The organism is Sphingomonas sp. UYP23, from assembly GCF_054059235.1.
Map to the genome: position 1 here is coordinate 1 of NZ_JBSSBX010000002.1, position 57671 is coordinate 57671.

Consider the following 57671-nt stretch of genomic DNA (forward strand, 5'->3'; position numbering starts at 1 on the left):
AACGCCTCTGGGTTTCCGGCGCCATCGAGATGAACGACATCCCGACGGTCCCGTCGATCGCTTCAGGCGAGATGCCGAGCAGATCGCCGGCCGCGCGATTGGCGCGGATGAAGCGCGAGTCCACACCTTCATGGATGTAGGCGATCGGTGCCTCGTCGAACAAATCGCGAAGCTCGCAGAGTTCCGCGGCGTCCGCCTCAGCAATGGCGAGGCGTGCCTTTAGAGCCGCGACCTCCTCCCGGGCGCTTGCCAGTGCCTGACGAAGCGCCACCGTCTCGGCGGAAGCCTCCTCTCGCAGCATCGGATCACTCCCTCCGGATCGGGTGACGACGAAAGCTCGCGCCGGCTATCCCGTCGAGTCCCGTGGCAGGTGCGCCCATCATAGCGCCGGAAGTGGCTGGCCGCACTCCATCAAAAGGATGACTTGCCGATCCATCGATCGGACAGACCCCGGACCCGTCCGCCGCCCGATGGTCGGCCCTGCGCATGCCACTAGGATCGACGCTATCGAGATGCCGCCTGAAGGAGCCGACTATCATGACATCGCCCTCAACCATTCGTGACCCGATCGCCGATCACATGCTGACCCCGCAGAACGCAGCCGTGCTGATCATCGATTTCCAGCCGGTCCAGGTGGGCTCGATCTCCACGATGAACAAGCGTGCGCTCGTGTCCAACGTGGTTGCAGTCGCCAAGACGGCCAAGCTCTACGGGCTGCCGGTCATCCTATCGACGGTCAATGTAGAGACAGGTCTCAACAAGCCAACGGCCATTCCGATCACAGACGCGCTGCCCGGCGTGATACCGATCGACCGGACCGCGATTAATGCCTGGGAGGATGAAGAGTTTGTCGCAGCGGTGATCGCCACTGGGCGCAAGAAGTTGATTATGATGGCGCTGTGGACCGAGGTTTGCTTGGTGTTCCCGGCGCTCGATGCGCTACACGCGGGCTTTGAAGTCTATCCTGTGGTCGATGCCATCGCCGGCACGTCTGAAGAGGCGCATCGCGCAGGTCTTCAGCGTGTCATCCAGGCTGGCGCGAAACCCATCAGCTGGATCCAGCTCGCATGCGAATTGCAGCGCGACTGGAACCGGGACGATACCGCCGACGGGTTCGCGCAGATCGTCTTTACCGAAGTCGGAGAATTCCGGGAGTAGCCGCAGCGGCGAGCGTTTCGGGCACGCACCTCAACCATTTCTCAAACCGCGAGCGATACGATCATGAGCAAAGTTCTTGTCCTCTATTATTCGAGCTATGGGCATATCGAAACGCTCGCCAATGCAATGGCAGAGGGCGCGCGCGGCAGGCGCGACAGTCGACGTCAGGCGCGTGCCCGAAACCGTTCCCGAAGAGGTAGCACGCGCATCCCATTTCAAGCTGTCGCAGTCCGCCTCGATCGCCTCGATCGCGGAACTGGAAGGCTATGACGCTATCATCATCTGCACCGGCACGCGCTTTGGCCGTATGTCATCGCAGATGGCGGCGTTTCTCGATCAGGCAGGTGGCCTCTGGGCGCGGGGTGCGCTCAACGGCAAAGTTGGCGGTGCCTTTACGGCCAGCGCAACCCAGCACGGCGGGCAAGAGCAGACGCTGTTTTCGATCATCACGAATATGCTACATTTTGGCATGACGATCGTCGGGCTGCCTTATAGCCATCAAGGCCAGATGAGCGTCGATGAGATAGTTGGCGGCGCTCCGTATGGCGCAACGACTGTAGCAGGTGGTGACGGTTTACGCATGCCTACCGAAATCGACCTCGCCGGCGCCCGACACCAAGGCGATCTGATCGCTAGGACAGCCGCCAAATTGTTCGACTGAGGCCGCGACCGTCGGACTCTGTCCAGCATACTCCGCACATCGTAAATCAAGCAGAACATTCCTTCGCGGACATAGGCCAGAACGCGCTAAAAACCATGAGGCAGGCCGACATTGGCGTTGGCAGAGCTCGCCGGGACAAGGTGTAGCGTCGGCTTCTGGCTAAAGCGGCTATTCTCACCGGACGCGGCGAACGACGGCTTGTCCCAAATTTCGCCATTTCATCCGCGCTGCAGGGCGATCGCCACCGATGAATGCGTGTCCGGCGCTGGGAAGCGCAAGAAGGGCGCTGAGCGTCCATGATTGTGAAGGAAATCGGATGCCGTGAGGCGTACGATATCCTCCAAAGCAGGAAGCCGCGGGCCACGTGTACTGGCTATGGGGATTTCGAGTTTGGCCCGGCTGTGCGGCGCGTGTGACGGCTGTCGAGGCGCGTATCGGCGGCCGAGATCATGGTCCCGAGGGGCAGTGTCCGGGGTGCATCTTGCCCATGATCGCAGGTTGAAGGTGCCGCTGATGCAGTCGGTGATGTTGCCAGCACGAGCGGCAGCATCGCCGGAACCGCAAGACCTGCGTGGCGGGATGAAGCTGAGCCATGCGGGGTCATGGCGTGGTCGTCCCGGTCGATGCGGTGCTCTGCGGCGGTGCGCGCGGCTGCCGCCAGCGTTCGAAGGTCTCTATGACGACCATGTGCCCGCCGCAGCATGGACATGGCGGTCGAACGTCTTCCGGCCCGGTCGGCGCATCGGTGATGGCCGGCGGTGCAACGCCAAGTAGCTCACGGATCCGCTCGAGCTGCCCCTTGCGGGTGGCACCGGCGAGCAGGCCGTAGTGACGGATGCGGTGGAAGCCTTTTGGCAGGACATGGAGCAGGAAGCGGCGGATGAACTCATCGGCCGCGAGCGTCATGGTCTGCTGGCGGTCGGCTCCGTCTCGGCGGTAATCCTTGTAGCGGAACGTCACGCCGGTCTCGTCGAAGCGCAGCAGCCGGCCGTTCGAGATCGCCACCCGGTGGGTGTAGCGCGACAGATAGGCGAGCACCGCCTCTGGTCCCGCGAACGGTGCTTTGGCGTAGACGACCCAGTTCTTCTTCCGGACCGGCGACAGGTGGCGCAGGAACGCACGCCGGTCGGCGAGATGGCCCATGCTTCCGAAGAAGCCGAGCCGCCCGGTGTCGCGCAGCGCCATCAGTCGGGTGAGGAACAGGCGGCGGAACAGCTTGCCGAGCACGCGCACCGGCAAGAGGAACGCCGGGCGCGACGACACCCAGCGGCTGCCGTCGGGCGACAGCCCGCCGCCCGGCACAATCATGTGGATGTGCGGGTGATGGGTCATCGCCGATCCCCACGTATGAAGGACAGCGGTGATGCCGATGCGTGCGCCAAGATGCTTGGGGTCGGCGGCGATGGTGGTCATCGTCTCGGACGCCGCCTGGAACAGCAGGCCGTATAGCGCGGCCTTGTTCTGGAGGGCGATATCGGCGACCTCGGCCGGCAGCGTGAACACGACATGGAAGTAACCGACCGGGAGCAGGTCGGCCTCACGCTCGGCCAGCCAGGCGCGCGCGGCGGCACCCTGGCACCGCGGGCAGTGTCGGTTGCGGCAGCTGTTATAGGCCACCCGCCAATGCCCGCAGTCGGTGCAGGCTTCGACGTGACCGCCCATGACGGCGGTACGGCAATGTTCGATCGCCGACATGACCTTCAGCTGGTGCAGGCTCAGGTGCCCCGCATGCGCCGTTCGATATGCGGGACCAGCGCCGCGAAAGATGTTGGCGACCTCGAGGGAGGTCCGCACGAGGGCGTCAACCGGGCGGCGTCTTGCCCTCCATGAGCGCCATCAGCCGGTCGAGCGGGCTGGTCACGGCGCGGATCGTGCGCGTTGCGACCTTGGTGTAGAGCGCGGTCGTCTCGAGCTTGCTGTGCCCGAGCAGCACCTGGATCACGCGGATATCGACGTCCTGTTCGAGCAGGTGAGTGGCGAAGCTGTGCCGCAGCGTGTGCGGGCTGACGCGCTTTCGAATCCCCGCCGCCTCGGCCGCCTCGCAGACCGCGCGGTGCAGTTGCCGGGTCGAGATCGGGTCGGTGTAGCTGCGCCCTGGAAAGAGCCAGCCGTGCGGCAGAAGGACACTGCGCCGCTTGCCTTCGCGCCACCACAGCCGCAGCAGCTCGAGCAGCTGCGGCGACAGCATGGCGTTACGATCCTTGCGGCCCTTGCCCTCCTCGATCCGGATCAGCATCCGCTTGCTGTCGATATCGTCGGCCTTGAGGTGCGCGACCTCCGACACGCGCAGGCCAGCGCCATAGGCCACGCCCAGCGCCGCCCGGTACTTGATGCCCGGTGCCGCCTCGAGCAGCCGTCCCACCTCATCGACGCTCAGCACGTCGGGCAGCTTCCTGGGACGACGCGCCAGCACCAGCCGCCGCGACAGGTCGGGTCGCTCGAGCGTCACGTCGAACAGGAAGCGCAGTGCCGATACCGAGCCGTTGATCGTGGACTCTCCGACACCCTGCTCGCGTTGGTGAAGCTGGAAGCGGCGCACATCCTCGGCGGTCGCGGTATCGGGCGAGCGCCCGAGGAAAGCCGCGAAGGCGCGGACGTGGCGGATATAATCATGCTGGGTCCGCGACCGCATCGCGCGCATCGCCATGTCGTCGAGCATCCGCTGACGCAGCGGGGTGACGGGTCGTTCGATCGGTACAATCGCCATGATCAAGTTCCTTTGGTTGAAGGAACTCCATCGTCTGCCGCCGCTGCCGCCGGGCCAAACCTCACCGCAAAGGCGCTACCTCACCACCAACACCAATGCCGCGCAGCGGCTTCGTGCTTTGGGGCAGATCGTTAGTCAGAGTATCGCGGCAGCCGCATCAAAGTGTGAACGAAGCAGCGAAAAGTTCTTTGCAGTTCTGAGGTGGGCACAAATGGTCCAAAATGCAGGCCGCGTCGACGCGCAGCTTCAGCGTGTCAGATAAACCTTTCCACGATTTTGAATTTCTGTAGCTTCTGCAGCGAGGAATAGACCTCCGACAGCATGGCACGCACCATATGCTCGGCCGCGACCGGGTCGCGGCTGATGATGATGTCGAGCAGGTCGAGATGCGCGGTGACGATGTCGGCGATCGAGCCTGCGGGGGCGACGTGCGTCTGGAACAGCCAGCCCGAGCGGCGGTAAAGCGTCTGTAGCGGCAGCAGCGTGTTGCCGAGCATCATCTCGCCTGACGCGGCCAGGATTACCGCGTTCAACTCGCTGTCGACGACGTTGAATTCGGCGAGCGTCATGCTGTCGCGACCGGCACGCAACGCCTCGGCGGCAGCGGAGAGTTGTGCGATATGCTCGGCATCAGCGCGCTGCGCGGCGAGCTTGCAGGCAATCGCCTCCATTTCGATTCGCACGGGCAGCAGAAGGCGTTCCTCATCCAAATCGAGCGGGGCGATGCGCAGGCCCGAGCGCGGCTGGACATGGACGAGCCGCGCGGTCGACAAGCGCTTGACCGCATCATGAACTGGCGTACGGCCGAATCCGGAAAGGCGTTCGAGTTCGCCGAGAGTTGTACGCGCACCCGGCGCGAGGTCTGTGGTAACGATCAGCGCTTCGAGGCGATCATAGGCCTGTTGAGATAAACTAACGATCTGCAACGCCGAATTCCCTACCGCTCCAGTCGCTTGGATACGATCCGGCCCGCCTTGTGGCGCATCCTAGCTTTACAGCCAAGCGCCGTGCTCCTATTCGAACTGAAATTTCAGAACAACGATAAGCGCAATAGGAGAGATTCGGGACATGGCAACGGCCACGCTGGCGACCCAGAAACCGGTAGGGCGGCGCCGTTGGATCATCGCGTCCTTGCTCGGCGTCGGAGTGATCGTCAATTATTTCGACCGTGTCATCCTGACCGTCACGGCGCCCGCGATCCAGAAGGATTTCGCGATCGACAGCCTTACCGTCGGGCTTTTGCTCGGCGCGTTCGGCTGGACCTATGGCTCGCTCCAGATCCCGGTCGGACTGCTGCTCGATCGCTACGGCGTGCGGCGCGTGATGACGATCAGCATCGTGCTCTGGGCGCTTGCCTCGTTCGTCACCAGCGCAGCGATCGGGATGGGCAGCCTGTTCATCGCGCGATTGCTGCTCGGCATCGCCGAGGCGCCGGCTTTCCCGGCCAATGCCAAGGCGATAGGATACTGGTTTCCGCGCGCCGAGCGCAGCTTTGCCACGGCCATGTTCGATGCCGCCGCCAAATTTTCCAACGTCATCGCCATTCCCGTGGTGGCACTGCTCGTTGTCACGCTCGGCTGGCGCGGAGCGTTCATCGCCACTGGCTTTCTTTCGCTGCTGTATTTCGTGGTCTTCCGCCGCATCTACCGCGAGCCCGGCGAGGACACTCGGCTGACCGGCGAGGAGCGAGCGTATATCGTTGCCGGCGGCGCCACCGCCGAAGGTGTCGCCAGCACCGGCGGTCTATCGCTGCTTGGCTATCTGCTGCGCCAGCGCAAGATCTGGGGTTTGAGCATCGGTTTTGCCTGTTACGGCTATGCCTTTGCCTTCTTCATCTTCTGGCTGCCCGGCTATCTCGTCCAGGAAATGAAGATGGATCTGCTGTCGTCGGCTGGGTTCACGATCGTGCCGTGGCTGTGCGCCACGGCGTCCGATCTGGTGGTCGGCGGCTGGCTGATCGACCATCTCGTCGGGCGCGGCTGGAACGAGACCAAGGTACGCAAGTCGATCATCGTCGCCGGTATGGTCACGGGTCTGTCGGTGTTCGGCGCGGGGATGACGCATGATCCCTATTGGGCGATCGGCTGGATCACGCTGTCGCTGAGCGGGCTTGCTGCCGCCGCACCAGCCAGTTGGTCGCTGCCGTCGCTGATCGCACCTCGCGGCGGGGCAGGGACCATCGGCGGAATCATGAACTTCATGAACAGCATCAGCGGCATCGTCGCACCTGCCGCGACCGGCCTGATCGTCGCCACGACGCATTCGTTCAGCGGCGCCTTCCTGCTTGCGGGCGGCGTCCTCGCGGTCGGCGTGTTCTTCTTCACCGTCGTGATGGGAAGCGTCGCGCCGATCCCGGAACCGACCTCCACAACCGTTTGACTTCAGGACCTAACTAACAATGAAAATTATCAACGCTCAAGTGTTCGTCTGTTCGCCCGGCCGCAATTTCGTCACGCTCAAGATCGAGACGGACGCTGGCATCACCGGGATCGGCGATGCGACCGTCAACGGGCGCGAACTTTCGGTCGCGTCCTATCTGACCGATCACCTCTGCCCGGCGCTGATTGGCCGCGATGCCAGCGCGATCGAGGACACTTGGCAGTATTTCTATCGGGGTGCGTACTGGCGTCGCGGGCCGATCGGCATGGCGGCGATCGCCGCGATCGACGTCGCGCTTTGGGATATCAAGGCCAAGGCCGCCAACATGCCGCTCTACCAGCTGCTAGGCGGCGCGAGCCGCGAGAAGATGCTGAGCTACAGCCACGCCGCAGGGGAGACGATCGAGGAAACAGCCGACAAGGTCGTCGAGCTGACAGAGCGAGGCTTCAAGGCCGTGCGCGTCCAGAGCGCTATCCCTGGTATGCCGATCACCTATGGCGTCGACAAGGTCGGCGTAGCCCCGCAGGCCTATAAGCGCCCGCGCGAGACCTTATGGGACACGCCGAAGTACCTGCGCCACATGCCGCGGCTCCTCAACCATGTTCGCAACGTTGTCGGCGAAGATCTGCACCTGCTTCACGACGCGCATCACCGCCTGACGCCGCAGGAGGCCGCACGGCTCGCCAAGTCGGTCGAAGAATTTGACCTGTTCTGGCTCGAGGATCTCGTCGCGGCGGAAAACCAGGAGGCGTTCCGCCTCATCCGGCAGCACAGCACGACGCCGCTCGCAGTGGGCGAGGTGTTCAACTCGATCCACGATTGCCGCACGCTGATCCAGGAAGGATTGATCGACTTCATCCGCACCACGCCGGTCCATGCCGGCGGGATCACGCATGTCCGCCGCATCGCCGATCTCGCCGGGCTGCACCATGTCCGCCTGGGCAGCCATGGTGCCGCCGACATGTCGCCGATTACGATGGGCGCGGCGCTGCATCTTGACCGCTGGGTGCCCAATTTCGGCATTCAGGAATATGCCTTCCATCCGCCCGAGGCGCAGGAGGTATTCCCGCAAGAATGGCGGCTCGAGGACGGCTATCTTCTGAGCGGAGAGAAACCCGGTCACGGTGTCGAGTTCAACGAAGAGCTGGCAGCACGCTATCCTTACAAGCGTGCCTATCTCGACGTGGCGCGACTGAACGACGGGACCTTGTGGCACTGGTAGGCCGCAACATTTCGATCTGAAATTTCAGATTGACAAGCGATCCCCAGTCAATAGACGGGACAGCGAAGACCGGCCCGAAGAGCCGGTCGCCACAGGAGATGGATCGACACCGCGACGACACCAACGCAGGCTTCATGCCATCCGCGTCGCGCGGGCAGGGGCTCGGCCCCTTGAGGTTGGCACCACCCATTTCTTCGCATTACCGCGCTGCCGGAATCGTTCACACGCGATCCCGGCGACCGGACCCTTGCGTCCAAAAACAGAAACTCCTGGAGAGGAACACGACATGATGACCCGCATTTCGATCGTCCGCGCCGGCTTCGCTGCAGCCTTGCTCGGCACCACCGGCCTTTCAAGCGTCGCCGTCGCGCAGACGCTGAATCCGAACCCCGCCGCCGGTGCGAAGGATCCCGTCATCGCCGCGCCCGAGACCAGCGGCGACATCATCGTCACCGGCACGCGCCGCGCCGAGCGGCTGCAGGACGTCGCGGTCGCGATCACCGCGGTCAGCGGCGAAGCGCTCGCCAAGTCGGGTTACACTTCGGCATCCGACCTGCAGTATGTCGTCCCCTCGCTCACCTTCAACAATTCGCAGGGCGCTGGCTTCTCGATCCGCGGCTTTGGCAGCCAGAGCTTCGACTATAACCTCGAAAAGTCGGTCTCGGTTGTGCTCGACGACGTCGTGCAGGGCCTGCCGCGCTCAATCGGCTTCAACACCTTCGCCGATGTCGAGCGCGTCGAAGTGCTCGAAGGGCCACAGGGCACGCTGTTCGGCAAGAACGCCTCGGCCGGCGTAGTGTTCGTCGTAACCGGCAAGCCGCAGATCGGTGTCACCAGCGTCAAGGGCTCGGTCCGCTACGGCACCGACAACGAGACGCAGGTCGAGAACACCGTGAACCTGCCGATCAGCGAGACGCTCGCAGCGCGCATTTCGGGGACTTATCAAAAGCGCGACGGCTACCTGTTCAACGCCTTCACCAAAACCAAGGAAGGCGGCTATCGCGACGTGGCGCTGCGAGGCAAGCTGCTTTGGCAGGCGACCCCGGACATCCAGGCGATCACCACCGCGGAATACTTCGACCATAAGGACGATGGCTACAACGTCATTGAAAACGTCCGCAGCCTGACCGCCTATGCGACCCCGCCAGCGGCGAACTCGCAGACCAACCTCGATTACGCGACTTTGTTTGCGCAGTACGGTTTCGCCGCGGGGACCGAGAACCAGACCTATCTCGCGAACAATCCGTGGTATGGCTATGTCGAGCAGAAGGGCATTTCCGAGAACATCACCGCCTCGCTCGGCGATTACACGCTGACCTCGATCACGGCGTACAAGGAACAGAAGAGCGGCAATTTCAACGATCCCGATTACACCGCGACCGATTTCTACACGCTCAACCGCAACCGGTTGAAGGCGAACCAGTTCTCGCAAGAAATTCGGCTCAACTCGCCCAAGGGCAAGACGTTCGATTACATCCTCGGGCTATTCTATTACCGGCAGGACGCCAGCGCGTTCGAGGCGCAGGCCGGCAAACGCAACCGTACCGATCTGCCTGCGCTGACCTACATCAATCCTGTTGGTTCGGGCTCGGCCTATGGCTCGCAGCAGCGCAGCTACGCGGCGTTCGGCGAGGGGAATCTGCACCTCTCCAACCAGCTCACGTTGATCGGCGGGTTCCGCCTGACGCATGACGATGTCCGGGGCGATTCTGCCCCGACCACCGACGAGCCCTACACCTATCTCGGCACCATTCCGCCGGCGGTTACGGGTTCCGCCAAGGCGACCGCGTTCACCGGCAAGGGAACGATCCAGTACAAGCCGACGCGCGACATCATGCTCTATGCTACCTATGCGCGTGGCTACAAGGCGCCGGCGATCGGTACCAGCCGCGGCGTGCTGCGCCCGGTCCAGCAGGAAAATGTCGACTCATTCGAGGCGGGCATCAAGTCGCAGTTCCTCAACCGGCGCCTGACGGTCAACCTGACCGGCTACATCACCAATTTCTACAACTTCCAGGCCAACACTTTCATCCTGCAGCCGAGCGGCGACTATCTCGGCTTGCTCGGCAACGCGCCAAAGGTCGAGGCGCGCGGGTTCGAACTCAGCACCAACTTCCGGGCAACGCGCGATCTCACGTTGAGCGCTAACGTGACCTATAACCACTCGCAATATAAGGGCTTCTTGGTCGGCTGCTACGCTGGCCAGCCGGTCAATGCAGCGGCAGGTCCGGGCTGCTACCAGCAGGGCGCGTCGACGATCAACGACGCGACCAACACCGACGTGATCCTCGCGCCGCGCGTCGTCTACAACCTCGGCGTCAATTACGAGCCGCGGCTGACCGAGACGCTGAAGATGTTCAGCAGCCTCAACTGGTCGCACCGTGCGAGCACGCTGAGCGTCGCGGGCGACCCCGGCACGCGGATGCCTGCGTACGGCCTGCTCAACGGCACGCTCGGCGTCGGTGCGATGGACGGGCGGATGCGGATCAGCGTCTATGGCCGCAACCTGGCCGACCAGCTGTTCATCGCGCGCCTGCGCCCGCTGCCGTTCGGCCCGACCGGCAGCTACCTGCAAACGGTGGCCGGCGAAGGCCGTCGCACGATCGGCGTGCGCCTGGATTACGCTTTCTAATCGCCAATGGTTTTGTTGCAAAACTGACGGCGGGATTCCCTGCGTGAATCCCCGCCAACAGTTTTGCAACAAAACCGATGTACTCTGTCAGGGTATAACCACTTTCCGGCAGGCGAGCCTTCGGAGAAGCAGTCTTTATTGTTGGCCGGCGGCTGTACTGGGTGCTGGTCTATACGCTATTCCGCATAAACTGATATAATACGGTTCTCCGTATTTGCTTGTAAAATACGAGAAAGCGCATATTTATGAATCATACGGAAATTCGTATGAGAGTATGATGCGCACAGTGATCCGATCAGCCCAAATCCTTGGCACCGCACTTCGGGAAGCGCGGCGCGCTGCTGAACTAACCCAGACGGACCTCGGTCAGAAGGTCGGCCTGCGCCAAGCAACGATTTCGAGCTTTGAAAATGGCGAGGGCGGGACGCTCGACTCCCTGTTCAAGGTCATGACCGAGCTGAAGCTGGAAATGCGGCTCGAGACGCGCTCGACGGCGCAGCCCGATCTGGACGACCTCTTCTGATGGCCAAGCGCCGCTCTTCGACGCTGGCCGTCCATCTTAACGGTCGTCTCCTCGGCTGGCTTAGCCGCGCCGCCAACGCGGCCATCGACTTTCGCTATTCCCCTGACTGGCTCGCTTGGGAGTTTGCGATCCCCGTTTCCTTGTCGCTGCCGCTTAGCGACCAGCGTTACACAGGCGCGCCCGTACTGGCCGTGTTCGACAATCTGCTGCCCGACAATGACAACATTCGCAGACGCATTGCCGAGCGAATTGGCGCCGATGGCACCGACGCTTACAGTCTCCTGTCCATCGTCGGGCGTGACTGCGTTGGCGCCCTTCAGTTCCTGGAGGCGGGTTACGAGCCAAAGCCCCTCAAAGTGGTCGAGGCCGAGCCGGTAAGCGACGACGAGATCGCCCACATTCTCGCAAACCTCGCCGCCGCGCCGCTGGGACTTGAGCTCGATGACGCTTTTCGTATCTCGATCGCCGGCGCACAGGAAAAGACTGCCCTCTTATGGTGGGAGGACCGCTGGCAAAAGCCCATCGGCACGACGCCCACCACCCACATCTTCAAACCTCAGATCGGGCAGCTCCCCAACGGCATCGACCTTTCGAACAGCGTCAAGAACGAGCACTTTTGTCTTACGTTGCTCGGCGAGCTGGGCCTCCCCGTCGCGCCGACCCGCATGGCGACCTTCGGAGATCGCCAAGTGCTGATCGTCGAGCGCTTCGATCGCCAGTATGGCAGAACAGGGCGCCTGCTCCGACGGCCGCAGGAAGATGTCTGTCAGGCGCTCTCGATTCCTCCCACCCGAAAATATGAGGATCATGGCGGTCCGGGTGTTGTCGCCATCATGAAGCTGCTTACCGCAAGCGACGTGCCCGACCAGGACCGCCGTAACTTTATGAAGACGATGATCGCCTTCTGGCTGCTCGGCGCGACCGACGGCCACGCCAAGAATTTCAGCATCTTTTTGACCCCGGGAGGGCGGTTCACCGCGACGCCGCTCTACGACGTCCTGTCGGTCGACCCGAGCCTCGCAGCGCACCAAGTCAATCAGAAGCAGGTGCGTCTCGCGATGGCGATTGGGGACAAACGTCGCTACCGCATCTCCGACATCGCGCCACGGCATTTCCTGCAGAGCGCTGTTCGCGCCAATTACGACGAGCGTGAGATGATGACGATCTTCGGCGAGCTTCGCGGTCAGGGCGAAGCGGCGCTGGAACGCGCCGCCGCTACCATGCCGAAGGATAGCGCGGACGCTGTCATCAGCCCGATCGCCGAGGCGTTCCTGTCGCGCCTGAGATTGATCGACCTTCTATAGCCGAAAGCTCGTCGGGAGCGAACCGTCGATCGAGATTAGCGGACACGTAGAGGAAGGCTCCCGGACTCACCAGCGTGCAATATGGTTTCGGCGAACGCCGGCCTACCCGATCTTTGCCATAAGCCTACCGGCTGCTCCCTGCTCGGCAGCTAGATTGCGATTATAGGCAAGCGGCATCCGGGGCGATTTCCAGCGCAGCGCATCCATGACGCCGGCAGGATCCTCACCGCTAGCAAACAGGTCCTGATTCAATCCGACCCGTGTAGAATGCGCGCTAATCCCCTTGAGTAGCCGAGCCAGATCGTCCGTTGTCAAATCGGACAGAGCGCCCCCAACCTAGACCCCTTCGCTATGGGCGTTGCGCATGCATGCGGTTGACCTCAACGCCTACAAATCCCGCCGAGCTAACCTGTGGATCGGCGCCCAAAGCGGGACCCCGGTAGATTGTCGCCAAGCTATTGATCATGCGTCGAATCTTTACCAAGGCAGGGGTCTGATCGGCGCCGATCGGGACCCCTTCATAGCCCATATTTCCCAAAGGATTATAGGTAGTTGCCTCGCTCGGAGCGGGGTCCCGCTTTGGGCGCCGATCCACACCTATGCTCACGACAACCCGCAAGCGACGGCTGACCGCCTGCTGCAATTCTGCAGACCGACGTCAGATATCGCCTAACACCGACCTGGTGACACGCACTCAGTGTGCTTCCGGTCATTGGCTGCGGCTAGGCGGTGACGGTATTCAAACTCTGACGGTAACGGAAACACCATGTTTACTGATGCGCTACGCCTTTTAGCGCTCCGTTTCATCCAGCGCTTCGATGGATTGGTTTTTCGATCTGCCTTTCGGCAGCGTCCAGCCGATCCAGCCAATATCGCGGGCAGGGGTTGCCCGAGCATTCGTCATGTTCGCGCGTGGAGACACTGCACGAGAGGCTGCGCCTTGGTCGACACGGCCGGAGCGACGCAAGCGCAACTCATCGGCGCGAAGCGCGTTCGGTTCTAACCCCGGCCGCATCCTATTGGAGAGACGTGCGACCGTCCGAACACTCCCGCTTTGCCAATATTGAAAGATCGATCATGCGGATCATTGCACTCGAGGAACATATTGTGACCCCGGAGATCGTAGATGCGTGGCGGCGGCTTGAACCGCAGTGGCGTGATCTCAGCTTCAGGGGCGTGTCGGAGGGTGAGGTTGGGAGAAGGCTGTTGGAGCTGGGCGCTGATCGGCTTGCGGCCATGGATGCCAGCGGCGTCGACGTTCAAGTCCTGTCATTAACCACGCCCGGGGTTCAGAATCTGGCGGTTGACGATGCCAAGCGCCTGCAGACGCAAGTGAACGATTTGCTCGCCGAAGCCGTTCAGGCGAATCCCCAGCGCTTTCAGGCATTCGCCACGCTCGCCACACCCGATCCGAAAGCAGCGGCGCTCGAGTTGGAGCGGGCGGTGACGAAACTCGGCATGAATGGCGCGATGCCGTTCGGCCGCACCCGCGAAAAAAATATGGACCATCCGGACTTCTGGCCGATCTACGAAGCGGCCGAGGCACTCGGCGCGCCGCTCTATATTCACCCACAATCGCCACAGCCGAGCGTACGAGCTGCCTATTATGACGGGTTTGATCCCCAGGTCAGTACGCTGTTCGCGATTGGCGGAATCGGCTGGCATTATGAGACGGGCATGCAGGTCATCCGCCTCATTCTTTCGGGGGTATTCGATCGGTATCCGAAATTGCAAATTATCCTTGGCCATTGGGGCGAAGTAATCCTGTTCTATCTTGAACGGATCGACGAAATAATGCGTGCGGCGGCAAGACTGCCGCGTACCTTTTCAGAATATGTTCGGGATCAGGTTCATATCGCGCCGAGCGGGACCTTGAGTCAGCGATATCTCCGCTGGGCCGTGGAAGTCGTGGGCGTCGATCGGATCCTATTCTCGGCCGATTATCCGTTTCTGCAAATTCCTGACGGAGGTGCGCGACGTTTTCTCGACGAGTCGACCCTCAGTGACGCCGATCGTAGCAAAATTGCCAGCGGCAATTGGGAAAAGCTCGTCACCAGCATAAAGCGCTGACACGAGTTTGCAATATCCTCAGCCCAACGTCAGAAATTGGTGAGGCAACGCGCGAACTCATTGGACGGCTCTACAACGTCACTCGAAATGCGATTTTTTCCCGAGGCGGCCATTTCCTGCTTGGGAAGGGCCTGATTTCTATGCGGACGATCTGCGTGGGCACGGTACGGCTGCGGCGACGTGCCGGAGAAAGTCACCAGCGATGCGCCAAGGGGCCTTCTCGTGCAGCTCCACAAAGGTAAACGTCGAGGTTCGGTCGATCGCCACTAACTCGTCGACCTTGCCGTGCTCGTTGCGCACCTCGGCTAGATCGACCTGGAAGTAGCACACCCGGATATAGCCGATGAGCAATGCGTAACCCGCCAGAAAAGACCACGGGCTTGGCACAAGATGGCGCTGGTTTTCACAACGGGTTTTCTTGCGGTTTTCAGCCCCCCGGAAGCGGCGCCGCCCAATCGTCTGAAACCGCTCGTTTTGCTTGCGGCACCGGTCCGGCATTCGTGGCAAATCCCCTACCAAAATTCGCGGAAAAGTGATAATGAGAAGCTTATCTCGACAGTTTGCCTTCATAATCTTATATCGTTTGCATGCCTGCTTCGGAAACAATTATTAAGGACACCCGCGCAGCGACGTTGGCGCACGACATTCGTGGGCTGGCAGGGAAGCTCAAGCGTCGGCTGCGCGAACAGTCGAATGTCGGTGACCTGACGCCGTCGCAGACGGCCGTGCTACTCCGCCTTGAGAAAGAAGGCCCCGCCACGACATCGCATCTTGCACGGGCGGAAGGGATGAGGCCGCAGTCGATGGGAACGGTCGTCGTCGCGCTGGAACGCGCTGGCCTGGTGCTCGGCACGCCGGACCCGTGGGACGGGCGGCAGACGATCCTGTCACTGACCGACGCGTGTAGGGATTGGATCGGCCAAGACCGCGCGGCACGGCAGGACTGGCTGTTCCGCACCATCCAATCTCGGCTTTCTCCACAAGAACAAGACCAGCTCGCAGCAGCGGTCGCCCTGCTCCAGCGTCTGGTCGATGACTGAACGATAGTTTCCGAGCAGACGCTTTTGAAAGGAATATCCGTGGCATTGACCGCGATCGACCCAAACACCGCCCTCATCGTTATCGACCTGCAAAAGGGCATCGTCGGCTATATCCGGGTGTCCAAGTCGGACGGCACGCAAACGCTGGAACGCAGCGCGATGCATTGCTCGCGGCCGGCATCGATCCGTCGCGCACCTATGAGGATATGGCATCGGGTCGCCACGATGCGCGGCCGGGACTCATCGCCTGCCTGAAGGCGCTCCAACCGGGCAACACGCTCGTCATCTGGAAGCTCGACCGGCTCGGGCGCGATCTCGCCATCTGGTGACCACGGCCGAGGATCTCCGGTCGCGCGGGATTGGGTTGAAGGTTCTGGCAGGTGCCGGCGCGCAGATCGACACGACGTCCGCCAACGGCCGTCTCGCCTTTGGCATCTTCGCGTCGTTCGCCGAGTTCGAGCGCGAGTTGATCGCCGAGCGTACTGACGCCGGCCTTGCCGCAGCGCGGGCGCGTGGTCGGATGGGTGGCCGGCCGCGCAAGATAAACCGGGCGACGCTGACGATGGCGATGGCGATGGCGGCAATGTCAGATCGGGGTGCCGTCGCGGCCGATGTCGCCAAGCGCCTCGGAATTACGACCACCACGCTCTATGTGTACGTCAACGGCGACGGCACCCCGAAGGCTCCAGGGCAGGCGTTGCTCGACGCCATTCCGCCCCGACAACTCCAAAGCCAGGCCGCGTAATGAGCGCGGGCGTCACGGTTCCCATTGAGGCGATCGTGACGCTCCGGCGTCGTTTGGCGGCGCTGCCGACGAGGCATCCAGAGCGGCAGCCGCTGATGGCATCGACTGCCGAACTCTACGACATCAGCCGCGCCACGCTCTACCGGCTGTTGCGCGGCGAGCGGCGTCCGAAGGACGCGCATCGGGCCGATCGCGGCCTGTTGCGCACCATGCCTGCCGGTGAAATCGAGTGGTGGTGCGAAGTCGTCGCGGCGATGAAGAGCCGAACGACCAACCGGCAGGGCCGTCGCCTTTCGACGAAGCGTATCCTCGAAATCGTCACCCAGCACGGCGTCGAGACCCCTGATCGCGGTCTGGTGAAACTGCCGCCAGGGAGGTTGGCGGCATCGACGCTCAATCGGCACATGCGACAACGCGGGTACGACACCGACCGAATGACGCGCGAGCCGGCCGCAGTGCGGTATCAGGCCGAACGCGCCAACATGCTCTGGCATTTCGACATGAGCCCGTCCGACCTCAAGCAGTTGACGGTTCCGACCTGGATCGATCCCGATCGAAACGGTGCACCAACGCTGATGCTGTTCTCTGTGGTCGATGACCGGTCGGGTGTCGTCTATCAGGAATATGCGCTCGTCTATGGCGAGGATGCCGAGGCGGCACTGCGCTTCCTGTTCCGTGCGATGGCCCCGAAGGAAGACAATCCGTTTGGAGGCATCCCGGAGAACATCCAGCTCGATGGCGGCCCGGTTGGTAAATCGAGCGTGTTCAAGCGGGTCATGGAATGTCTCGGCATCACCGTCACCCCGCACATGCCGGCAGGATCGGACGGACGCCGCACGACCGCGCGCGCCAAGGGCAAGGGCAAGGGCAAGGGCAAGGGCAAGGGCAAGGGCAAGGTCGAGCGCCCATTCCGCACCGTCAAGGAAGCGCACGAGACGCTGTACCACTTCCACGAACCCACCAGCGAAGACGAAGCCAATCGCTGGCTGGCGCGCTACATCACCACCTACAACAGTGGCGATCATCGTCGCAAGCCGCATTCCCGGATCGACGACTGGCTCGGACATCTGCCGGATGGCGGCATTCGCACCATGTGCAGTTGGGAACGCTACTGCGCATTCGCGCGGGAGCCCGAACGCCGCAAGGTCGGCCTCGACTGCCGCCTGAACCGTAGCCGGCGTCACCTACGAGGTCACGTCCGAAGTGGCCGGCGAAACCGTCGTCGTCTGGTGGGGGCTGTTCGACCAAGAGCTATGGGTCGAGCATGGCGACGAGCGGTACGGTCCGTTTGATCCGATCGGAGGGCCGGTGCCGCTGCATCGCTATCGCAAGCACCGCAAGAGCCGGCGCGAGGTCCGTGCGGATCGGGTCGATGCGCTGGCGACGAAGATCGGGATCCCCCGCTCGGTCCTGACGGGCGAGGACGATATCGTGGTGATCGGGCGGAAGCTCGCCGATGGGACCGGCCCTGTGCCGGCCCGGCCTTTCGCCGATCCAGATCCGTTCGCCGAACTCACTTTCGCGACGCCGCTCAAGGCACGCTTCGCCATATCCGAGGAACTGCGCCTGCCGCTGGGCGGCCTTTGCGAGGAGGACCGTGCCTTTATCGACGCGCTGCTCGCGCGCACGCTGTCCCGGCCCGAGGTGATGGATGAAATCCGCAGGCGATTCCCGCCCGGTCATAGACGGAGCGGCTGATGCAAACCGAGGTGATGCGCTATTACGGCTTGGCCCGGCCCCCGGTCGATCTCGGCTTCTTCGAGACCGAGCATCATGCCCAGCTCACCCATGATCTGAAGACCGCGATCACAGGCGGACGCCTGATCGCCCTCACCGCCACCATCGGCTCGGGTAAGACCGTGCTGACGCGGCGACTGCACGGAACTGGAGCGCGAAGGGCGCGTGATCGTCTCGCGCGCGCTCAGCCTGGAGAAGGCAAAAATATCGGTGCCGTTGCTGGTCGCGGCTCTATTCTACGACCTGTCATCCGAGAAGACCGTCTCGATCCCTAGCCAGTCGGAACGGCGTGAACGCGACTTGCAGGAGTTGTTCCGCAAGGCCAAGCGGCCGGTCGCATTGTTCGTCGATGACGCACACGACCTCCACCCCAAGACGCTGACCGCGCTCAAGCGCCTCGTTGAGCTTGTCACCGAGGGTGGCGGTCAATTGGCCGTGATTCTCGTTGGCCATCCGAAGCTGCGCAACGACCTGAAGCGCCCGCTGATGGAGGGAATCGGCGATCGGACCACCGTGTTTGAGTTTGGCGGCCTGCGCGATCGGCAGCGCGACTATATCGATTGGGCGCTGCGCATCGCGCTGTCGCCGGGCATCGAACCGGATGCTGTGTTGACCGAAGACGCCGCGATCCTGCTCGCCGCCAAGCTCAAGACCCCGCTCCAGATCGGTCGCCATCTCGTGCGCGCGTTCGAGGCGGGGTTCGAGGCCAGCGTGAAACCGATTGATGCCGCGACGGTCGACGGTGTGCTGTCACGCCAGATTGACGACCTCGAACCGCAGCTTACCCGCCACGGCTACGATACGAAGAGCCTGGCGGACCAGTTCGACGCGAGGCCGGCGGAGATACGGCAACTGCTCCGTGCGGGCTCGATCCGGCCCGCGCCCGCGAGCTGACCGACGATATGCGTGCGGCAGGACTTCCACTTTGACCGCCGTGTCCGCGATCCTGCGCCGGTTTCCGAATATCTCGCGTCCGTCGCACCGAATGTGATTTGCGTCTCACTGAACGTGCGTCTGCCGCATCGATCCGCCTCACGCAATGCGAGCCGGAAACCACCCTCTATTGCAGTTCCGGGTGATCATCATTGCGAGCCGCTACACCTAGTTCTGTCAACACCGGTCGGTGGCCGCTCCGGTCGAACAACACTACGCCTTGCGCAGTTTCCCGCGTCGCCACCGTCTGCCTGATCGCGGATTGCGCACCTCGCAACGCGCGCGCCGCCGCCGAGAAGCTTCCTGTGTTCTCGATCGTCACCAGCACCCAACGGCGACAAGCCGGCAAATTACTTTTTAGCATCGGATTGCTTGAGAACTTTGGCCCCGCACACGGCTCCCATATTTACCGTGAGCGAGGCCGTTCTCATTCGCAATCCACACAGCAGCGCGAGGACCCCGACTGACGGCGAGGGCCGCTCGAGGGCGCCATCGATCGCGGTGCAACTACTTTTCCGATTGCGATGTCTCATCGCGACGGCATTTGACGGCGTCTAACGTGATGCGGGTCAGTCCCGACGGACTACCAAAGCAAAGCGGGAATCCCCGCAAAAACAATGGCATTGTTCTCGTCGAGCGGCAGCCCACGGGCCCGCCAGCAATGATTGACGCCCGCGCTCAGTGCCGATCCGGCACGAGCGCCTGCCGGATCGGCTCCACCCAACGGCCGCGGTCGATGTCGTACAGGATGAAGTCGCTGTCGAACTGCCAGTACGCCCAGGGGAACCCGTGCGCCTCCGCTTCGCGACGAACCGTCGCGGTGTAGCGGGCACGCGCCGCAATCGGCGTGCCGCTTTTCTCATAGGCACCGAACTCGCCCATCAGCACCGGACGATCGTTCGCCTTCGACCATGCGCCGACCTTGTCGTAATCTGCCTTGATCCGCGCTTCGTCCGCAGGCGTGAACGGGACGTCCTTCACGCCAGCCATGTCGTGCGCCCAGGGCGCGCCTTGATGGGTGAAGCGGAACGGCTCGTACGAGTGGAAGGTGACGAGGATGTTGCGGTCCGCTTTTGGCAGCTCGAGCTCGTGCAGCTCCTCCAGATTGTTCGAGCGGCTCGGCCCAATCACCAGGGTGCGTGCTGGATTGGTGGCCCGAACCACAGGGATGAGCCTGTTCAGCATCGCGTTCCAGCGCGAATCGTCCAGCGGCGCGTGTGGCTCGTTGAGCAGCTCGAACAACACTGTGTCGGGCGCGTTTCGATAGCGCTCCCCGATCTGCGTCCAGAAGGCGATCAGCCTGGGCTCGCACGCGTCCGGAGCCTCCGAGCAGAGATTGAAATCGTGTTCGTCGATGATCACGCCCAGACCCGCCGCGGTCGCCTCCTTGACGACCTGGTCGAGCGTCGCAAGCCACTTTTGATCGAGCCGGTTTTTGGCATCCATGTGGTTGAAGGACTGGAGCACCACGCGGACGAAATCGAATCCGCCCTGCTTGATGATCTGGAAATGGCGCGCCTTGAACCGCGCCTCGGCCGGGTCACCCCAGAGCGGGTCGTAACCGAGAATGTTGACCCCGCGGCGCAGGCGTGCGGCCGTGCGCCACGCCGGACCCGACTTCGCCGTTGTAACTGAGGCGGGTTGCGCGGATGCCTGACCCGTCGCGATCGGACGGGCAGCAGCGGGCTCGGCGAGGAACATCGCGGAAGCAAGCAGCAAGAATGTGAACCGCACGGAGCTGACCCTTTGGACAATGGTGAAACGCGAGCCAGCCGGTAAGCGATGTGTTCGGTCCTGTCTTCCTGTCCCGCGCACTTTGTGACGTCGGGCACGGTTCCGCGCTGTTGGCGATGGCTCGACGGCCGAGCGGAACGGACACCGCGGTCTGTTTTAACGCTCGTTACCGCTCGCACTTCGCTTCACCCTCCGGTATCCCGCTCGACATGATGGCATCTCTTGAGCGCAACCAAGAATTTCGGCGAATTGACCGTCGTACGTTCGAGGACCAAATTTTGCCCTCGGCAACGCCGGCTGTGCTGCGCGGGCTAGTTGCGGATTGGCCTGCCGTCGTTGCGGGGCAGGAGTCGCCTTCGGCCCTTGTCGACTATCTCGGCCGCCATGACTCGGGAGTGGCGCTTTCCACCTATGTCGGCGCGCCCGCGATCCGAGGACGTTTTTTCTATACGGACGATCTGCGGGGCTTCAATTTCGATCGCGGGAAAGCGCCTTTTTCGGCCGTTGCGGATATGCTGCTCGCGGAACTCCATGGCGAAGTCGACGGCAGACCGTCCATCTATAGCGGCGCCGCTGCCGCGACCGACCACTTTCCAGGTTTTGCAGCGGAAAACCCTATGCCGTTGCTGGATTCGAACATTATGCCTCGCCTATGGATCGGCAATGCGATGTCGGTCTCGACCCATTACGACAATTCGACCAATATTGCCTGCGTGGCAGCAGGATCACGCCGCTTCACGCTTTTCCCGCCGGAACAGGTCGCAAACCTCTATGTAGGCCCCTTGGAAAATACCATCTCCGGGCAGCCAGTCTCTATGGTCGATCCGCTTGCGCCCGACTTGGACCGCTTTCCGCGCTACAGCGAGGCGCTGGAGCATGCGATGATCGTCGACCTTAAGCCCGGCGATGCGATTTTGATCCCCCCGTTATGGTGGCATCACGTTCGCGCGACGTCCGGCTTCAATCTTCTCGTCAATTACTGGTGGAACGCTCCGAGCGACGCTTCCGCGTTCGATGCGATGATTCACGGCCTCCTTGCCATTCGCGATCTGCCCCCCGGCGAGCGGGCCGCCTGGCGCGCCTTTTATAACCATTTCATTTTCGACGCCGATGAAGACAGCGTCGCGCATCTCCCCGAACACGCTCGTGGAATCCTCGGCGCGTCGAGCCGTTGGCGCACGGATACGATCCGTGATTTTCTATTGCGCGGTTTCTCGCGTGCGCGTCCCGGCAGATGATCATGAGCAAGACGCGCGGCGCGCGGCTGTCCGAGAGTCATTCCGGCACCAACCTCACGCGCGCTGGCGACTATAATCAGCGGGTCGTGCTGCGGGCTATCCGTTTGCACCGGGAGACGACCCGAACAGAACTCGCGGCGATGACGGGATTGAGTACGCCCACGATCGCCAACATCACGCGTCGGCTCGAGCGCGACGGCATGATCCGGGCGGCGGGGCGAGTCCAACAGGGGCTTGGCCAACCTCCGCTGAGGATTGCACTGGATCCAGATGGCGCGTTCGGGATCGGGATCGGGATCGATCGCGATCATCTCAGCTTCATCGTGCTCGACTTGGCCGGTGCCACCCGCATGACGGCCTCTCGCGAGATTGCATATCCCTCGCCCCAGGCGGTACGCGATTTCGTATCGGAGCAGCTGGCTGCCCTCACATCGACCGCTAATATCGACCCCACCCGGATCATCGGTGTTGGGCTCGCCGTGCCCGAACCGTTCAGCAAACCCGGCTTTCACAACCTGCCCGCCGATTACGCCGTTTGGAACCAGACCGATCCGCGCGCCCTTCTGGCCGATCTGTTGCGGTGGCCGATCCACATTGACAACGATGCGGCCGCTGCCGCCAGTAGCGAGCTGAATTTCGGGTGTGGGCGCGAATGCGCAAATTTCTTTTACATTCTCGTCAGCGCCGGGCTCGGCGGGGCAATGGTTATCGACGGGAGTTTCTATCGTGGCGCCAGCAGCCGCAGTGGCGAGATCGGGTTCCTGCCGGGTCGGTCTGGCGTGACAGCCGATCAGCCCATCGAGCGTCGGGTTTCCCTGTCGGCGCTCTACGATCGGCTTTCGGACGCGGGATGCGCCAGCGGCACGCTCGACACGCTGACCTGCCAGACGGCGCACGGAGCCGCTATCATCGATAGCTGGATCGACGAAGCGGCCGATTTGCTGACCGATCCGCTGGTCACCATAAATTGTCTGATCGATCCGCAGGTCATCGTCGTCGGGGGCCGTTTGCCCGAACCGTTGATCGATACGCTGATCGAACGGTTGAACGGCAGCATGGCGCGTTATGTGCACGCGCTTCCCTCGGTCGCTCCGGTCCAGCGCGCGAGAACGGCGTCTTTCGCGCCGGCGATCGGCGCGGCGCTGCTGCCGTTCAGCGCACAGCTCCTACCGCACGATGGGATCTTGATGAACGTTTTGCGATGACTTAAAAGAAATGAATATATTAATGGCCCATGCTTGGCACATTAGGAAAGGGGAGAGCAATGCGGATACTCTCGGGGGCTCTACTCGCGCTATCGCTGGGACTTATACCCGCCGGGGCGTCCGCGCAGGACAACGCAGCCATCCTGAAATATGCGATCAATGCGGCGGGCGCGACCTATAGCGCTTATGGCCCGACCCAAACCTCGAAGGTCGTGGCAGACAAGACCGTACAAGGCGGGCAGGCCTATCGCGTCGAAATCACCGCGGAAGGTCCCGAGGTCTATACCGATGGCGCCACGTCGCCGATCCAGAAAGCGATCGCCAAAGGGGACCGGCTGTTCCTGGCGTTCTGGGCGCGGGCGCCAAAGCTTGCCGACGGCAAGACGACGCCTATCCCGTTTGCGGGGCTGCAATTGGCGCAGGCGCCCTATACCCAGTTCGTGCTCGGATCGGTCGATGTCGGCGAAGCCTGGAAGCTGTATGAGATACGCGGTACCGCGGATGCAGATTATCCCGCCGGGCAGGTAAACGTGGCGCTGCATCTCTCCGCGGAAAAGGGCACGATCGATCTCGGTCCGGTGTTCGTTCTGGATTTCGGACAAGGGAAGCCAAAATGAGCGCTGCCATGTTTTTCTTCGCCTTGCAGGCGATGTCCGCGACGAATGTCGAAGTGGACTCGCCCATGGCCGCGACGCCAACGACGCCACCGACATGGGCCGATGAATTCGACGGCACGACAATCGATGCAGCCAAATGGCAGTTCGATACCAGCCGCAACAACCTCGGCTGGTACAATGACGAGAAGCAATATTACGCCGCCGACCGGCCCGAAAACGCCCGGATCGAAAAGGGCAGCTTGATCATCGAAGCGCGCCACGAAACCTTGTCGCCGTCGCGCTATCCCGATTGGGGCGGGCAATCTTACACATCGGCCAAGCTGATCAGCCGACGCCAGTCGGACTTTGGCTTCTACGAGATCCGCGCAAAGCTGCCCTGTGGGCGCGGCACCTGGCCGGCGCTGTGGATGCTGCCCGATGGCGGGACATGGCCGGATGCCGGAGAGATCGACATCATGGAGATGGTCGGTTGGGACCCCAACGTCGCGCACGCCACGCTGCACACCGCCCTGTTCAACCACAAGAACGGCACGCAACGCGGCGCGCAGATGACCGTGCCGACGGCCTGCGCCACCTTTCACACTTACCAGCTCGACTGGCAGCCCAAGTCGATCACGATCGGCATCGATGGGCACGCCTTCATGCGTGTCGCCGACGACCAGCCCGGCGGGCGGCGTGCCTGGCCGTTCACCAAACCCTATCGCATGATCCTCAACCTCGCGGTCGGCGGGGCGTGGGGCGGAGCCAGGGGGATCGACGATGCAGCGCTGCCGCAACGCATGGATGTCGATTACGTGCGCTACTGGAAGCGCTGATCCGTGCTATCCGGCGGCACAATGCCGCTGGATGAACGCGGCCTGGGTCGGCATCCCCGCGACCTTACCCCGGACGGCTTGGCGCATATGCTCGACCGCTTCGGCGAGCCACTCCTCGTCGAGCGCATCGACGATCGGATCATAGCCTTGCGGCGTGATCCCCTGGCCGAGCAGCACCGCCACCCAACTCGCCAGCGAGAACAATTCGTCGTCATACCGGAAGAAGCGCCCCTTGGCGCGGAACAGCTCGATCTTGCGCACCAGCGTCTCGGGCACGTCCATTGTCCGGACATGATCCCAGAACGGCGTGTCGGTGCGATGGGTCGCGTGGTAATGCAGGATGATGAAATCGCGAACGCTGTCATAGGCACCTTGCATCAGGCGATTATATTCAGCGGCTTCGACCGGCAGGAAGCGCCGGTCGGGAAACAGCGACAGAAGCTTGGCAATGCCGGTCTGGATCAAGTGAATTGAAGTGGATTCGAGCGGCTCGAGGAAACCGCCCGACAGACCAAGGGCAACGACGTTGCGGCTCCACAATCGCTTGCGCCGCCCGGTGACGAACGACAGCCGGCGCGGGGCGGCGAGCGGTTCGCCCTCGAGATTGGCGAGCAACGCCGCTTCGGCGGCGTCATCGTCGATATGGCGACTGGAATAGACATAGCCGTTCCCCGTGCGATGCTGCAGCGGAATGCGCCATTGCCAGCCCGCCGGCCGCGCCATCGCGCGCGTATAGGGAACGGGATCGCCGACATTGGCGGTCGGCACCGCCACCGCACGGTCGCACGGTAGCCAGTGCGTCCAGTCCTCATAGCCGCTTTCCAGCGCGCCCTCGATCAGCAGGCCGCGAAAGCCCGAGCAATCGATGAACAGGTCACCCGCGACGCGGCGGCCATCGCTAAGCAGCACCGCTTCGACAAATCCGTCGATGCCGCGCTGTTCTACCTTGGCGATCCGCCCCTCGACCCGCTCGACCCCACGCGCCTGCGCATAGTCGCGCAGATAGGCTGCATAGCGCCCGGCATCGAAATGGTAGGCATATGGCAGCGTGAAGGGCGAGCGCGCATCCTGCTCGCGCGAGAACCGCCCGGCGGCGGCAGCGACCGCACACGGCGCATACTGCCAGATGTCGGCACATTTGCGTGACTTGGCGAGCTTGAGGAAGAACTGGTGGAAGCTCAGGCCTTCGATATCCTGGCCGAACTGCCCGAAGGGGTGGAAATAGCTTTCGCCGATCTGCCGCCAGTCGTCGAAGCGGATGCCGAGTTTGAAGGTGCCCTGCGTCTTGGCGACGAAATCGTCCTCGTCGATGCCGAGCATTCGGTTGAACGTCGCGATCGTCGGTATCGTCGCTTCGCCGACGCCGACGGTGCCGATCTCCTCGCTTTCGACCACACGGATCCGGCTCTCGCCATTGCCGAGGAATTTCGCGAGCGCAGCGGCCGTCATCCAGCCGGCGGTGCCCCCACCGACGATGACCACGTCACGGATGCTTTGGTAGGTCATCGGGCTAGGCTTTCCAGATAGGTGCGATGAGTCGGCGCGGCGGCTACCGCGGACGCCAGTCGCTGACGGATCTGTGACAGCGTCGCCGCTAACTGGCGCGGTTCGATGACCTGCGCCACCGGGTCGGCGAGGCACGGGCGAACCCCGAGCCCGAACAACACAGCTTGCCAGGCGTCGCGTGAAAACCCCTCGCCATCGCGCTGCCGCCAGCGCCCGCGTGCGGCGAAGAGAGCGAGCGTGTCGGCCAGTTCTGGCGGCGGATCGCATGGGTCGCGGCGATGGGCGATCACGAAATCGCGCAGCCGGTCCACTTCTTCGTTGGTTTCACGATTGTAGTGCGCCAACTCGACGGGGGCGAAATCCCGCCCTGGCAAAGTGCTGACGAGCCGGTCGATTTGCGTGTACAAGAGATGTAGAGGCGAGGCTTCGAGCGGTTCGAGGGTCGCATGCGCATCACCGATCGCGACGACGTTGCCGACCCACGCGCGTTCGCGTCGACCGTTGCGAAAGCGACATTGGGCGGTGGGGGAAGCACCCAGGATCGTCGCCGCTTCACCGTCGGATAGCGCGGCGCTATCATAGATGACGGCATGATCGGTGCGCCGCGGTAACGCCGTGGTGATTCTCCAGCCCCCCGGCACCGTTGCGCAGCGGTCGAGCGAGGGTAATGCAGCGAGGGGCGCGCTGCTGACCTGCACGATCGTGTCGCACGGCAACCATTGCGACCAATCACGCCAGCAGCCATCGTCCAGTGCGCCAATCAACAATCCGGGCGCATTTGTCGCATCGATATAGAGGTCGGCGATCAAATCCGATCCGTCCTCCAGTTGCAGCGCGGTGACACGACCCTCCGCAACCACCGGCTCGCGCGCCCGAGCGGCCGTGACCGCAATGCCGAAATGTTCGGCGTAAGCCGCGAGGTGAGCGCGATAGGCTGCGGGATCGAGTTGCAGGCCATATCCGGTATCCGCAAACAGCGGATTGGAGTCGGGCGCCTTGCCCGCCAAGCCCAGTTGCGCGGCGGGAGAGTAAGCGTCAAAGCTCCCGGCCGCCGCCGACTGCCGCCAGGCGGTGACGAAGGGCGTGCCGCCGATCGGCGCACCGACGGGACCGAAGGCGTGGACATAGTTGTCGAACTGCGTGCCGAGCCGTAACGCAGCGCCGGTCCTTACGATAAGGCGGCGAGTGTCGATCCGCAGGTCGTGGTGGAAGTCGTGGACGGCAGGCGTCGTCCCACCAAGGCGATCGGCCAGACCAGCGCGTCCACCTGCCACCAGCGCCACGCGTACGCCCGGGATGCGTCGGGCGAAGGCGACAGCCGCCAACCAGCCAGCAACGCCATCGCCAACCACGGCTACCGTGCGGAGCGGTCCGCCGCTCATGCAGCGGCGCCGATGCGTGCGAGATAGGCCCCGTGACCCGGCATCGTCGCGACGGCCTGGGCGGTTTCGGCGCGGAGTTGTGCAAGCGCCTTGGCAAGCGCCGCGTCGTTAGGCTGGTCCGCACGCTGGTCATGCGACAGCGGTAAAATCCCCTGGCCAAGATAGACGGCGATCCAGCTCGGCTCGAGGAAAGCCCCCTCGCGATAGGTCATCACCCGCCCGCGCCGCCGGAACAAATCAATCTTCTCCGCAAGCGACGGTGGGATTTCCATCGTGCGGACATGGTCCCAGAACGGCGAATCGTCTCGGGTGGTGGCATGGTAATGCAGAATGAGGAAATCGCGGACGCGGTCATACTCCACTCCGAGCACGCGGTTGAACTCGTCGCGGTCGAGGTCGCTGTCGCCGTCTTGCGGAAACAGTTCGATCAGCGCGGTAATCGCGGTCTGGATCAGATAGATGCTGGTCGATTCGAGCGGTTCGAGAAACCCGCCAGCCAGCCCGATGCCGACGACATTCTTGACCCATGCGCGTTCGCGTCGCCCGGCTGTGAACCGCAAGAAACGCGGCTCAGCTTGCGCTGCGCCCTCGATCGCGCCGAGCAGCGCGTCGGCCGCGGCAGAATCCTCGATATAGCGCGACGCATAAACATAGCCGTTGCCAACCCTGTGCTGCAACGGGATGCGCCAGCGCCACCCGGCCGACATCGCGGTGGCGGTGGTGAAGGGGGAAAGCGGCACATCTGCTGGAGCGCACGGGAGCGCGACCGCACGATCGCACGGCAGCCAATTCGACCAGTCGTCGAACGGCTCCCGCAAGGTCTGGCCGAGCAAAAGTGCGCGAAAGCCCGAGCAATCGACGAACAGGTCCCCGTAAATGCGCGTGCCATCCGTCAAGGTGATGGCGGTGACGTCCCCAGTGACCGGATCGCGCGTCACGTTCACGATGCGCCCTTCGGTGCGCTTCACGCCGCGCGCTTCGGCGCGCGCGCGCAGGAACGGCGCGTAACACGTGGCATCGAACTGATAGGCATAGCCGAAGGTCGAGAGGAGCGCCGCTGTGTCTTCCGCCGGACGCTCGAATTTCGAATGTCGCGCAGCCATGATCGGCACCGAAAAGGCTTCGATATCCGCAAGACCGCCAGCCCGTCCGAGATAATGATGGAAACCGACGCCATCGGTATCACGGCCGAAACCGCCGAACGGATGGATGTAGCTGTCGCCCCGCGCACGCCAGTCGCGAAACTCGATGCCGAGTTTGAAGGTAGCGCCTGTCGCCTTCATGAAGGCGGCTTCGTCGATACCGATCCGCGTATTGAACGCCCGGATATGCGGCAGCGTCGCTTCGCCCACACCAACGATACCGATTTCGTCGGACTCCACCAGATGCGTCTCGACACTGAGCGGATCGAGCAGCGCACTCATCGCTGCCGCCGTCATCCAGCCTGCCGTTCCGCCACCGACGATCACAACCTTCATTGGGTTCTTACGCCTAAGACATGCAAAGTCGCCATCGTTCGCTGCTCTCCTTCAGGTTCGATAGGTAGGCAAGTGTGACTGATCTGCAACATATTAAGGAAAATCAAAACTCTTACCTTTTTGAGAGCTAGATTTGCGATTGTTCAACGCAGAAAACATTCTAACCGATGCTCACACCGCAGTAGTCCGGGACAAGGTCGGCGTGATTTCGCGATCGGCTCTGGAGGGGAAATATGATGCAGTCACCTATCGCTCGCCGAACACACATGGTTGCCCGCTTACTTGGATTAGGCGTTTCCGCTGCCGCGCTTTCCGTAAGCAGCCATGCGGTAGCCCAAATCGCAACGCCCCCCGCCGCAGACCCCCAGGCCGGCGCCTCGTCCCGGAGCACTGATCCTACCACACCGCCGGACGACGCTGCGGTGGACATCGTGGTCACCGGAATTCGGTCGAGCATCGCCACGGCGCAGAATATCAAGCGCAATGCAGACACCGTGGTTGATGCAATCAGTGCGGAGGACATTGGTGCGCTTCCTGATCGTTCTGTCACCGAAGCATTACAACGCGTGCCGGGAGTATCGATCAGCCGGTTCGCCGGCGCGACCGATCCCGATCATTTTTCGGCCGAGGGATCCGGTATCGTTATTCGTGGCCTAAATTATGTCCGATCCGAATTTAACGGACGCGACAGTTTCTCGACCAATGGCGGCCGAGGATTGAACTTCGCGGACGTCTCGCCGGAGCTGTTGGGCTCTGTCGAGGTATATAAGAACATGACGGCCGACCAGATCGAGGGGGGGATTGCGGGCACCGTCAATCTCAACACGCGCAAGCCGTTCGATAGCAAAGTGCCGGTGCTCTATATTTCGGCGGACATGAACTATAGCGATCTGGCCAATCGCGGTGGTCCTGCGGTGTCTGCGCTGTACAGTCGCAACTTCAACACCGGCATCGGTCGTTTCGGCGTTCTGGTCGGAGGGTCCTATTCGCAGCTGTTCACCCGCTCCGATGGTATTCAGGTGACGAACTTCCAACAGCGCTTCAACGGCAGCAGAGACGTAAATGGCGACGGCATCGCTGAGACGGACACCTTCCCCGGCCTGGCGCCGGGTCAAGTGGCTTATGCACCGGTCGGCGCGGGCATCCGCACAGAGGAATTCAACCGCGAGCGCATCGGCGCGGCGGCCGCTTTGCAGTACCAGACCAATGACGAGTCGTTGCTTGCTACACTGCAGTTCGTCCGCACGGACGCGCGCGAAACGTGGGGCGAGCACACGATGGAGACCAACCCAGACGCTGTCGATCGGGCAACCTTCCCCGCAGCCGGCACCAACTATGCTTTCGATGCAGACGGCGTATTCCGCTCGGGCACGATCACATACGATCGCGGTTATACGCCTCCGGGCGGTGAGCAGTTCGGGATGGAAACCCAACTCTCCAATCGCGGGGTGAAGACGCGCGCAGTAACCGACGATTTCGGCGGCAACATAAGGTGGAAGGCAACCGACCGCCTCTCGTTCAATTTCGACGGCCAATATGTCCATTCGACTGACGAGCAGACCGATTTTTCCGTCTTCGGATCGACCTTCGCCAATGTCGATCTCGACCTGTCGGGCGCTACCCCCAAGGTCGAATTCCTGCGACCGTCGGGCACGGGCTCCAACGCAGCTTATTTCGCCGATCCGGCCAATTCGTTCTATCGCGCGGCGATGGACCATTTCGAGCAGAATGAGGGCCACGAATGGGCTTTCCGCGGCGATGCGACTTACGACGTTGGGGACGGTTTCTTTAAAAAAGTGAAGGTCGGCGCACGCTATGCGGATCGCGATCAGACGGTGCGCTATTCGCTGTATAATTGGGGGGCGCTATCGGAAGTCTGGGCGGGATCCGGCCCCGTTCACTTTTCCGACACATCGCCTGCCAATTACGGGCTTTACAGCTTCGACAACCTGTTCCGGGGAAGCGGTACGGCTGCGAATGCCAATTACATCAACGGCAACCCCGCAACCAATTACGCCGCAATCGCAGCGCAAGCGCAGGCGATCAACGCACAATGGGTGGCAATGGGGGGGCAACCCGGATTTATACCGGCCGGGCAGCGGCCAGGCGTGGTCCCCGGCACTAACTTTCTGCCTTCTGAGATTTACGGCAATAGTGAAACCACCGAGGCGGCCTATGCCCGGCTCGATTTCGGCACGCAGGGCGGCAGCTTTCTCGGCGGCGTCAATCTGTCGGGAAATATTGGCCTGCGCTACGTCCGCACGATCGACAAGGCGAACGGCTTCTTCACGTTGCCGACCAATCAGCAGCTTATCGGCGGTTCGGCGTCGGCTGCGGTGTTCTGCGCCGATCCGATGCAGACCAGCCCGTTCTGCGCGCTGACCGCCACGCAGCAAGCAAGCCTGCTGACCTTCTCGAATGGTGCGTCTACTAACCAGTCGACCCGCAACGGGTTTGACCACTGGCTGCCGAGTTTCAACCTCAAGGTTGGCCTCACGCCGAAATTATTGACCCGCTTTGCCTATTCGAAAGCGATTTCACGGCCTGATTTCGGGCAGTTGCAGAGCACCATCCAGGTTCAGCCGGCGTTCGGCATCACGCCGTTCCGGCTCGATGGCGGCAGTCGCAATTCCAACCCCAATCTGCGCCCGGTCGAAGCCAATCAGTTCGACCTTACGCTCGAATGGTATTTTGCTAAGGTAGGCTCGCTGACCGGCGCGTTGTTCTACAAGGACCTCACCAATGTCATCGTGTCCGACGTGACGCAGTCGCGCGCGGTGACCAACAACGGCGTCACGCAGGACGTGCTGTTCATCGGACCGCAGAATGCGCCTGGGCATAGCTATGTGAAGGGTTTCGAACTTTCCTATCAGCAAACTTTCGATTTCCTTCCCGGCTTGCTGTCAGGGCTGGGAGTCCAGTCAAACTACACCTTCGTCGATCCGTCGAGCGTTCCCAACTCACTTGGTGGCATCGCCGCGTCACCCACGACCTCGGTCAACATCGGCGCTTTGCCACTCGCGGGTCTTTCAAAGCATACAATCAACGGCGAGATCTTCTATGAAAGGGGAGCGCTCTCGATGCGGGCCGCCTATAACTGGCGCTCGAAATATCTGTTGACGGTGCGAGACGAGATCGTGCCGAACCTGCCGATTTATTCCGCCTCGTACGGGCAGCTTGACGGTAGCATGATCTATTCTGTCAACAATCATTTCAAGATCGGTGTACAGGGCGTCAATCTGCTCAACTCGGTTACCAAGACGCTTTCGGTAATTGACGCCAATGGTCTGCTCGCACCGCGCAGCTATTTCGTCAACGACCGTCGTTTTACCCTGACGACACGCATGAAGTTCTGACCACCTGACGTTGCCGCCCACCACCTGCCGCCCCTCTTTCTCCGAGATCGTGAGGGCGCGCAGATGGTGGGGCGGTCGTTTGTCCTGGCGATAGCTTGATCACGCGCCCCTGTCGCGTTACCGCTGGCGAGCAACCGCATTGCGCCGACATGGCAATGGTGATTTTACGGCCTCGCGTCCAAAAACGCAGCTAATCAAGACAGATATGGAGCGACGCGATGGATCGACGGGACTTCTTGCGAGCAGGCGGCGCAGCGAGCGTCGGCTTTGCTGCGAACGCCTCGCTCACCCAAGCGGCGGGGGCTCTAGTACAACCGCAGGACCTGAGCTTTCCCAAGGATTTCGTTTGGGGCTGCGCAACCGCGTCATACCAGATTGAGGGTGCGGCCACAGAAGACGGTCGCGGAGCGACGAATTGGGACGTGTTTTCGCACACCCCCGAGAAGGTTGCCAATAACGATACCGGCGACGTGGCTTGCGACAGCTATCATCGCTACGGCGAGGACATCGCGTTGCTTAAGGATCTTGGTGTGGGCGCCTATCGCCTGTCGCTGGCCTGGTCGCGGATTTTCCCGGAGGGGCGTGGCCGCCCCAACCAAAAAGGTATCGATTATTATAACCGCGTGATCGACGGGCTCCTGGCCGCCGGCATCACGCCTTATGTCACGATGTTCCATTGGGACCTGCCCCAGGCGTTACCCGGTGGCTGGCAGAATCGCGACACCGCCCACGCCTTTGCAGACTATGCCGGTTTCATGGCGGGCAAACTGTCCGATCGCGTTCACCGTTTCATGACGGTGAACGAGTTGCGCTGCTTTACCGATCTCGGGCACAGTCAGGGTATCCATGCACCAGGGCTCAAGCTGCCGCCGCGCCTAGTGAATCAAGTCCGTCATCATGGCGTCCTCGCGCATGGCCTGGGCGTACAGGCGATTCGCGCGCACGCGAAGGCGGGGACCGAGGTCGGCATGGCCGACAACGCCAATTTCTTCGTGCCCGTCATCGAAACGCCGGAGCATATCGCAGCGGCAAAAAAGGCAGTTCGCGAAGAAAATGCGATGTTCCTGACAGCGATCATGGAGGGGCGCTACAGCGAAAGCTACCTCAAAGACGCTGGCGCCGACGCACCGCGGGTCGAGCCAGGGGACATGGCGGCAATCGGCAGCAAGCTCGATTTCGTCGCGCTCAACATCTATACGCCAACATACGTTAAGGCCGATCCGGCGTCCCCCAAGGGCTACACCGCGTTGCCGCATCTCGCTTCCTCGCCGCGCATGGCTTCGCCCTGGCTCTATGTCGGGCCGGAGGTCGCGTATTGGGCGGTGCGTACGGTCAGCGAATTGTGGGGCCCCAAAGCCATCTACATTTCGGAGAACGGTTGCTCTGCCGATGATCCGCTTAACGCCGCGGGAACCGTCGATGATTCCGACCGAATCATGTATCTGAGGAACTACCTCACCGAATTCCGGCGCGCGGCGGTGGACGGCTATCCGCTCAAGGGGTATTTCCTTTGGAGCCTGATGGATAATTTCGAATGGGCCGACGGCTATGCCAAACGCTTTGGCATCCACCATGTCGACTTCGCGACTCAAAAACGCACGCCGAAGCTGAGCGCAGGCTGGTACAAGGAATTGATCCGCCGCAACGCCTTGGTTTGACATGCGTCGGCCGGGAGGATTCCCCCGGCCCGAACGCCGTTCGAGAAGCACCGCGACGGTGCGCGCGTGCACAAGCGCTATCATGCACCGGCGACGCCTTATCAGCGGTTGCTCGACGATCCGCGGGCGTCCGATGACACACGGACACGCGTGCGTGCCATTTTTGCCAACCTCGATCCGGTCCGCTTGCTGCGCGATATCAGGGCAGGCCAACAACGGCTGGTCGCCCTTGCCGACACGGTCGGCCCGGTAGCGGTGAGCGAACAGTCCGCGGCCCCACCATTGGACGCGTTCCTCTCTAGCCTGCAAACGATATGGCAGAGCGGCGAGGCGCCACCGACCGCATTCAACAAGTTAGCCACCAAGCGCGGTCGTCGTCGTCCCGATCCGCTCATCGAGGTGAGCGAGCATTGAAAGTGTTGGTTCGAGCAGGAGCCTTGGCGCACCGGGAGGGAGCTGCTGGAAAAACTTCAGATCGAGCGGCCCCACAATTATCCCCATAGCCTGATCCGAACGGTCCAGCGCCGCCTCAAAATCTGGCGATCCGAATACGCCCACGCACTGGTGTTCACTCATTCCGGGCTGGCAGCGGCTACAGCCACGGGTACGGCAATGCCCGTGCCAACGCCGACGCCGGCGGAGGGTTGATGGGACGCTGCTCCGCTTCGCCTACGGCTCCGCTCCACAGCGTCCCATCAACCAAGGATGTCGACCCCGCCTGGCGATCGGTGTAGGGGAACATTCCGGTGAGGCAATAGGATCACTGCTCGGGAACATCTTCTGGTGGGGCAACACGGTTCTCATCCAGATCGCCGCGCCGCATTCGCCCAAAGCAGCAATGCGGTCACGAAGTCTGAAAGGTGCGTCTCACATACCCGGCGCGATCCGGCTTTCGAGGCCATGAAATGCCAACGCGCTGATCGAAGCTTGCAGTCGCTCGACCGTGAGCCCTTTCACTTGCGGCGTCCATTTGGCCAACCAGATGATCATCCCCAACATTAGCTGCACCACGAGCGCAGCTTCGCATTCCACAATAGATCCGTCCTCCATTCCAGCCTCGATGAAAGTTTGGAGGCGAGTTCTCATTTTGTCTGCCCACGTCGCAACGCGGTCACGCTGAAAGTCTTCTAGGTAGGAATAGTCACCAAAATAAAGCTGGGGACCTTTTTCGACTGAGTCCTGCAGCAGCCCTTGCAACAGGTGACGGATCTTCTCGATTCCAGTGCCGCCGCCCGTATCGCAGGACTCGAGCAAATGCTCGAACCGCTGTAGAGATCGCACATGGCATTCATATGCCAAGGCCTGCTTGTTTGAAAAGTAATAATATAAGGTGGCGTCACGCAGATCGAGGCTCGCAGCGATCTCGGCCATAGTCGCCAACGCGAAACTCTTTGCATTGATGATCTCTATCGCGGCGCGGATGATCGCATCCTTTTTCTTTAAGGATTTTCTTCCACGCGCCTGCGGCTTGGTGGCAGGCGGCGAGTGGCTTGGTGGGGCGGCTGACGTCAACTTTCGATCCTTCTCTCAGACCAACACCCTTAATCGACGCGAGCGCGCAGACAATGGCAGCCAAACTCCTAAATTTCTAGCTTGTCCTCGATTTCCTTGTCTGACATAGAAAGATGACCGCAACGTCGAAAAACGGCGTGCTTTTTTGGGAGAGTGGATATGATGCGTCTAAGGCTTTTTGGCGTTTCCGTTCTGGCGCTTGTCGTCGCCACGCCAGCGTTAGCGCAGGTTGCGGTGCCCGCAGACTCGCAGTCTCTGAACGCGCGCGACAGCGCGGCGGCAACCAAAACCAGCCCGACGCGCGCGGCCACCGATGCCGCACAATCGAACGATGACATTGTCGTTACTGCGTCGAAGCGCGAACAGACACTGCAGGACGTGCCAATCTCGGTCGCCGTCACCAGCCAACAAACCATCGATCGTGCGCAAATCCGTGATCTCGTCGATCTCCAGTCGGTCGTTCCGTCTCTAAAAGTCGCGCAGTTCAACACAGTTGGCCAGACTAACTTCGTCATCCGCGGTTTCGGCAATGGCAACGGCAACGTCGGGATCGAGGGCTCAGTCGGCGTGTTCATCGACGGCGTTTACCGATCGCGTAGCGCGGCTTCGCTAAATGACTTACCTGAGGTGGAGCGCATTGAGGTGCTTCGCGGACCACAGTCGACGTTATTCGGGAAGAACGTGTCGGTCGGCGCCATCAACATCATCACAAAGCGTCCGCAGTTCGACTTCGGTGGGCGGGTTGACCTTACCGTCGGCAACTATGGCCAACTCATCGCAAAGGCAACAGCGACCGGCCCGCTGAGCGACACAGTTGCGATCCGCCTATCTGGGGCCGTAGATCAGCGGGACGGATATAATCACAATATCGTTACCGGGCACAGCATCAACGACCGTAACCGGCAATCAGCACGCGTCGACGTCCTCTGGAACCCTGTCGATCGGCTATCGATCCGGCTAATTGCGGACTATAATGAGATTAACGAGCGGTGTTGCGGGGCTGTCCAGCTATTTAACGGTCCGGCCTCGCAGTTCATTGCGGCCGCGGCGCCTTTTGGCCTGGGTGCGGCGGTTAGCGATCCCGCAACAAAATATAGCCGGAATATCGCGTTCGACCGGGATCCGACGAACCACATCGTCGGCAAAGGCGTATCGGGCGAGATCGATTACGATCTAAACTTCGCTAAGGTCACGTCGATCACGGCATACCGCGATCAGCGTAACAACAGCACGGAAGACGTCGACTTCACTGGTGCTGACCTGTCCTACCGCTCAGACCAAACCCGTACTAAAACGTTCACTCAGGAGGTGCGGCTGACCTCAAGTGGCAAGGGTCCGTTTAGTTGGCTGATCGGGGGCTTCTACGATCACGAAAATCTCGACACGAGCAGTCAGATTAGTTTTGGATCGCAGATACGTCCGTTCGCCGACGCGCTGAGCGGACAAGTTCCCGCGGCGTTAATCGGTGCACTTCCGGCCGCCCTTCGCCCCGCTTTGACGGGACGATCGAACATTTACGCTCTGGAGTTCTTGCAGAGCCTTGTCTCCCCTTCGATCAAACCAGGCTCCACCTATTTTGGGGCGGGGCAAGGCGTGATCGCGCCATACACGCTCAAGCAGGATTCTTTCTCATTCTTTGGCCAAGCCGACTATAAACTCTTTAACAGGCTGACTTTGACGGGCGGTGTCGCATATCTTAGCGACCGCAAGGCATCGACGGCAAATGTCGTGTTGACCGACCAATTTTCGGCGTTGAACCTGCAAGCAGTTCCGCAGTTTACCGCCATAGGCCTTCCAGGCAACCTGTACGGTGCGCTTGGAGCTCTCCAGTTCTTTTATGGCAATGCGCCCACCCACGGTCCGGTTAACTATCCCAACGCTAACGAGTCGGGCATATTGAAGGGGGACAAGGTAACCTATCTCGGCCGCGCGACTTACGACCTCGGGCGGGTCAATCTTTATGCCAGTTATTCGACCGGATGGAAGGCGGGTGCCTTCAATCTCTCGACAGATGCGCGGTCGCCGGACGCGAACGGTGTCGGGCGCACGGCTGATCCCGAAAACGTGCGGCTCTACGAAGTAGGGGCCAAGGCGGTTTTCCACGGTGGATATCTAAACCTTGCGGTCTTTAAGCAAACGATCAAGGGGTTCCAGTCCAACGCCTTTACGGGCACAGGCTATAGTCTAGTCAATGCCGGACAGGAGTCGGTGAAGGGCGTCGAAGTGGAAGCGGCGTATCGTCCGATTTCCTGGCTGTCGCTCACTGGGGCGGGGACGTATCTCGACCCGAAATACGACTCTTTTTTGCGGGCACCGTGCGTCAGCTTCGACACGGTTCAATGCCCGTTAAACCCAGCGAATGGGCAAATCCCGCCGTTTCGGGATTTGTCTGGGCAACGGCCGGCCGGCATCCCCAAATGGAGCACGTCGGTATCGGCTACGATCAATCATGAGTTCGGCACGGTCAGCGCCTTCCTACGCGGGGAATACGATTATTCCAGCAGGACCCAGCTGATAGACGTGGTGCCAGCGCAATATGGCAGCACCGAAACCAGCAATGTCAACGCCAGCTTGGGCTTCGCTCTGCCACCGCAAAAGATCGAGTTGCTGTTCTTCGTGCGTAATTTAACGAAGCATAACACGCTCATCGGAGCCTTCCCGACTGTCGCGCAAAGTGGAAGCTACACCGGGTTCACGAATGACCCCCGGACGTACGGCGCGACTCTGACGAAGCGTTTCTGAGACCGACGAGAACGACGAGGACAATCATGACGGAACTGCCCGCCACGACCACTGCGCTCGATGTTGAAAAAACCCGCGCGCGTTACCAGGCCGAACGCGACAAGCGTTCGGTAAGTGACGCGGGGCAGCGGCAATACAGGGACGTCGAGCAGGGCTTCGCGCACATGCTCGATGACTCGTACGGTTCTGCCCCCCCGCGTGAGCCCCTCACCGACGAGGTCGACGTGCTGGTGATCGGTGCGGGATTTGGCGGCATGATGGTTGCGGCACGCTTGCGCGAAGCGGGAGTAGCGAAGGTCCGTATTGTGGACGTCGCCAGCGATGTCGGCGGAACCTGGTACTGGAATCGCTATCCGGGCGCAGCGTGCGATGTCGAATCCTACATCTATTTTCCGCTGCTGGAAGAAACCGGCTACATGCCCGTTGAGCGCTATTCAAAAGCGGATGAAATTCGTGCTCATACGAAGCGTATCGCCCAGCATTATGATCTTTACCGCGACGCGCTTTTCTCAACACGAGTGACAGCGCTAGATTGGAACGGCGGCACCGCCCAATGGGCCGTCCGGACGGATCGCGACGACGTCATGTCGGCGCGGTTCGTGGTGCTGACGACCGGCCCGCTGAACAGGCCGAAGCTGCCGGAGATACCCGGCATCGACGACTTCGCGGGCCACAGCTTCCACACCAGCCGGTGGGACTATGCGTACACCGGCGGCAGCGCGACCGAGCCGCTGGCCGATCTGGCCAATAAGCGCATTGGGCTGATCGGCACAGGCGCCACTTCGATCCAGTGCGTTCCCCCGCTCGCTGCGTCCGCCAGGCATTTGACCGTCTTTCAGCGCACGCCCTCTTCGGTCGACGCGCGCGATAACAGTCCCACCGACCCAGCATGGGTTGCCAGCCTCCAGCCAGGATGGCAGCAGCGGCGTATGGAGAACTTCACCGCGCAGTTTACCGCGGCGTTGCCGCCGCACGATGACGTTTGCGATGGATGGACGGTGCTGGCGCGCGCGGTGCGTGAGAAGCTTGCCAACAATCCGCATGGCCTCGATCCGGGCACGCTCTTGGAACAGGCCGATTTCGAAAAGATGGCTCAGATCCGTGAGCGCATTGGCAGTATCGTTAAGGATCCTGCCACGGCCGACGCACTGAAGCCGTGGTTCAGTCTCTACTGTAAACGACCTTGCTTCTCCGACCTCTATCTGCAGGCGTTCAATCGCCCGAACGTGTCGCTCGTCGAGACTGCGGGCTACGGGATCGACCGCATCACGCCTGATGGGGTCGTCGTTGGCGACGTGGAATATCCACTCGACTGCCTGATTTTCGCAACGGGGTTCGAGACGTCGACGAGTTACGAAAAGCGGTCGAGCATGACAATAAACGGCGTTAACGGCCAGTCGCTCAGTGAAAAGTGGGCGGAAGGCATGTCGACGCTTCACGGAATGCATACCCGCGGCTTTCCGAATTTGTTCGTGATCGGCCCCGCGCAGGCGGGCATGTCGCCCAATTTCCCGCACATGCTGAGCGAGCAGTCTTTGCATATCGCACACATCGTGGCCGAATGCGCCGCGAAGGGCATCGGGGCGATCGAGCCCACCGAGAATGCCGAAGGCGACTGGGTCGCGACGATCGTTCGCATGGCCGAAGGACGTCGCAAATTCATCGAAGCTTGCACACCGGGATATTACAACAACGAAGGCAGGGCTTCTGGCGCCGCGGCGCGCGGCTCGCCGTTCGCAGCGGGTCCCATCGAGTTCGTCAGGTTGCTCCGCTCCTGGCGCGAAGAGGGCGACTTCGCCGGCATGGAGCTCGACGGCGAGCATGCCCGTGGTACCAGGGAAACAGCATCATGACCAATTCGAACGGCCGAAAGTCCATATTCATTACCGGGGCGGCCTCGGGAATGGGTCGAGCCACAGCTCTATTGTTCGCAGAGAAAGGCTGGTTTGTCGGCGGATACGACGTCAATCAGGAGGGGCTAAAAACGCTTCAAGAGGAGGTCGGCGATGCCAACGGATTGTTCGATATCCTCGACGTTACGGATGCCTCGGCATGGAAGTCGGCGATGGACCTATTCGCGATCGCGACCGGCGGCACTCTCGATTTGCTCTTCAATAATGCAGGCATTGGCTCCAGCGGTCTCCTTGATGAGCAGCCGTGGGATGACGTGATGCGCATCGTCAATATCAACTTTATCGGCGTGATGCTCGGCGTGCGCGCGGGCGTTCCGTTGCTGAAGAATACACCGGGGTCGCTCTGCCTTATCACCTCATCGTCGTCGGCGATCTTCGGCACGGCCGGCATCCCCGTCTACTCGGCGACCAAGCACGCTGTCAGAGGCCTCACGGAGGCGCTATCGATCGAGCTGAAACGTTACGGCGTTCGCGCCGCCGACCTGCTGCCTGGCCTGATCGATACGCCTCTGCTGTCCGACGGGATGCGGCAGATGGCCCCGAGCGAGGGAATGTGGCGATTGGTCATGCCGCGCGAGGTCGCCGAGACCGTATGGGGGGCCTACGGCACTGACCGCGTCCACTGGTACATTCCTGAGGAACTGCGCGAGTTCCATCTGCAAGTTGTCACTGAACCAGAAAAGGTTCGGGAGGAGCGGACAGCTCTGCTCGCCGCGATGACCGCAGCCAGCTGATCGATCAGGAGCAAGGACCAACCATGTCGATACTTGAGACCCCCGCCACGAGCATGCCGACAGGCACTGACAACGCCGGGGCGATGGCAGCCCTTCAAGTGGCCTTTGCCGCGCAGCGCGCGGCCTTCGCCAAAGACCGCCGTCCGTCGATCGAAGCGCGCAGGGAGCGCCTCGGCGCGCTGATCGGTATGATGCTCGCCTATCGTGAGCGCATCTCTGCGGCGATCGCGCAGGACTTCGGCGCCCATCCGGTGCCGGCCTCCGACCTCATAGAGGTGCTGGGCGTCGTGGGCCGCGCGCAGCACGTCCTCGAGCATCTCGAAGAGTGGATGGCGGACAGCGCGCGTCACACCGATCCGGCGATGCTCGGGACGGCCACGGCCTACATCGAATATCAGCCCAAGGGCGTTATCGGCAACATCGTTCCCTGGAACTTCCCATTCGATCTATCGGTAGGACCGATGGTCGACATGCTAGCTGCAGGCAACCGGGTGATCGTCAAGCCATCAGAGTTCACACCGGCGTGCGCAGACCTGCTTGCGGAAATGGTGGCCGCAACGTTCGATCCAGACCTGGTCACAGTCGCTGTCGGCGGGCTCGAACTCGCGCGCGCCTTCTCGTCGATGCCGTGGGACCATTTGCTCTACACTGGCAGTCCAGCTGTTGGTCGACAGGTGATGCAGGCAGCGGCCGCCAACCTGACGCCCGTCACTCTCGAACTGGGTGGCAAGTGCCCCGCCATCATGACGCCAGGTTCCGTCACTGAAACTAACGTTGAATCTGTCATCGGCACGAAGCTGATCAAGAGCGGGCAGATGTGCGTGTCGGTCGATTACGCGCTGGTGCCGAGAGCGGACCTCGATACCTTTGTAGCGCATGCCACGAGCTTTATGTCCCGGGCGGCGCCTAACTATTCGCACGGTGACGAATGCACCGGCATGATCTCGCCGCGGCACCTGCAGCGTATCGAGGACATGTTGGAGGAGGCACGTGCCTCTCAGTGCCGCATCGTGACGCTCGAGGAAAACGGCCAGATCGACTTAGAGACGCGGCGCATGCCGATGTCGTTGGCGATCGATCCATCGCGCGACCTACGGATCATGCAGGAGGAGATATTCGGTCCGATCCTGCCGGTCGTACCCTATGACAATCTGGATCTTGCGCTGGATGCAATCAACGCTGGCGAGCGCCCGCTCGGGCTGTACGTGTTTGGCGACGACCCTGCGCTTACAAATCATGTGCTCGCATCGACGCACTCGGGTGGCGCCGCGGTCAATACCTGCGCGATCCAAAGCGCGCTCCCATCGATGGGGTTTGGCGGTTCCGGGATGAGCGGCATGGGGCGTCATCACGGCATTGAAGGGTTTCGCGAGTTCTCCAACCCGCGTGGCGTGGTTGTGCGCGGCGAGGGGGATTTGATCGATGTCTTCTACGCGCCGTATGCGAAGGCGGCGGGGCTAGTACAGGCCGTCCTCGCCGGTTCGTGAGGTGAGCGCATGAAAGCTAAGCATTTCGATATCGCGATCGATGCAGGTCGAAATCTGTTGCACGTGACGATGCGCGGCCACTGGACGGCCGAAACGGTCGATTGCTACGAGCAGGCGGTTGTCGCCGCGGTGACCGAGATGTTGTCTGCGGGCTGCCGTCACGGCAACCTTCTGGCACTAGTGGACGCCCGTGACCTGAGTGCGCAGTCGCAGGATGTCATCGCCGAATTCAAAGCCAGCATGCACCGCGAGGAGATGCTTCCGCGCCGCCTTGCAACGGTACTCTCGAGCGCGCTTTTTAAACGACAGGTGGAACGCATCGCCATACCCAATCAGCGGCTCTTTGTCGAAGAGTCCGAAGCCCTGAGATGGCTTCTGAGCGATGAGATCGAAACATGACACCTGCGATTGAGCCGCCCGTAGGTGGGGGAGTAGGAAAAGCTGCTTGGTTCTGGGCATTGTTCCAGGGCGGCCGGGACCCCTACATCATTCTCGTCACCATCTACGTCTTCGTGCCGTACATTGTGACATTCGTGATCGCCGATCCGGTGCATGGTCAGGCGCTGGTCGCAGGCGGCGCCAAATATGCAGGCTGGATCGTCGCGCTGACGGCCCCGCTTCTTGGCGCGGTGGTCGACAGGATGGGGCCGCGTAAGCCTTGGCTTGGCGCTACGGTCGCATTAATGATCCCGCTGATGGCGGCGCTGTGGTGGGCCATACCGGGGGGTGCCGGACTTGGCGTGAACACAATTATCGCGGTACTCGCTGCGCTATCTGTTTTGTTCGCCTATACGGAAACACTCCACAACGCGCTGTTATTGCCGGCAGCGGGAATGAGCACAGCCGGCGCCGCCTCCGGTTTGGCATTAGCGTTCGGCAACTTCGTGTCTGTTGCCATGCTCGCGTTCGTTTTATGGGGGTTTGCGCTGCCAGGTAAGGTAACCTGGGGCTTCGTGCCGACAGCGCCATTGTTCGGCCTTGACGTAGCCAGCCACCAACAGGACCGGATCGTGCCTGTATTGGCCGCAATCGCGCTGGCCTTCGGTACGCTTCCGCTACTCTTCTTCGTGCCAGACGTTGAGAGAACCGGCATTTGCATCGGTGCAGCAACCCGGCTCGCGATTGCCGATCTGAAGGCACTTGTGCTTGAAGCGCGAGGGCACCGCGACGCGCTCGTTTATCTTGGTGCCAGGATGCTCTTCACCGACGGACTAACCGGAATTCTGATTTTTACGGGCGTCTACGCGGCCGGCACTATGGGCTGGCAGACGCTTGAGCTTCTCGCCTACGGCATGATCCTTTGTGTGTTCGCAGTCGGCGGAGGTCTGCTTGCAGGGTGGCTCGACCAACGCATCGGCCCTAAGCGTGCCTTAACGCTCGAGATTTGTGGCGTGGTAGCATCGCAGCTTCTGTCGCTCGGCAACACGAAGGCGCTTCTGTTTTATCAGCCGTTCGATATTGTAACGCATGCTCCTGTCTGGAGTGGCCCGATGTTTCGTACGGCGCCCGAACTTGGCCTGCTCGCGTGCGGCATGCTGGGGGCGGTTACTGTGACGGCTGCCTACGCTTCGAGCCGAACAATGCTTACGCGCGTCGTGCCCGCCCATAAGGTCGGCATCTTTTTCGGACTATTTGTCATCGCAGGGACCGCGACGATGTGGCTGGGGCCGCTGCTGGTTCAGCTCGCTACTGCGGCAACAGGATCGCAGCGGGCCGGGCTGCTGCCAATCTCAGGTCTGCTGGTTGCCGGATTGATCGTTTTGCAGTTGGTGCGTGGTGGCTACCGTGTGCATGAGCCTCAGATCTTTGAGGGTAGGACAGCATGACCGATCCCATCCAATCTCGTCCTTGGGAAAACCTGTATCCCGCGCATCTGCGAGATTACCAGCTGGACGTCACGACCAGTGTCGATCATCCTGCTGATCTGCTCAGCCGTGCGGCGGAGCGCTTCGGCGCAATGCCCGCCTTCACGGTCGCACATTCCGATGGCACGACCGAAAGCCTTACTTTTGTCGAAGCCGTCCGACTGTCCGATGCCTTTGCTGGTTTCCTTGAGACAGATCTGAAACTGTCGGCCGGCGACGTGCTTGGAGTCAAGCTTCCCAACGGCCTGGCATTTCCAATCGTCATTTTCGGCGCTTGGAAGGCTGGATTGATCGTCACCCCGGTCAACCCTTTCTACACCGCTGTCGAGACGATGCGCCAGCTTCGCGACAGCGGCGCCAAGGTAATTGTGACAGAAGTTGCGATGGCAGATCAACTGGGAGTCGATCTATTCGGAATGGCCGTCATCACAGTTGATGCAGCTACATTGCTGGATCGAAGTCCGGCGGCTTCCTGGCTTGGGGACGCAGCCAAATCCTCGGACGGTGTGCAAACCCGATGGACTTTGGACGCGGCTCTGGCGTCGACGGATATTCCGTCTGGAAGGCGATGCGCCGTTGCGCTCTACCAATACACTGGAGGCACGACCGGACGCAGCAAGGGCGCAGTGATCACAGCCGCGAACTTGCTAGCGACCGCAGCAATCGTGCGCGACTTTTTTGAAGGATTTGGCTCGCCCATTGAGCGAGGCACCGCCTTGACCGCGCTCCCGCTCTACCACATTTTTGCCTTCATGTTCGGCATGCTGGTCTATGTCGAGGCCGGCACGCAAAACGTGATCGTACCGATTGCGCGTCCGGCATCGAACCTTCGATCGGCTTTTGAACAATTCGAAATTGACTGGATGGCGGGCGTGGACACGCTCTACGCCGGCCTGCTGGTAGAACCTTGGTTTCGAGAACGGCCTCCCCGTTTGCGCTTCGCGATCGCTGGTGGCGCTGCGCTTCGCCCTTCCATCGCGGCTGAATGGGAACGGCTCGTCGGGCCGGTACTCGAGGGCTATGGCCTTACCGAGACGACTGGCATCGTCAGCTGCAATCCACCCACGGCCGCGCGCCGCGACGGATCGGTTGGCCTACCCGTTCCCGGAACGGACATCCGGATCGTCGACAAGCAGGGGCGCGATGTGCCGATCGGCGAGTCCGGGGAATTGCTCGTCCGCGGGCCGCAGGTTGCGGGAGCCTATCATGGTGTCGAGTCCGACCTGTCAAAGAGCTTCGACGGCGGATGGTTGCGCACTGGCGACGTAGCCGCGTTCGAGACATCCGGTATGCTCGTGATCCGCGACCGCACCAAGGACATGGTGCTTGTGTCGGGATTCAATGTCTATCCAAACGAAGTCGAGGCTGTGTTGACGAACCACCCCGGCGTAGCAGAGGCAGCGGTGGTCGGTGTGCCAGACGAGCGTACTGGCGAATCCGTGAAGGCTTTTGTCGTCCTGCGTAACCCGCCTCCGTCTTTCACAGAGCTTGATCAGCATTGTCGGGCCTCGCTTGCGGCCTATAAAGTGCCCCGAGAATTTGTAGCGCGCACTGAACTTCCGAAATCTGCGGTCGGCAAGATCCTGCGCGGGGCGCTACGCAGGTGATATCGAGAATCGGCAACTTTTTCCGATTCGACGGGCTATGCGCGGTGAATGACCGTACTATCGTCGACGCCGAATCCGACGGCTACGCGGACCAGACCGCGATGCACCTGAAATGTTGATGCGCGGCGCTGTCGATCTGGACGAGGCGTCACTGTCGCGCTGGCTGGAGGCCAACGCCAAAGGGTTCACGGGGCCGATCGCTATTGCAAAATTTCCCGGTGGGCAATCCAACCCGACCTACCGGATCGACGCGGGAAGTGGTGCCTATGTGTTGCGCCGCAAGCCGTTCGGACCGCTTCTGCCATCCGCACACGCCGTAGATCGCGAATATCGGCTCATCTCGGCGCTGCATCCCACCGGCTTTCCTGTGCCCCGTCCGTTCGCGCTATGCGACGACCCAGCAGTTATCGGGTCTATCTTCTACGTGATGGAGATGGTGGAAGGTCGCACCTTTTGGAATGCTGCGCTGCCGGAGGCCGCACCGGCCGCGCGGCGACCCATCTACGAGGCGATGATCAATACGTTGGCAAAGCTGCACGCGATAGATCCGGCCGCTATCGGTCTCGGTGATTTCGGCCGCCCTGGTAATTATTTCGCGCGGCAGATCGATCGCTGGACGAAGCAATATCGCGCGGCGCAAACCGCCAATATCCCGGCTGTCGAGAGGCTGATTGAGTGGTTACCCCGCACTGTGCCTGAGCAGGGGAGGACATCGATCATCCACGGTGATTACCGGATCGACAATCTGATTTTTGCGCCTGACCAGGCGCAGGTCGCTGCGGTCCTCGACTGGGAGCTCGCGACGATCGGCGATCCGCTAGCAGATTTCGCTTATCTCGCGTTAAATTGGACAATGCCGTCGGATGGCGGACCGGGACTTTCTGGGCTCGATCTGGCCGGTCTCGATTTGCCGACGATGGAGGACGCCGTTGACCTCTACTGCGCCGCCACTGGGCGGGCAGGGGTGCCCGATCTGCACTGGTATTTTGCGTACAACCTGTTCCGATTGGTGGGCATCATCCAAGGTATTAACAAGCGCCTGATCGAAGGAAATGCCTCGAGTGCAAAGGCAGAGGCAACCGCTGCGAGATTGTTGCCAATTGTAGAGAGCGCGTGGAAACATGCCCGCCTCGCTGGTGCATGATAATATAGCGGATTGAGCCTATCATTCTTGATGTGGCTTGAAGCGCTTGTGTTTGAATAGTCTGAAAGCAGTACCTTGCAGCATAGTGATGGTACGCATCCGATAGAGGCCGCGGGTTGGCACCTCGGGTAGCACGGCTCGCGCTTCAGTCTGTGTCGAGGAAGGCCTCAAAGCCTTCTTCGGCAAGCGCGCTTCGGAAGGCTGCATCAGCGTCGCGATCGGTGTCGAACTGGTCATCCCAGACGATCGACGTGTTGTGATCGTTGACTACTTCGAGCGACCATCCTCGCTCGGAAGCCAGACGGACGATGTTGACCTCCAGTCGCCTGCCGCCTTGCTCGATAGACCGGTTGAGCGGAGATTGGATGAGTTCAGGGTGGGGATCAGTCATCAGGCTGCCTCTTTGATGAGTGGCGCGTTGCGCGGGCGTATCCATTCCCACGGAAGCAGTTCGTGAAGCCGGGACTGCGGCAGATCGGCGATGCGGGCCAGCACGTCGGTGAGCCAGGCGAGCGGATCGACGCCATTGAGCCTGGCGGTGCCGATCAGGCTGTACATCATCGCTGCCCGCTCACCGCCTCGGTCCGAGCCGACGAACAACCAGGCTTTCCTGCCGCGGGCGACGCTGCGCAGTTCTCGTTCGGCGGCGTTGTTCGTCAGGCAGATTCGACCGTCGGTGAGGAACGTCGTGAACCCGTCCCATTCGTTGAGCATATAGGCAATCGCCTTGGCGACTGCATCGTGACGCGACAGGCTACCGCGCTTGTCCTGCATCCAGGCTTCTAGCGCGTGGACCAGCGGAGCGACGCGCTCCTGGCTGTAGCGCGACGATCTGGTTGAGAAGCGCGTCAATCAGGATGAGAACTGATTGTCGCGGCGCGACAGGGATGGCGCGTCTGTTTGTCGCTGGCAAGATTTATGTGGTGCTTTGATTGTCGCTGGGCGTCGATTGCTCGACCGTCTTGATTGTCGCGTAGGTCGGCGGTCTGCCAGCACCGGTACGTCGCTGGACGGCGGTACGACGCCGGTAGCTTTCGACGTTCATCTCGAAGATGGTTGCGTGGTGGACAAGGCGGTCGACGGCCGCGAGTGTCATGGCGGGATCGGGGAAGATCCGGTTCCATTCGCCGAACGGCTGATTGGCGGTGATGAGCATCGAGCGTTGTTCGTAGCGCGCGCTGATGAGTTCGAAGAGGACCGAGGTCTCAGCCTGGTCCTTGGTGACGTAGGCCATGTCGTCGAGGATCAGCAGATGGTATTTATCGAGCTTGGCGATGGCGGCCTCCAGCGTCAGCTCGCGACGCGCGACCTGGAGGCGCTGGACGAGATCTGAGGTCCGGGTGAAGAGCACGCGCCAGCCATTCTCGATGAGCGCCAGGCCGATCGCGGCAGCCAGGTGACTCTTGCCGCCGCCCGGCGGGCCGAACAGGATGAGGTTGGCGCCCTGTTCGAGCCAGCCGTCGCCCGCGCAGATCGCCATGACCTGGGCACGCGAGATCATCGGCACGGCATCGAACGCGAAGCTGTCGAGCGTTTTGCCCGGTGGGAGCTTGGCCTCGCCAAGGTGCCGCTCGATGCGGCGTCGATCGCGTTCGGCGATCTCGTGCTCTGCGAGCGCGGCCAGGAAGCGGGCAGCGGGCCAGCCCTCCTTGTCCGAGCGCGCGGCCATCGCGGGCCAGTGGTGCTTGATCGCGGGAAGACGCAGGTCATTGAGGATGAGCGTCAGACGCTGCGCGTCGATCGGTTGGGTCATGTTGGTCATGCCGCCACTCCGTTCAGCAGGATATCGTATGTGCTGAGCGGTGCCAGCGTGACGACGACCTCGGGGAGTGTTGCGGGATCCGGCGCGAAGCGTCGGCGCAGCGCCGCCATGTCCGGCAACCGACCAGCATCGAGATATATCGGTTGCGAGGATGTCGGCGAGCTCTGCCTCGCAGGCTCGCTCGTGCGCAAGCGCGAGCAGCTCGACCATCGTTCGACAGGCGATGCGGTCGGGCAGTTGCTCGAGGAGCCGGTCGAACATCCGCCGATACGCCTCGCGCGGGAACAGCTGCTCGCGGTAGACGATGCCGATGAGCGCCATCGGCTTACGCCGCAGCGAGTGGATCACGTGCCGATAGTCGACCACGTGACCGTGCTTACCGTTCCCGACTGACCTGCCGCGCAGAAGCGTCATCAGCCTGGTCGCGCCAAGGAAGACGTCGAGCCGATCGTCATAGAGCCGGACGCGCAGGCGGTGCCCGATCAGCCGCGAGGGAACGGTGTAGAACACCTTGCGCAACGTGAAGCCGCTGCTTGAGGTGACGGTGACGATCACCTCTTCGTAATCGCTGGTTCGCCGGTCGGGTAGCAGCTTGAGGTGGACGCGCTCGGCATCGATCCGTGCTGCCGCCCGGCGGTTCTTGGCCGCGATCACCTCGTCGATGAACCGCCGATAGGCGGCCAAGTCGTCGAACGCGGCGCTGCCGCGCATCAGCAGTGCGTCGCGGATCGTCTTCTTGAGATGTCCGTGCGCGCTCTCGACCGATCCGTTCTCGTGCGCGACGCCGCGGTTGTTGCGGCTCGGCGTCATGCCGTAATGCTCGCACAGCGCATCATAGCGACGGGTCAGATCGGACCGGGCGTCGGCATCGAGGTTGCGGAACGCAGCCGACAAGCTGTCGGTGCGATGATCGAGCGGGCTGCCGCCGAGCGCCCACAGCGCGTTCTGCAGTCCTTGGGCCAGTGCGGCATAGCTCTCGCCGCCGAGGATCACATGGGCATGCTCGAACCCCGACCAGACGAGACGAAAGTGACAGAGCCGGTGATCGAGGGGAACGCCGGCGACCGTAACCGCGAGATCGGCCATATCGGTGAAGTCCGACAGTCCCATCCGGCCTGGTTCGTGGGTCTGGCGGAAGATGACCTCCTGCTCCTCGCCATGAAGCGCCCGCCAGTCGCGGATCCGTCGTTCGAGCGTACGCCGGACCCCGGTGCCAAGATCGGGATGGCGTCGCAGCATCTCCTCGAATACCGCGACCGAGCGCAGGCCGGGTGCTTCACGAAGCAGCGGCACGACCTCGGCGTCGAAGATATCGGCCAGAGGATCGGGACGGCGTCGTCCCCGAACAGCCTCCTTTTGCGAGGGCAGCCGCGGATCGCCAGCGATCCGATATCCGCTCGCCGTGCTGAACCCGGCCTTGGCAGCCGCGGTCGCGACGCCGTCACTGTGTCGGAACTTCATATAGAGCCTCATCTGATGATCGTTGATGTGGCGACCGGGCATCTGCGGCTTCCCCTGCGAGCGAGGAAGCCGGGAATACCCGACCGACCGTGATCATCAGCGGCAACGCCCCATCAGGAACGCGCCATCGCGAGGGGCTACGTCGGCTCCGGGCTACGCCCTGCGCCGCCGCAGCCCCTCGCGATCCTCATCCTGTTTGTCGCGCTTTGCTCATCCTGATCGCCGCGCCGCACCTGGCGCACGCTCAGGCGCTCGGCGACCGTCCGGCCGTTGCTCTCCCGTTCGATCGCGAAGATCTGATCGATCCATTCCAGCGCCTCCTTCGCCAACGGCGAGACGAGCGGCGCGCCACCCTTCTGGCGCTTGAGCTGACGCGCCACGTCGGCCAGTTCGAAGAACTGCCGGCGGGCGTGTGCCCAGCAGTTGGCGCGCGTCATCGGTTTGTCCGCCCAACCACCTCGGAACATGTCGTTGAAGCCGGCGTAGCGATCGACCTGCAGGATGCCGGTATAGCCAGCGAGATGGCCGCGAGGATGCTCGCCTTTGCGGGTGCGCGAGTAATAGCACAGCACCGCCGGCGGTGCCGGACCGCCGAACGGGCGATCGTCACGCACGTAATCCCAGACCCGTGCGATGTCGGTCTTGTACTTCGCCAGGCGCGGGACGGTGGTGTCGTCAGCGTGAAGGCGCTCAGCCGCTAGGACGTGCGCTTCGATCAACGCGAACAAGGGTGTGGCCGCCGCACTCACCGCGCCGATCTGATCGGCCAGTGTCGATAAGCTCAAAGTGATGCCTTCACTCTCGAGCCGATCGCGCTGGCTGTTGAGTGGCTGGTGCAGGCCGTATTTCTGGAAGACGAGGCTTGCCAGAAAGTGCGGCCCGAACATGCCCCGCGGCGCGACGTGGAACGGCGCCGGGGGTTGGCTGATCTTTTCGCAACTGCGGCAGGAGACCTTTTCCCGCACTGTCTGGATTACCTTGTGGCGGGCGGGCACTTTCTCGAGCGTCTCAGTGATATCCGCTGGCAGATGGCTGAGGTCGGCCGAGCCGCAGCAGGGGCATCGCTCGGGCGCCGAGATGACGACCTGTTCGCGCGGCAGGCCTGGATCGAAGTCGCGGCGGGTGGTCCGTGTACGGGTGAACGCGGTCACGCTCGTCGCTTTGGCAGCGGCGATTGCACCCTGGATCTCGGCTTCAACAGCGTCCGCCTCGAGCTCTTCGAACGCCAGTTCCAGCTGGTCGATCAGCCGGCGGCTACGCTCCGAGCTGGCGCCGTATTTGTCGCGGCGCATCTTCTCATTCATCAGTTCAAGATGGGCGTTGCGGGCGAGCAGATCGGCGTTGATCGCCCGGACGCGCGCTGTTTCGGCTTCGGCGTTGAGCGCATTTGCCTGCGCCTTTTCCGCAAGGTCGCAAGCGACTGCAAGCTCGGCGCGAAGCTGCAAAAGTTCGTTGAAGGCAGCTCTCGAACGCATGCCCGATTATACCAGAGCACAGCCGAGCACTCTAGATTTTTGACGATTTTCCGGCGCTTTTCTCGTCCTGATTGTCGCTGGAAGTCGTCAGCCAACCTGGGTCGGGCGCCACGTTTCCCGCGGATTGCGCCAGTCGATCCCTTCGAGCAGACATGCCATTGCAGATGCCGAGATCGCGACCGTGCCGTCCTTGGCAGCCGGCCACACGAAGCGGCCACGCTCCAGCCGCTTGGCGTACAGCGACATGCCCAGCCCATTGTGCCACAAGATCTTGCACAGTGACCCACTCTTGCCTCGGAACACATACAGGTCGCCGCCGTGGACGTCCTTGTTCAGTGCCTGCTGTACCTGCAACGCGAGCGAGCGCATGCCGCGCCGCATATCCGTGTGGCCCAGCGCCAGCCAGACCTTGGAACCGCCCGGAACTGGGATCATCGGATCACAGACTTAAGCACGGCAGCCACCTGAGCGGGTGACGCCGATGCAAAGACGCTCACGCGCCCGCCCTGCGTCAGATCAACCACAATGGTCGGCTGCGCGGCGGGCAACGCGATAGGGCTATCATCAACGACCATCGCCTCGGCGAAGCCCGCGACTGCTGTCGGCGCATCTGATCCCACCGCCTGTCGGCGAAGCTTGCGGCGCCAGGTGTAGATCAACCCCGTCGAGACATCGTGCCGCCGCGCGACCTGCGCTACGAACGCGCCCGGTGCAAAGGCTTCCACCAGGATCTGCAGCCGCTCCTCATCGCTCCATCGCCGCCGCCGCTCCGGCCCGCCAAAAACCGTCATCTGACCCACAACAACTGCCCCTAAGCGTACTCTAAAGAGCGCGCTTAAGACCGGTCCTTCACCTCCCCGGCAAGGCGGCCGCTATCGGGAGCGTACTAGTGATGGGGGACAATATCGAACTCATAGAGTGTCGATCGCCTCGATAGAGCCCTACGAGCATTAAATCTTGAGCTTTCGCACTGGTTCCGTTGCGAGGAGCAGGGACGCTTTTCAAACGCCTATCTGTGGATCGGCGCCGAAAACGGGACCCCGGCAGGGCTCCGTCAAGTTATTCAATATGCGTCGAGGTTTTGCAAACCTAAGGGTCCCGGTCGGCGCCTCTCGGGACCCCGTCATCACGTACTTTCCAAAGAAATACAGGTAGTTGCGTTGTTCAAAGCGGGGTCCCGTTTTCGGCGCCGGTCCACACGCCACGACTTTTATTTGAGCCTCCAACTGCGGCCTCGAATGGCATGATCAGGATCGAGGGCGGAAGATTCCTGATGGGATCAGATGCTCACTATCCGGAGGAGGCTCCGGCACGCAAAGAGACGGTAGCTCCTTTCTGGATCGACGCTACCCCGGTCACTAATCGACAATTTACCGAGTTCGTAGCTCAACCCGGATATCAGACCGTTGCCGAGCTGCCGATTGACCTTTCAGCTTATCCGGAAGTCCCGCTTTCGGATACTGATCCTGGATCGCTGGTTTCGAAAAGGCCTTGGGCATCGTTGATCTCATCCGCTCTCAGTTGCCGGACATCATCGTAAGGCGGGCGCCCTGACGCGAACTCCAGACCCGACCGGTTGCGCGAAAATCGGCGCTCCCACCTCAGACCATTCAACGCGTTGAATCCGCGGCGAACGTTGCGGTGTACACTTCAGGCCTGGTCCGGGGTTGGCGTGATAGACGATCCACGTTTCGCGGCCTCCGGCGGTGGTAAAGAAACCGTTATGCCCCGGCGCATAGACGTTCTGCGCAGGCGCTTTAGCAAGGACTGGCCGCGGGTTTTTTCGCCAGACTGCGGGATTGAGGGGATCACTGCCGGCGGATGCGTGAAGCAGTCCGATAGCATAATCGTCTGACCAGCAGGCACTTCCGGAGTAGGTCAAAAACAAGTCACCCTTTGGTCCGGCGAGAAATTCTGGCCCTTCGAGTATCTGGCGGCCGCCGTGGCGCTCCCAGTCGCGATCCGGACGAGCGACGATGGTCTCCGGCCCGAGGAGCGTCCACGGATCGGACATTTCGACGATCGCCAGGTCGCTGTCGGGCCCAACATAGGGCGAATATGCGAAATAGCGCTTGTTGCCATAGCTGAAGGTGGTGCCGTCGATCCCGCTATGCGCGGTGTTAAGACGTCCGCGATCGATCCAGGTCCCTTGCGTGGGATCCACTCCTAAATTTTCCAGGACGAAGATGCCGCGATGCGCGTCGTCGTCATGTCCGCTCGCCGCCGCAGTGTAATAGATATACCAGGCGCCACCGATCCGGTGCAGCTCTGGTGCCCAGACCGATTGCGCGTTTGGCCCGGTCGCGGGCGGTGTCCAGATCGTGATCTCCGCCGCTTCGGCCAGCCTGGTAATGTCCGTGGTTTTGCGGATCGCAAGCCGGTTGCCGAGCGTGTTCATGTAGAAATAGGTGTTGCCCTGTCGCGCGATCCAAGGATCGGCGCCCGACGACAGTAGCGGATTGGTGAAGGTCGGCTTCGTCTTGTCGGCATAAGCAGCCGGCGCAGCGATAAGGCCGAACCCGATCACGCCGGCCAGGGCATGTTTTGCAGCACTGGAGATCATTGGCATGTCCTATTTATCGGGGAAGGCGGCGACGAGCGCGTCATATTGCGCGCGGGTGATGCCGATCATCGATCCGTGGCGCAGCCCGGCGGGCATTTCGTAGCGATTCCACTCGGGGACGCCGCTATTGCCCGAAACCTGGAACCACGGGCCTTCCAGCGCGGGGGCCATCGACAGGCCGTAGCTGGTCCCGGCGTATTGCTCGTAATACAGCATCCAATCCTTGCCGTTTGGCGCGCGGATCAGCGTCGGCGCTTCGCGAAAGTTCGGGCTGAGTGACGGCCCCGGAAGCGGGTAGGGGCCGAGCAGCTTGGCTGCGCAGCTCATCCGCACGGTCTTGCCGGTGGTCCAGGCATAAGACGGATAGCGCTCGTCCTTGATGATCGCGCAATAGCCGCCGGTCTTGTCGTTGGGCTGGATGATCGTGTCGATCGTCGCCATGTCCCAGGCGAACAGGCGCCGCGGGCCGGTGGCGAAGATCTTGAGATCCTTCGACTGGACGTAGAGCGTGCGCTGGCTGCCCCAATAACGTTCGGGATCCTCCGCCGAGCCTTCCAGGCTCGGCGTGTGCCAGGTCAGCAGGAACTGGCCCGAGCGTTTGTCGAAAAACAGCTTGGGCGCGCCGATGCGCGGCAGCGTGGTCGGATAGCCGGGAATGTCCTTCAGATGAGGCTTATAGGTGCCGTAGGGCGTCCAGCGGATCAGATCGTCCGAGACCCAGAAGCGGATCAGCGGATCGTCATCACCTTTGTTGCCTACCAGATAATAGCGCCCGTCACCGCCACGCGCGACCGAGGCGTGGCCGTGATAGTCGGCCGACACGGGCGCGCCACCGTTGATCTGGCGCCAGTGCAGCCCGTCGAGACTGACCGAATAATAGAGCACGCCGTAATGCGCCTTGGTCATGTGCAGGAAGAGATACGCCTTGGCCGGATCGACATAGGGCGTGACCGGGCCACCGGGGGCGACTTGCGCGCTGGTGCCGCTACCGGCCAGCATGCCTAGCGCGAGGCCAAGCGCCAATCCGGCGCGCGCGATCGATCGACCTACGGTCATAGCTCCATCTCCTTGATATTGTGTTTTATAGGGTTACGAATGGGCAGTGCGTTTCAGAACTCGAAGGGGTTGGCCGTCTCCTGACGCGACACGAGAAAGGCGTCGGCGACGAGCTGCAGCGGCCGCAGGTCGACGTCGCTTTCCCTAGCGCGGATCAGCGCACCGAAGCGCGTATAGAGCCGTGGATATTCGCCAGCGTCCTCGCCGGACGCTTGCTCCACGCCATCCAGGAACAGGCGCTTGCCGCCTTCGCTCAGTCGCAACGTACCGTCGTCGGTCTCGACCGTGATGTCCCAGCTTTGCGGGCCGGACTGCAGGAAGTCGAGTTCGAGGCTCACCGGCGCATCGCTTGGCAGGCGCAGCGCGATCTGCGCGGCGATCGGCGACGCGCGGTTGGCGGGAACGGCGATCGTGCCGCTCGCGACGATCAGATCCTGCGGCAAGATCGCGGTGGCGATCGACAAGGCGTTGATGCCGGGATCGAACACGCCAAACCCACCCGGGCCAAGGATCCAGTCCTGCCCGGGGTGCCAGGCGCGAATATCCTCGCGCCAGCTGATCGCGGCGCGCGTGACGCGGCGCTGCGCCAGCCAGGCGCGCGCGGCATCAACCCCGGCGGCTTCGCGCGAATGCCAGCTTGCGAACAGCGTGACCCCGTGCGCCTGCGCGAAGCGGTGCAGCGCCGACACTTCCGCGACGGTCGCGCCGGGAGGCTTTTCGATCATGACGTGCTTGCCGGCCGCGATCGCTGCGCGCGCGATGTGATCGCGGCCGCCGGGCGGCGTGCAGATCGAGACGGCGTCGAGGTCCGCGCCATCCACCAGCATCGCTTCGATCGTGTCGAAGTGGTGATAACCGTCCAGCGTCGCATTGCGGCTTGCGGCGGCCACTAGGGTAAAGTCGGGGGACGCGGCAATCGCCGGCAAATGCTGGTCGCGGGCGATCTTGCCGACACCGACGATGCCGAGGCGCAACGGAGGGCGCGAGTCGGTCATAAGGGACGCGGGATCTGCAGCATTAGGGTCAATCGATGCATGCGACTCTCCACGATTTTCTTTTATCCGATAAATCGGCTTTCTATCGATCAGGCGCTGGGCTATCAACTGCAAAAGCTCGGCCGGTCGCGGCAAGCGAGCTAATGGAGGGGTTTATGACCGGTCGTTTCATCCTGCATCGCGGGAGTGTCGCACAGTGACCGCAGGGGCTGTGAAACTGCGGTCGCGCGCTTGGTTCGACAACACCGAAAATCCCGACATGACCGCGCTCTATATCGAGCGATATTTGAACTACGGCCTCAGCCTGGAAGAGCTGCAATCGAACCGGCCGATCATTGGCATCGCGCAATCCGGCTCGGATCTGGTGCCGTGCAACCGCCATCATCTGGTGCTCGCCGAGCGTGTGCGTGATGGCATTCGCGATGCCGGCGGCATCCCGATCGAGTTTCCGATGCATCCGCTGCAGGAAACCGGCAAGCGTCCGACCGCCGGGCTCGATCGCAATCTCGCCTATCTGTCGCTGGTCGAAGTGCTGTTCGGCTATCCGCTCGACGGCGTCGTGCTGACGATCGGGTGCGACAAGACCACGCCGGCCGCGCTGATGGCAGCGGCGACCGTCAACATCCCGGCGATCGCGCTGTCGGTCGGGCCGATGCTCAACGGCTGGCACAAAGGCGAACGCACCGGATCGGGCACGATCGTGTGGAAAGCACGCGAGATGCTTGCCGCGGGCGAGATCGACTATAAGGGTTTCATCGAACTCGTCGCCTCGTCAGCGCCGTCGACCGGCTTCTGCAACACGATGGGTACCGCGACGACGATGAACTCGCTGACCGAGGCGCTGGGCATGTCGCTGCCCGGCTCGGCGGCAATCCCGGCGCCATATCGCGACCGACAGCAATGCGCTTGGGAGACCGGGCGCCGCATCGTCGAGATGGTCCAGGCCGACCGCAAGCCGTCGGATATCCTCACGCGGTCCGCGTTTCTCAACGCGATCAAGGTCAATTCCGCAATCGGCGGATCGACCAACGCGCCGATCCACCTCAACGCGATCGCGCGGCATATCGGAGTCGATCTGACGCTGGCCGATTGGGAGGAGACCGGCGCGGACGTGCCGCTGATCGTCAATCTGCAGCCGGCGGGCAGCTATCTCGGCGAGGACTATTATCGCGCCGGCGGCGTGCCCGCAGTGATGGGCATGTTGCTCGAGGCCGGGATGATCGACGGGAGCGCGATCGCCTGCAACGGCCTGAGC

General features: G+C 62.0%; 45 protein-coding genes and 8 pseudogenes (1 of these 53 running past the window's edge). 31 read left to right on the forward strand and 22 right to left on the reverse strand.

All coding sequences use genetic code 11. The features are described from left to right. On the reverse strand, nucleotides 1–301 hold a 301-nt coding region (locus ACVWYO_RS22990; RefSeq protein WP_457355183.1), incomplete at its 3' end, for a PAS domain-containing protein. A gap of 236 nt (nucleotides 302–537) precedes the next feature. Between ACVWYO_RS22990 and ACVWYO_RS22995 the strand changes: the two genes are divergently transcribed. Both ACVWYO_RS22995 and wrbA read left to right on the forward strand, forming a co-directional pair. Then, nucleotides 538–1158: a hydrolase gene (locus ACVWYO_RS22995; protein ID WP_457355185.1), complete on the forward strand. Its 621-nt coding sequence runs from the start codon at nucleotides 538–540 to the stop codon at nucleotides 1156–1158. A 63-nt stretch (nucleotides 1159–1221) separates the two neighbouring features. Beyond that, nucleotides 1222–1819, forward strand: a pseudogene (gene wrbA / locus ACVWYO_RS23000) (NAD(P)H:quinone oxidoreductase). 600 nt (nucleotides 1820–2419) lie between these two features. On the opposite strand, the gene ACVWYO_RS23005 reads toward wrbA, so the two are convergent. Both ACVWYO_RS23005 and ACVWYO_RS23010 read right to left on the reverse strand, forming a co-directional pair. Further along, nucleotides 2420–3613 (reverse strand): IS91 family transposase, encoded by a 1194-nt coding sequence (locus ACVWYO_RS23005; RefSeq protein WP_457348794.1) that lies wholly within the window; start codon nucleotides 3611–3613, stop codon nucleotides 2420–2422. Nucleotides 3614–3620: 7 nt separating this feature from the next. Further along, complete coding sequence (locus ACVWYO_RS23010; RefSeq protein WP_457348793.1) at nucleotides 3621–4526, reverse strand: tyrosine-type recombinase/integrase; 906 nt, start codon at nucleotides 4524–4526, stop codon at nucleotides 3621–3623. Between ACVWYO_RS23010 and ACVWYO_RS23015 the strand changes: the two genes are divergently transcribed. After that, nucleotides 4525–4788: a hypothetical protein gene (locus ACVWYO_RS23015; RefSeq protein ID WP_457355187.1), complete on the forward strand. Its 264-nt coding sequence runs from the start codon at nucleotides 4525–4527 to the stop codon at nucleotides 4786–4788. The genes ACVWYO_RS23010 and ACVWYO_RS23015 overlap by 2 nt on opposite strands. Here the strand turns inward: ACVWYO_RS23015 and ACVWYO_RS23020 are convergent. Further along, nucleotides 4781–5452: a GntR family transcriptional regulator gene (locus ACVWYO_RS23020; RefSeq protein ID WP_457355189.1), complete on the reverse strand. Its 672-nt coding sequence runs from the start codon at nucleotides 5450–5452 to the stop codon at nucleotides 4781–4783. The two genes, ACVWYO_RS23015 and ACVWYO_RS23020, sit on opposite strands and share 8 nt — an antisense overlap. Before the next feature lie 142 nt (nucleotides 5453–5594). On the opposite strand from ACVWYO_RS23020, the gene ACVWYO_RS23025 reads away from it, so the two are divergent. From ACVWYO_RS23025 to ACVWYO_RS23045, 5 genes are all read left to right on the forward strand, one after another. Beyond that, nucleotides 5595–6905, forward strand: coding sequence for an MFS transporter (locus tag ACVWYO_RS23025; protein WP_457355191.1), 1311 nt, complete (start codon nucleotides 5595–5597; stop codon nucleotides 6903–6905). A gap of 19 nt (nucleotides 6906–6924) precedes the next feature. Further along, nucleotides 6925–8127 carry a D-mannonate dehydratase ManD gene (manD, locus tag ACVWYO_RS23030; RefSeq protein ID WP_457355193.1) on the forward strand — a complete coding sequence of 401 codons (1203 nt, stop codon included), beginning with the start codon at nucleotides 6925–6927 and terminating at the stop codon, nucleotides 8125–8127. Nucleotides 8128–8413: 286 nt separating this feature from the next. After that, nucleotides 8414–10759, forward strand: a complete 2346-nt coding sequence (locus tag ACVWYO_RS23035) for a TonB-dependent receptor (protein WP_457355195.1) — start codon at nucleotides 8414–8416, stop codon at nucleotides 10757–10759. Nucleotides 10760–11033: 274 nt separating this feature from the next. Then, nucleotides 11034–11282, forward strand: coding sequence for a helix-turn-helix domain-containing protein (locus tag ACVWYO_RS23040; RefSeq protein ID WP_457355197.1), 249 nt, complete (start codon nucleotides 11034–11036; stop codon nucleotides 11280–11282). Further along, the gene (locus ACVWYO_RS23045) at nucleotides 11282–12586 is read left to right on the forward strand and encodes a type II toxin-antitoxin system HipA family toxin (protein ID WP_457355199.1); all 1305 of its coding nucleotides are present in this window, start codon (nucleotides 11282–11284) and stop codon (nucleotides 12584–12586) included. Before ACVWYO_RS23040 ends, ACVWYO_RS23045 begins: the two co-directional genes overlap by 1 nt. Before the next feature lie 102 nt (nucleotides 12587–12688). Here the strand turns inward: ACVWYO_RS23045 and ACVWYO_RS23050 are convergent. After that, nucleotides 12689–12916, reverse strand: a pseudogene (locus ACVWYO_RS23050) (integrase); the annotation flags it as partial. A gap of 747 nt (nucleotides 12917–13663) precedes the next feature. Here ACVWYO_RS23050 and ACVWYO_RS23055 point away from each other — a divergent pair. After that, the gene (locus ACVWYO_RS23055) at nucleotides 13664–14656 is read left to right on the forward strand and encodes an amidohydrolase family protein (RefSeq protein ID WP_457355201.1); all 993 of its coding nucleotides are present in this window, start codon (nucleotides 13664–13666) and stop codon (nucleotides 14654–14656) included. A 162-nt stretch (nucleotides 14657–14818) separates the two neighbouring features. On the opposite strand, the pseudogene ACVWYO_RS23060 reads toward ACVWYO_RS23055, so the two are convergent. Then, nucleotides 14819–14980, reverse strand: a pseudogene (locus ACVWYO_RS23060) (IS481 family transposase); the annotation flags it as partial. A 263-nt stretch (nucleotides 14981–15243) separates the two neighbouring features. Here ACVWYO_RS23060 and ACVWYO_RS23065 point away from each other — a divergent pair. The 5 genes and pseudogenes from ACVWYO_RS23065 (at nucleotide 15244) to ACVWYO_RS23085 (ending at nucleotide 19072) form a co-directional block, all read left to right on the forward strand. After that, the gene (locus tag ACVWYO_RS23065) at nucleotides 15244–15696 is read left to right on the forward strand and encodes a MarR family winged helix-turn-helix transcriptional regulator (RefSeq protein ID WP_457355203.1); all 453 of its coding nucleotides are present in this window, start codon (nucleotides 15244–15246) and stop codon (nucleotides 15694–15696) included. 117 nt (nucleotides 15697–15813) lie between these two features. Then, nucleotides 15814–16441 (forward strand): annotated as a pseudogene (locus tag ACVWYO_RS23070) (recombinase family protein). Continuing rightward, nucleotides 16441–18139 (forward strand): annotated as a pseudogene (locus ACVWYO_RS23075) (IS481 family transposase). Before ACVWYO_RS23070 ends, ACVWYO_RS23075 begins: the two co-directional pseudogenes overlap by 1 nt. Further along, nucleotides 18139–18453 carry a hypothetical protein gene (locus tag ACVWYO_RS23080; RefSeq protein ID WP_457355206.1) on the forward strand — a complete coding sequence of 105 codons (315 nt, stop codon included), beginning with the start codon at nucleotides 18139–18141 and terminating at the stop codon, nucleotides 18451–18453. Before ACVWYO_RS23075 ends, ACVWYO_RS23080 begins: the two are co-directional and overlap by 1 nt. Further along, on the forward strand, nucleotides 18389–19072 hold the full coding sequence (locus ACVWYO_RS23085) for an AAA family ATPase (protein ID WP_457355208.1): 684 nt from the start codon (nucleotides 18389–18391) through the stop codon (nucleotides 19070–19072). Before ACVWYO_RS23080 ends, ACVWYO_RS23085 begins: the two co-directional genes overlap by 65 nt. Before the next feature lie 166 nt (nucleotides 19073–19238). Here the strand turns inward: ACVWYO_RS23085 and ACVWYO_RS23090 are convergent, their stop codons facing one another. Continuing rightward, nucleotides 19239–19475 (reverse strand): helix-turn-helix domain-containing protein, encoded by a 237-nt coding sequence (locus ACVWYO_RS23090; protein ID WP_457355210.1) that lies wholly within the window; start codon nucleotides 19473–19475, stop codon nucleotides 19239–19241. 314 nt (nucleotides 19476–19789) lie between these two features. Continuing rightward, nucleotides 19790–20812 carry a glycoside hydrolase family 5 protein gene (locus ACVWYO_RS23095; protein WP_457355212.1) on the reverse strand — a complete coding sequence of 341 codons (1023 nt, stop codon included), beginning with the start codon at nucleotides 20810–20812 and terminating at the stop codon, nucleotides 19790–19792. Nucleotides 20813–20895: 83 nt separating this feature from the next. On the opposite strand from ACVWYO_RS23095, the gene ACVWYO_RS23100 reads away from it, so the two are divergent. From ACVWYO_RS23100 to ACVWYO_RS23115, 4 genes are read left to right on the forward strand one after another with little or no spacing between them, the layout of a single operon-like run. Continuing rightward, nucleotides 20896–22083, forward strand: coding sequence for a cupin-like domain-containing protein (locus ACVWYO_RS23100; RefSeq protein ID WP_457355214.1), 1188 nt, complete (start codon nucleotides 20896–20898; stop codon nucleotides 22081–22083). 2 nt (nucleotides 22084–22085) lie between these two features. Further along, nucleotides 22086–23288, forward strand: coding sequence for an ROK family transcriptional regulator (locus tag ACVWYO_RS23105; protein ID WP_457355216.1), 1203 nt, complete (start codon nucleotides 22086–22088; stop codon nucleotides 23286–23288). A 59-nt stretch (nucleotides 23289–23347) separates the two neighbouring features. Beyond that, nucleotides 23348–23905, forward strand: coding sequence for a hypothetical protein (locus ACVWYO_RS23110; protein ID WP_457355218.1), 558 nt, complete (start codon nucleotides 23348–23350; stop codon nucleotides 23903–23905). Continuing rightward, nucleotides 23902–24720, forward strand: a complete 819-nt coding sequence (locus tag ACVWYO_RS23115) for a glycoside hydrolase family 16 protein (protein ID WP_457355220.1) — start codon at nucleotides 23902–23904, stop codon at nucleotides 24718–24720. Before ACVWYO_RS23110 ends, ACVWYO_RS23115 begins: the two co-directional genes overlap by 4 nt. A gap of 6 nt (nucleotides 24721–24726) precedes the next feature. On the opposite strand, the gene ACVWYO_RS23120 is transcribed toward ACVWYO_RS23115, so the two are convergent. Genes ACVWYO_RS23120 through ACVWYO_RS23130 form a run of 3 tightly spaced genes read right to left on the reverse strand, consistent with a single transcriptional unit; the run spans nucleotide 24727 to nucleotide 29086 of the window. Then, entirely contained in the window at nucleotides 24727–26226 is a 1500-nt protein-coding gene (locus ACVWYO_RS23120) for a tryptophan halogenase family protein (protein WP_457355222.1), read from the reverse strand. Further along, entirely contained in the window at nucleotides 26223–27608 is a 1386-nt protein-coding gene (locus ACVWYO_RS23125; RefSeq protein WP_457355224.1) for a tryptophan 7-halogenase, read from the reverse strand. The genes ACVWYO_RS23120 and ACVWYO_RS23125 overlap by 4 nt, the downstream gene beginning before the upstream one ends. Beyond that, a complete protein-coding gene (locus ACVWYO_RS23130; RefSeq protein ID WP_457355226.1) occupies nucleotides 27605–29086 on the reverse strand; it encodes a tryptophan halogenase family protein in 1482 nt (493 codons plus the stop codon). Before ACVWYO_RS23130 ends, ACVWYO_RS23125 begins: the two co-directional genes overlap by 4 nt. 266 nt (nucleotides 29087–29352) lie before the next feature. On the opposite strand from ACVWYO_RS23130, the gene ACVWYO_RS23135 reads away from it, so the two are divergent. From ACVWYO_RS23135 to ACVWYO_RS23145, 3 genes are all read left to right on the forward strand, one after another. Further along, nucleotides 29353–32442, forward strand: coding sequence for a TonB-dependent receptor (locus tag ACVWYO_RS23135; RefSeq protein WP_457355228.1), 3090 nt, complete (start codon nucleotides 29353–29355; stop codon nucleotides 32440–32442). 218 nt (nucleotides 32443–32660) lie between these two features. Continuing rightward, nucleotides 32661–34100: a GH1 family beta-glucosidase gene (locus ACVWYO_RS23140; protein ID WP_457355230.1), complete on the forward strand. Its 1440-nt coding sequence runs from the start codon at nucleotides 32661–32663 to the stop codon at nucleotides 34098–34100. Between the two features lie 66 nt (nucleotides 34101–34166). Then, a complete protein-coding gene (locus ACVWYO_RS23145) occupies nucleotides 34167–34514 on the forward strand; it encodes a hypothetical protein (protein WP_457355232.1) in 348 nt (115 codons plus the stop codon). A gap of 453 nt (nucleotides 34515–34967) precedes the next feature. On the opposite strand, the gene ACVWYO_RS23150 is transcribed toward ACVWYO_RS23145, so the two are convergent. After that, entirely contained in the window at nucleotides 34968–35612 is a 645-nt protein-coding gene (locus ACVWYO_RS23150; RefSeq protein ID WP_457355234.1) for a TetR/AcrR family transcriptional regulator, read from the reverse strand. A 159-nt stretch (nucleotides 35613–35771) separates the two neighbouring features. Here ACVWYO_RS23150 and ACVWYO_RS23155 point away from each other — a divergent pair, with 159 nt between their 5' ends. The 8 genes from ACVWYO_RS23155 to ACVWYO_RS23190 all read left to right on the forward strand — a co-directional run bounded on the left by ACVWYO_RS23155 (nucleotide 35772) and on the right by ACVWYO_RS23190 (nucleotide 47104). Continuing rightward, nucleotides 35772–38354, forward strand: a complete 2583-nt coding sequence (locus ACVWYO_RS23155; RefSeq protein ID WP_457355236.1) for a TonB-dependent receptor — start codon at nucleotides 35772–35774, stop codon at nucleotides 38352–38354. Nucleotides 38355–38380: 26 nt separating this feature from the next. Next, nucleotides 38381–40207: a flavin-containing monooxygenase gene (locus ACVWYO_RS23160; RefSeq protein ID WP_457355239.1), complete on the forward strand. Its 1827-nt coding sequence runs from the start codon at nucleotides 38381–38383 to the stop codon at nucleotides 40205–40207. Continuing rightward, nucleotides 40204–41001, forward strand: a complete 798-nt coding sequence (locus ACVWYO_RS23165; protein WP_457355241.1) for an SDR family oxidoreductase — start codon at nucleotides 40204–40206, stop codon at nucleotides 40999–41001. Before ACVWYO_RS23160 ends, ACVWYO_RS23165 begins: the two co-directional genes overlap by 4 nt. A 23-nt stretch (nucleotides 41002–41024) precedes the next feature. Beyond that, on the forward strand, nucleotides 41025–42488 hold the full coding sequence (locus ACVWYO_RS23170) for an aldehyde dehydrogenase family protein (RefSeq protein WP_457355243.1): 1464 nt from the start codon (nucleotides 41025–41027) through the stop codon (nucleotides 42486–42488). Nucleotides 42489–42497: 9 nt separating this feature from the next. After that, nucleotides 42498–42887 carry a hypothetical protein gene (locus ACVWYO_RS23175; protein ID WP_457355245.1) on the forward strand — a complete coding sequence of 130 codons (390 nt, stop codon included), beginning with the start codon at nucleotides 42498–42500 and terminating at the stop codon, nucleotides 42885–42887. After that, on the forward strand, nucleotides 42884–44314 hold the full coding sequence (locus tag ACVWYO_RS23180; RefSeq protein WP_457355247.1) for an MFS transporter: 1431 nt from the start codon (nucleotides 42884–42886) through the stop codon (nucleotides 44312–44314). The genes ACVWYO_RS23175 and ACVWYO_RS23180 overlap by 4 nt, the downstream gene beginning before the upstream one ends. Then, a complete protein-coding gene (locus ACVWYO_RS23185; protein ID WP_457355249.1) occupies nucleotides 44311–45960 on the forward strand; it encodes an AMP-binding protein in 1650 nt (549 codons plus the stop codon). Before ACVWYO_RS23180 ends, ACVWYO_RS23185 begins: the two co-directional genes overlap by 4 nt. Nucleotides 45961–46072: 112 nt before the next feature. Continuing rightward, the gene (locus ACVWYO_RS23190; RefSeq protein ID WP_457355251.1) at nucleotides 46073–47104 is read left to right on the forward strand and encodes a phosphotransferase family protein; all 1032 of its coding nucleotides are present in this window, start codon (nucleotides 46073–46075) and stop codon (nucleotides 47102–47104) included. 145 nt (nucleotides 47105–47249) lie between these two features. Here ACVWYO_RS23190 and ACVWYO_RS23195 read toward each other — a convergent pair whose 3' ends face one another. From ACVWYO_RS23195 to tnpA, 7 genes and pseudogenes are all read right to left on the reverse strand, one after another. Continuing rightward, nucleotides 47250–47495, reverse strand: coding sequence for a hypothetical protein (locus ACVWYO_RS23195; protein ID WP_457355253.1), 246 nt, complete (start codon nucleotides 47493–47495; stop codon nucleotides 47250–47252). Continuing rightward, a pseudogene (locus ACVWYO_RS23200) lies at nucleotides 47495–47920 on the reverse strand (IS66 family transposase); the annotation flags it as partial. The gene ACVWYO_RS23195 and the pseudogene ACVWYO_RS23200, both read right to left, overlap by 1 nt. Before the next feature lie 100 nt (nucleotides 47921–48020). Next, nucleotides 48021–48857 (reverse strand): IS21-like element helper ATPase IstB, encoded by an 837-nt coding sequence (gene istB / locus ACVWYO_RS23205; protein WP_457354858.1) that lies wholly within the window; start codon nucleotides 48855–48857, stop codon nucleotides 48021–48023. 5 nt (nucleotides 48858–48862) lie between these two features. Then, nucleotides 48863–50369: pseudogene (gene istA / locus ACVWYO_RS23210) on the reverse strand (IS21 family transposase). A gap of 191 nt (nucleotides 50370–50560) precedes the next feature. Next, nucleotides 50561–51802 (reverse strand): annotated as a pseudogene (gene tnpC, locus ACVWYO_RS23215) (IS66 family transposase); the annotation flags it as partial. Nucleotides 51803–51889: 87 nt separating this feature from the next. Continuing rightward, nucleotides 51890–52237 carry an IS66 family insertion sequence element accessory protein TnpB gene (gene tnpB / locus ACVWYO_RS23220; protein WP_457355255.1) on the reverse strand — a complete coding sequence of 116 codons (348 nt, stop codon included), beginning with the start codon at nucleotides 52235–52237 and terminating at the stop codon, nucleotides 51890–51892. Continuing rightward, the gene (gene tnpA / locus ACVWYO_RS23225) at nucleotides 52234–52593 is read right to left on the reverse strand and encodes an IS66-like element accessory protein TnpA (RefSeq protein ID WP_457355257.1); all 360 of its coding nucleotides are present in this window, start codon (nucleotides 52591–52593) and stop codon (nucleotides 52234–52236) included. The genes tnpB and tnpA overlap by 4 nt, the downstream gene beginning before the upstream one ends. Before the next feature lie 452 nt (nucleotides 52594–53045). Here tnpA and ACVWYO_RS23230 point away from each other — a divergent pair, with 452 nt between their 5' ends. Further along, the gene (locus ACVWYO_RS23230; RefSeq protein WP_457355259.1) at nucleotides 53046–53342 is read left to right on the forward strand and encodes an SUMF1/EgtB/PvdO family nonheme iron enzyme; all 297 of its coding nucleotides are present in this window, start codon (nucleotides 53046–53048) and stop codon (nucleotides 53340–53342) included. Here ACVWYO_RS23230 and ACVWYO_RS23235 read toward each other — a convergent pair. From ACVWYO_RS23235 to ACVWYO_RS23245, 3 genes are read right to left on the reverse strand one after another with little or no spacing between them, the layout of a single operon-like run. Next, the gene (locus tag ACVWYO_RS23235; RefSeq protein WP_457355261.1) at nucleotides 53334–54371 is read right to left on the reverse strand and encodes a glycoside hydrolase family 43 protein; all 1038 of its coding nucleotides are present in this window, start codon (nucleotides 54369–54371) and stop codon (nucleotides 53334–53336) included. The two genes, ACVWYO_RS23230 and ACVWYO_RS23235, sit on opposite strands and share 9 nt — an antisense overlap. 3 nt (nucleotides 54372–54374) lie before the next feature. Further along, nucleotides 54375–55421 (reverse strand): glycosyl hydrolase family 43, encoded by a 1047-nt coding sequence (locus tag ACVWYO_RS23240; RefSeq protein WP_457355263.1) that lies wholly within the window; start codon nucleotides 55419–55421, stop codon nucleotides 54375–54377. A gap of 53 nt (nucleotides 55422–55474) precedes the next feature. After that, on the reverse strand, nucleotides 55475–56416 hold the full coding sequence (locus ACVWYO_RS23245; RefSeq protein ID WP_457355576.1) for a Gfo/Idh/MocA family protein: 942 nt from the start codon (nucleotides 56414–56416) through the stop codon (nucleotides 55475–55477). A 259-nt stretch (nucleotides 56417–56675) separates the two neighbouring features. Between ACVWYO_RS23245 and ACVWYO_RS23250 the strand changes: the two genes are divergently transcribed. Then, on the forward strand, nucleotides 56676–57671 hold the 5' portion of the coding sequence (locus ACVWYO_RS23250) for an IlvD/Edd family dehydratase (RefSeq protein WP_457355578.1). Its footprint extends 732 nt past the window's final position; the window shows 996 of its 1728 coding nt (coding positions 1–996); it begins with the start codon at nucleotides 56676–56678; the stop codon falls past the right edge of the window.

Bases quoted from the DNA above. Each gene is read 5' to 3' on its own strand.
- ACVWYO_RS22995 (WP_457355185.1), top strand. From the start codon at position 538: ATGACATCGCCCTCAACCATTCGTGACCCGATCGCCGATCACATGCTG.
- ACVWYO_RS23015 (WP_457355187.1), top strand. From the start codon at position 4,525: ATGATCAAGTTCCTTTGGTTGAAGGAACTCCATCGTCTGCCGCCGCTG.
- ACVWYO_RS23010 (WP_457348793.1), bottom strand. From the start codon at position 4,526: ATGGCGATTGTACCGATCGAACGACCCGTCACCCCGCTGCGTCAGCGG.
- ACVWYO_RS23025 (WP_457355191.1), top strand. From the start codon at position 5,595: ATGGCAACGGCCACGCTGGCGACCCAGAAACCGGTAGGGCGGCGCCGT.
- manD (WP_457355193.1), top strand. From the start codon at position 6,925: ATGAAAATTATCAACGCTCAAGTGTTCGTCTGTTCGCCCGGCCGCAAT.
- ACVWYO_RS23035 (WP_457355195.1), top strand. From the start codon at position 8,414: ATGATGACCCGCATTTCGATCGTCCGCGCCGGCTTCGCTGCAGCCTTG.
- ACVWYO_RS23040 (WP_457355197.1), top strand. From the start codon at position 11,034: ATGATGCGCACAGTGATCCGATCAGCCCAAATCCTTGGCACCGCACTT.
- ACVWYO_RS23045 (WP_457355199.1), top strand. From the start codon at position 11,282: ATGGCCAAGCGCCGCTCTTCGACGCTGGCCGTCCATCTTAACGGTCGT.
- ACVWYO_RS23055 (WP_457355201.1), top strand. From the start codon at position 13,664: ATGCGGATCATTGCACTCGAGGAACATATTGTGACCCCGGAGATCGTA.
- ACVWYO_RS23065 (WP_457355203.1), top strand. From the start codon at position 15,244: ATGCCTGCTTCGGAAACAATTATTAAGGACACCCGCGCAGCGACGTTG.
- ACVWYO_RS23080 (WP_457355206.1), top strand. From the start codon at position 18,139: ATGCAAACCGAGGTGATGCGCTATTACGGCTTGGCCCGGCCCCCGGTC.
- ACVWYO_RS23090 (WP_457355210.1), bottom strand. From the start codon at position 19,475: ATGCTAAAAAGTAATTTGCCGGCTTGTCGCCGTTGGGTGCTGGTGACG.
- ACVWYO_RS23095 (WP_457355212.1), bottom strand. From the start codon at position 20,812: ATGTTCCTCGCCGAGCCCGCTGCTGCCCGTCCGATCGCGACGGGTCAG.
- ACVWYO_RS23105 (WP_457355216.1), top strand. From the start codon at position 22,086: ATGAGCAAGACGCGCGGCGCGCGGCTGTCCGAGAGTCATTCCGGCACC.
- ACVWYO_RS23110 (WP_457355218.1), top strand. From the start codon at position 23,348: ATGCGGATACTCTCGGGGGCTCTACTCGCGCTATCGCTGGGACTTATA.
- ACVWYO_RS23115 (WP_457355220.1), top strand. From the start codon at position 23,902: ATGAGCGCTGCCATGTTTTTCTTCGCCTTGCAGGCGATGTCCGCGACG.
- ACVWYO_RS23120 (WP_457355222.1), bottom strand. From the start codon at position 26,226: ATGACCTACCAAAGCATCCGTGACGTGGTCATCGTCGGTGGGGGCACC.
- ACVWYO_RS23125 (WP_457355224.1), bottom strand. From the start codon at position 27,608: ATGAGCGGCGGACCGCTCCGCACGGTAGCCGTGGTTGGCGATGGCGTT.
- ACVWYO_RS23130 (WP_457355226.1), bottom strand. From the start codon at position 29,086: ATGAAGGTTGTGATCGTCGGTGGCGGAACGGCAGGCTGGATGACGGCG.
- ACVWYO_RS23135 (WP_457355228.1), top strand. From the start codon at position 29,353: ATGGTTGCCCGCTTACTTGGATTAGGCGTTTCCGCTGCCGCGCTTTCC.
- ACVWYO_RS23140 (WP_457355230.1), top strand. From the start codon at position 32,661: ATGGATCGACGGGACTTCTTGCGAGCAGGCGGCGCAGCGAGCGTCGGC.
- ACVWYO_RS23155 (WP_457355236.1), top strand. From the start codon at position 35,772: ATGATGCGTCTAAGGCTTTTTGGCGTTTCCGTTCTGGCGCTTGTCGTC.
- ACVWYO_RS23160 (WP_457355239.1), top strand. From the start codon at position 38,381: ATGACGGAACTGCCCGCCACGACCACTGCGCTCGATGTTGAAAAAACC.
- ACVWYO_RS23165 (WP_457355241.1), top strand. From the start codon at position 40,204: ATGACCAATTCGAACGGCCGAAAGTCCATATTCATTACCGGGGCGGCC.
- ACVWYO_RS23170 (WP_457355243.1), top strand. From the start codon at position 41,025: ATGTCGATACTTGAGACCCCCGCCACGAGCATGCCGACAGGCACTGAC.
- ACVWYO_RS23175 (WP_457355245.1), top strand. From the start codon at position 42,498: ATGAAAGCTAAGCATTTCGATATCGCGATCGATGCAGGTCGAAATCTG.
- ACVWYO_RS23180 (WP_457355247.1), top strand. From the start codon at position 42,884: ATGACACCTGCGATTGAGCCGCCCGTAGGTGGGGGAGTAGGAAAAGCT.
- ACVWYO_RS23185 (WP_457355249.1), top strand. From the start codon at position 44,311: ATGACCGATCCCATCCAATCTCGTCCTTGGGAAAACCTGTATCCCGCG.
- ACVWYO_RS23190 (WP_457355251.1), top strand. From the start codon at position 46,073: ATGTTGATGCGCGGCGCTGTCGATCTGGACGAGGCGTCACTGTCGCGC.
- ACVWYO_RS23195 (WP_457355253.1), bottom strand. From the start codon at position 47,495: ATGACTGATCCCCACCCTGAACTCATCCAATCTCCGCTCAACCGGTCT.
- istB (WP_457354858.1), bottom strand. From the start codon at position 48,857: ATGACCCAACCGATCGACGCGCAGCGTCTGACGCTCATCCTCAATGAC.
- tnpB (WP_457355255.1), bottom strand. From the start codon at position 52,237: ATGATCCCAGTTCCGGGCGGTTCCAAGGTCTGGCTGGCGCTGGGCCAC.
- tnpA (WP_457355257.1), bottom strand. From the start codon at position 52,593: ATGACGGTTTTTGGCGGGCCGGAGCGGCGGCGGCGATGGAGCGATGAG.
- ACVWYO_RS23230 (WP_457355259.1), top strand. From the start codon at position 53,046: ATGATCAGGATCGAGGGCGGAAGATTCCTGATGGGATCAGATGCTCAC.
- ACVWYO_RS23235 (WP_457355261.1), bottom strand. From the start codon at position 54,371: ATGCCAATGATCTCCAGTGCTGCAAAACATGCCCTGGCCGGCGTGATC.
- ACVWYO_RS23240 (WP_457355263.1), bottom strand. From the start codon at position 55,421: ATGACCGTAGGTCGATCGATCGCGCGCGCCGGATTGGCGCTTGGCCTC.
- ACVWYO_RS23245 (WP_457355576.1), bottom strand. From the start codon at position 56,416: ATGACCGACTCGCGCCCTCCGTTGCGCCTCGGCATCGTCGGTGTCGGC.